The following is a 57,671-nucleotide window of genomic DNA, read 5'->3' on the forward strand; positions in this document are numbered from 1 at the left end:
CGAAATCTTTAGCAACACCGCCGTATACTTTTGCAAGAGTAGTACAGATAGCAGCAGTTAGAGTTGTTTTACCGTGGTCAACGTGGCCGATAGTACCAACGTTTACGTGCGGTTTCGTACGTTCAAATTTTTCTTTAGACACAATCGTGTTCCTTCCTAGTTATGATTCGCCACGTTCATTATTGAGCGAGACGCGCCAGAAATTGCTATTTTATGCGCCAACTCTCGTTAGCGCAATATTTGGACGCATTGTTCTTTCAAAAAATGAAAAAAAATGCCTTCCTTTTGTTTAACCACGCTCTGCAATGATTGCTTTTGCAACATTGTTAGGCACTTCAGCGTACTCACTAAACTCCATAGAGTAAGAAGCACGACCTTGTGTCGCAGAACGTAAATCAGTTGCGTAACCGAACATGACAGACAACGGAACTTGTGCACGAATTATCTTCAGGCCAGCTGTCCCCTCGTCCATACCTTCGATGATGCCGCGACGACGGTTAATATCGCCAACAACGTCACCCATCCAGTCTTCTGGAGTAGTTACTTCAACTTTCATCATAGGCTCAAGCAGAACCGGTTGCGCTTCAAGTGCACCCGTTCTGAAAGCCATAGAGGCAGCGATTGTAAACGCCATCTCACTTGAATCTGTTTCATGGTAAGAACCATCATATAGTGTAGCTTTGATATCCAAAACTGGATAGCCAGCAAGCACACCATTGTTCATCTGCTCTTCAACGCCTTTAGCAACTGAAGCGATAAACTCTTTCGGTACGATACCATTGGCAATTTCATCCACAAAGACAAAGCCTTCGCCAGCTTCTGATGGTTCTAGTTTCAGCCATACGTGACCGTACTGACCTTTACCACCATGTTCACGGATAAATTTACCTTCCGCTTTCGCTGTACCACGAATAGTCTCACGGTAAGCCACTTGCGGGTTACCAACGTTGCAGTTCACGCTAAATTCGCGCTTCATACGGTCAACGATGATATCTAAGTGTAGTTCACCCATACCAGAAATCAGAGTCTGGCCAGTTTCCGCATCCATATCAACGCGGAACGATGGGTCTTCCGCTGCTAGTTTACCTAGAGCGATAGTCATTTTATCTTGATCAGCTTGAGAGCTTGGCTCTACAACGATCTGAATAACTGGGTCTGGGAACTCCATGCGCTCAAGAACAATCTTATGGTTCTGGTCACAAAGGGTTTCACCAGTAGTCACATCTTTCAGGCCAATGATGGCTGCGATGTCACCTGCTCGTACTTCTTTTACTTCTTCTCGCTTGTTTGAGTGCATTTGAACAATGCGACCTAAGCGTTCACGTTGTTTCTTCACAGAGTTATAAGCTGTTTTACCGCTTTCAACAACACCAGAGTAAACACGGATGAAAGTTAAAGTACCAACGAATGGGTCTGTTGCAATCTTAAATGCTAGCGCTGAGAACGGTTCTTTGTCGTCTGCGTGACGCTCTGCTTCGTTCTCATCTTCATCGATACCTTTAATTGCAGGTACATCGACTGGAGAAGGAAGGAAATCAACAACTGCATCTAGAACAGCTTGTACACCTTTGTTTTTGAATGCACTACCACAAGTAGCAAGTACGATTTCATTATTAAGGGTACGAGTACGAAGACCTTGTTTGATTTCAGCTTCTGTTAGTTCACCTTCTTCAAGGTACTTATCCATCAGCTCTTCATTTGCTTCTGCAGCAGCTTCAACAAGTTCTGTACGATATTCTTCAGCCATTTCTTGCATGTCTGCAGGAATATCTTCGTACGTGAAAGTCATGCCTTGGTCAGCTTCATTCCAGTTAATTGCCTTCATCTTGATAAGATCGACAACGCCTTGGAAGTTTTCTTCAGCACCAATGTTCAGTTGAATTGGAACAGGAGTTGCGCCTAAGCGGTCCTTGATCTGTTCAACTACGCGCAAGAAGTCAGCGCCGGTACGGTCCATTTTATTAACGAAAACCATACGTGGAACTTGGTACTTATCAGCTTGACGCCATACTGTCTCTGACTGAGGTTCAACACCAGATGAGCCACAGAACACAACAACTGCACCATCAAGCACACGCAGAGAACGTTCTACTTCGATTGTGAAGTCAACGTGCCCAGGAGTGTCGATGATGTTAATACGGTGGTCCGAGAACTGAGCTTCCATACCACGCCAAAACGTAGTGGTTGCTGCTGAAGTGATCGTAATACCGCGCTCTTGCTCTTGCTCCATCCAGTCCATGGTTGCTGCACCATCGTGAACTTCGCCGATTTTGTGAGAAAGACCGGTATAGAACAGAATACGTTCACTTGTGGTTGTTTTACCTGCATCTACGTGAGCAACGATACCGATATTACGGTATTGCTCTATAGGAGTTTTACGAGCCACGGTTGAATCCTCTTATTAGAGACTTAGGGACTATTGCTATGTCTAGATTAGGCGTTAAAAGCGATGCTTCGCTAAAAATTGCTTGCCCTAGAAATAGCAATAGTTCCTAGCATAAGCATAGGAACTAAAGAAGTGCTGCAAGGAACCTTGCAGCACTAAAAAGGTATTACCAACGGTAATGTGCGAACGCTTTGTTTGCGTCAGCCATGCGGTGAACGTCTTCACGTTTCTTAACCGCAGTACCTTTGTTCTCAGACGCGTCTAGCATTTCAGCAGCTAGGCGTTGAGCCATAGATTTTTCACCACGCTTACGCGCAGCTTCAACTACCCAACGCATAGCAAGAGCGTTACGGCGAACCGGACGAACTTCTACAGGTACTTGGTAAGTTGAACCACCTACACGGCGAGATTTAACTTCTACCGCTGGGCGAACATTTTCAAGAGCTTCTTCAAATACAGCTAAGTGGTCTTTACCAGACTTCTCAGCCATTGAATCTAGTGCAGTGTAAACGATTTTTTCTGCAGTAGATTTCTTTCCGTCAACCATAAGGATGTTAACGAATTTTGCCAGCAATTCAGATTTGAACTTAGGATCTGGAAGGATCTTACGCTGACCTATTACGCGACGACGTGGCATGGATATTCTCCGTTGTCTTCTTCAGGTTTTTTCCAAAACTTTTCAGAATAATAAATAAAATAGTGTTTGGCCTTACTTAACGATTTCTTTTTAAAAAAGAGAATCAATTAAGACTTAGGACGTTTCACACCGTACTTAGAACGACCTTGTTTACGGTCGTTAACGCCAGCACAGTCAAGTGCGCCGCGAACAGTGTGGTAACGAACACCCGGAAGGTCTTTTACACGACCGCCACGGATTAGTACAACACTGTGCTCTTGTAGGTTGTGGCCTTCACCGCCGATGTACGAAGTTACTTCGAAACCGTTAGTTAGACGTACACGACATACTTTACGTAGTGCCGAGTTAGGTTTTTTAGGTGTAGTAGTGTAAACACGAGTACATACACCACGTTTTTGTGGGCACGCTTCTAGTGCAGGCACGTTGCTTTTAACAACTTGCTTTACACGAGGTTTGCGAACCAACTGGTTAATAGTTGCCATTAACTAGCTCCTGAAATTTACTTGAAAGTAAGCTTTGTGAAAAATCTATCCCTAATCACAAGTCGTAATTAGGGACGCAAAATTCTATTCAGCAGTGGGAGGTGTGTCAAGAAATATACAGATCTTTTTTAGCCGTCTAGAGCTCAGGATGGTCTACTTTTAACCAAACTGATAAAACACAGCTACCAAGTGACTGATTTGTCGTTCAAAACCGTCAGTTTAACGAAGCCATCGAAGTCAACTTGATCAATGGTACTTGAGACAAGTAGTTGTAAACCTCGGCTATCGAGATCTGGTTTTAACACCGACACCTGCTCTACTGCGCAGATTTGAGTGAATAACTCATGATTGGGAAGGCAAACATACACCGCATCTTCCACCAAAAGATACTGATCTTGTGGCTGAGAATAGGTCAATGCGAGTTTAAGTTTGTCGACTGATTTTACGATATGAAGCATAGCGTCCCCTAGAAAGTCAGTATCTGTTGGCACTGAGCTAACTTCTGCGTTAACTCGTCGGCTTCAACGGTGGTCACATCGATCAGCAGGTTGTCTGCTGAAAGACCAAACTGACTCAGACTACGCTGACACACATACACCCGTTCGATGTCGTACAGGTCCATAAGTTTGAATGCAGGGATGTAGTCACGCGATAGTGTTTCGTCGGGCTGCTGCGCTTTGAGAAGCTGTGTCACGCCATCGCCAACAAAGAACACGGCAATGTCTTCACTATATGCGGACGCAGCAAGCAGGGCGTCTAACCCTTCTCTACCCGCAGCGGTCGTATGAGGGAAACTGTTAAATATAAAGGCTAACTTTCTCAAAACTGCACAACCCTATCTTGCGTTAGTAGCGCTTCCGATAAGCTTCCTAATCCGGCTTGAGTAAATCCAGTGGCTAGGTTAGAGGCACTTAGTTGATGTTGCTCTGCTTCTTCAGAGCTAATCACTCCGCGTCTTAGCGCAGCTGCCACACAGGTTTCAAGGCTAACATCGTGTTCATCAGCCAGCTTTTGCCAAGCAGAAGCTAAATCAAATTCATCGTTAGCCGGTACGGTAAGGTCTGAGCCGTTACTGACGCCATCTTGATAGAAGAACACACTGTGAAGTTTGTGGCCCTGTTTAATCAGAGCCACGGCAAACTGGTAGGCACTTCTTGCTGACTGTGAGCCATAGACTGGCCCATTCACTAGGAGTGTATAGCTTAGCAACCCTCTTCATCCTCTGTTTTACGTTGGCGGATGTATAGGTACACGGTGTGCTTAGAGATGTTCAGTCGCTCAGCAACGCGGTTGATCGCGTCTTTAATATCGAAAATACCTTTGTCGTACAGCTCCATCACGATCTGACGGTTCTTAGTATTGTTCGATACCGATTTGTCAGCGTTAATTTCTTCAATGGTGCGTTCAACCGTTTGGTCGACAAGTTCTTCAACGTCACTAGCGAAGTTAACCGATGATGCGGCTTCGTCTGCGTCTTGTGTAGGCATGAACGATTGCAGCACTTGTGAGAATGGCGCGTCTAGATTCACGTTAATACACAGTAGGCCAATCACTCGGTCTTCACCGTTGCGGATAGCAACCGTGATCGACTTCATCAACACTCCGCCTTTAGCGCGAGTGAAGTATGAACGTGAGAAGTTACGCTTAGAACCTTCAATATCTTTTAGCATCTTCAATGCAAGATCGGTAATCGGCGAGCCAACCTGACGACCTGTATTTTCGCCGTTGGCAATTTTAATCGCAGAAGTATTGAGGTCTTCTAAAGAGTGCAAAACGATTTCACAAAACGGACCAATAAGGCTCGCAATACCGTCAACAACGGCCTCATAAGATCTTAGAATGATTTTATCGTGTTCACTGAATGGCATAACGTGGACTGATTCCATTTCAAGTAACACATCTGCATTGACTGTTTCTGTAGTAGTCACTTATTCCTTACCTTCGTGTGAAAAATCAACAAATTTATGTAAGTTTATCAGAAAATTTTAATTGCACACCTAGCTAACATTGCAACTAGTGATTTAGAACAAGTTTAAAAATCAAATACTCATCTTCAAATCATAAAAAAAGCCTAACTCAAAGTTAGGCTTTTTATTCAATCAACGTATTTTAGTACGAGGCTTTTAACCGATATTACTGTGCAGGAGCTGCTTCAGCGTTATCGATGTTTAGTAGTTCTACTTCGAATACTAGCGTTGAGTTAGCAGGGATAGTCGGTGTGTCTTGCTCACCGTATGCTAGCTCTGGCGGGATAACGAACTTGTACTTAGAACCAACTTGCATCAGTTGTACGCCTTCAGTCCAGCCTGGGATTACGCGGTTAAGTGGGAATGTTGCTGGTTCACCACGGTCGTAAGAGCTGTCGAACTGAGTACCGTCTGTTAGCGTACCTTTGTAGTGAACTTGAACAGTATCAGTGTCTTTTGGAGAAGCGCCTTCGCCAGCTGTCATTACTTGGTAAAGTAGGCCAGATTCAGTTTGCTCTACGCCTTCAGTCTTTGCGAACTCAGCGCGGAAGTCATCACCTGCTTTCTTAGTTTCAGCTGATTTCTCTGCCGCTTGTGCTTGCATAGTTTCAGCAACACGCTTGTCTAGAGCTTCAAGAGCTGCGCGAGTTTCTTCTTCGTTAAGTGCTGTTTTCTCTGCGAATACGTCTTCGATACCTTGAAGAACCATATCTTTGTCTAGGTTGATACCTAGCTCGCTTGGCTTATCAATGCTTGTGCTTAGGTAGTTAGCGAAAGATACACCGATTGCGTAAGCCGCTTTGTCATCTTCTGTTTTAAAGTTTACTGCTTCAACTTTAACTTCTTCTACCTGTGGAGCTTCTGCCTTTGGTTCTTCTTTCTGACAACCAACTGCTAGCATAACCGTTGCGGCAAGCAGTGATACTTTTAAAACTGATTTCATTGAATTCTCCAATTAATGGCCAAGCCATTGGTTATTGTGCACAAATCTAATGATTAGATTGGTGTGAATACGTTAGTTATAACAATATACTAGTCATATGTCTTTCGACACAAACCGGATTATTAGATGTGATGCGAATATTTTTCCACTCATTGCTATGTACAATTGTCATCACCTTGTTAAATGGTTGCTTTTTCTTCCAAGATGATGAGCAGCGTTGGGAAATTGAGCCCAATGGTGCCACCAGCTTTGCACTCAGCAGAGATGGACGCTTCGCCCTGCTCTACTCTCAGCAAAAGCAACTGCTCCTTTGGGACCTCGCCGAAGACCAAGAGTTGGCTCAGCTTGGTCCACAAGACCAGTTAGAAAACCAAGTATCGCGTATCCGTATCTCGGACAATGGCCGTTTTGCCATTACCGCTAGCCAGATGAACTTCGCCGTTTGGGACTTATCTTGGACTCAAGCACAAGGGCTCTGGTCTATCTCCGACGGCTTGATTCGCGATGTCGATATCTCTAGCAATGGTGAAAAAGTATTGCTTGGCCTTTCTAATGGAAAAGCCATCTATGTGGACTTAGTCACCGGACGCCGTCTTGAGTTCCTTGCTCACCGAGAAAAAGTTAATTCTGTTTCCCTTTCTTCCAATGGTCGCTACGCATTATCAGGTGGCAACGACTATAAAGCCTACCTGTGGGATACCGAGTCAGGCTTGGTATTACGCACCTTTGAGCATGAACAAAGAGTAGTACGAGTCACGCTACAACGCGATGGCGAGCTGGCTTTTACCTCTGATGGCGGCAATCAAGCGATGATTTGGGATCTTGAAACGGGCGAACCTCAAGCGCAATTGCAAAGCTGGTCTCGACAGTTGATTTTTTCGAGTGCTCGTTTTTCTGATGACGGCAGCATGTTGGTGACGGGCACGCCATCCAGCCAAGTGAGTGTGTGGAATACTCAGGATGGCAAACGAATTTCTCGCCACGATGCTGAGCCACTAAAAGATGCTCGCCCTCCTCGTGCGGTAGTGTATGATGCAGCCTTTGATGATAAGAACCGTGTGATATCGGGCACCTCTGCGGGCATTGCCCAAGCTTGGAATGTGGATTAAGAACGATGACAGAAAAGCGAGTTGAACAACTAGAAAGCCGCGTAAATGACCTAGAGTGTCAGCTAGCTTTCCAAGAACAGACCATTGAAGAACTCAATGAAGCGCTTAGCCAACAACAAATGTTAATCACGAGAATGCAAGATCAGATGAAGTTCGTGGTTGGCAAAGTAAAAAATATGGATGGCTCTAATCTAGCTGACGCATCAGAAGAGACGCCACCTCCACACTATTAAGTGCGGTTCAAAATAACCAATTAAATCTAACGACGCATATCGTTAGTTTCTCGTCCTCAATGTGTAAACACATTTCAGGACGGGACATAGAAAACTAAAAGGACGACAGATACTTATCTGTCGCCCTTTTGTTTATTTCATCTCAGTGAATAAGCTAAAGCCAATTAAGCCGATACCAACTTAGTCGTCGGCATAAATCTTCACTTCAACACGACCTTGAGTATCAACGCTTGCACGATACATTCCTGAGCTGTTCATACCAAAATGTATATCGCCTTGGCCATCGATAGCGATCAAGCCACCTTCTCCACCCATGGTTTTCAATTCACCTTGAATGATCGTTTCACAAGCGGTGTGCACATCTTCTTTCAGATAACGCATTCGTGCTGCGACATCACTGGCGACCATTTTACGTAGGAAGAACTCACCCATCCCGGTTGTTGAGACGGCAACATTGCCATTTTCAGCGATGGTTCCTGCACCAATGATCGGAGAGTCACCCACACGACCGTATTTCTTATTGGTCACGCCACCGGTACTGGTTGCTGCCGCTAAGTTACCCGCTTGGTCTAATGCGACCGCACCAACCGTGCCGTACTTTTTATCGTCAGGGGATTTCTCAGCTTGCTGTTCATCATATTTCGCTTCAGACAGAGCAAAGATGCCTTTCTCTTTCATCGACTGAAGTTGGTCATAGCGGCGCTCAGTAAAGAAGTAGTCTTGCTCGGTAAAGGTGTAGTCATGCTCAAACGCAAACTTCTCGGCACCTTCACCAATCAGCAACACATGGTCGCTTTTCCGCATCACATCACGTGCAAGCTCAATTGGGTTTTTGATATGGCGAACGCCTGCAATAGCACCTGCATCCATTTCGCGGCCATGCATCACAGAAGCGTCCATCTCAACAAATTCATCATGCGTTAAAACAGAGCCCCTACCGGCATTAAAGTGCGGGCTGTCTTCCATCACCTTAACCGATGCCACTACCGCATCCAGAGCATCACCACCCGATTGCAATATTTGATAACCAGCCAAAACCGATTTTTCCAAAGCCTCGGTAATACCCGCTTTTAATTCATCGCTCATTTGCTCGCGCAAGATGGTTCCTGCACCACCATGAATGGCAATTGAAAAAGGCTGTGACATACAAACTCTCCACTGACGTCGTCTTATAATGTTGTGCTATCAATACCACATCCATGGTTCGATGTCTGATAACGAAAACCAAACTTTTACGAATGCTTAGATTTGCGGACACTTAGTTTGGTAGAGAAAAGCGAGACTCCTAAACGCAAAAAGCCTCCACAAGGGAGGCTTTCAAGATTCTTAAACTAAACCGTTAATTCGGTATTAGTGAGAACCACAGCTACCGCCGCCGCAGCAGCCGTCTTTTTTCTCTTCACCGTGGTCATGGCCTTCGCCACCACAGCAACCGCCTTCGTGGTCATGATCGTGGTCGTGACCGCCACAGCCGCCTTCTTGGTGTACGTGACCGTGTTGAACTTCTTCTTCAGTCGCTTCACGAACCGCTACAACTTCAACGTCAAACGTTAGAGTTTGGCCAGCTAGCATGTGGTTACCATCAACAACAACTTCGTCGCCATCTACTTCAGTAACTTCAACTGGGATTGGACCTTGGTCAGTATCCGCTAGGAAACGCATGCCAACTTCGATTTGCTCAACACCTTGGAATACGTCAGCAGGAACACGTTGAACTAGTGCGTCGTTGTGTTCGCCGTATGCGTCTTCTGGAGTAACAGTTGCAGAGAACTTGTCGCCAGCTACTTTGCCTTCAAGCTCTTTTTCAAGACCTGTAATTAGGTTGTTGTGACCGTGAAGGTAATCTAGTGGAGCTTCTGCAGTTGATTGGTCAACTACTACGCCATCTTCAAGTTTCACTTGATATGCAACACTAACTACTACGTTCTTTTCAATTTTCATGAGAGCTCCAAGGAGGTTTGGACTAAGCTCGAACAGTTGAGCTTAGGAAAAATTCTGTACCGAGATATTATGGGGATCAATTAACGAAACTCAATCATTCTGGCTTAAAAATACCGATCATTTCTTGATTCGCGTGTTCAGATTTCTCTACAGTTTTCGGTTTACGCTGTTCTGTGAAGTCACAATCGACACATTCCACCAGCTCGATATTATTTTCAATCCACCAACGGAGTGTGTCTTGAGTATTGCAACTTGGGCAGCTTGCCCCTGCGATAAAGCGTTTTTTCTGTTTCACGTTCATATCCTTTACTGCTCTGGATTCGCGGTTCTTCCCACTCACTTTATTGATAAGTTAAGCAGAGACCGCGTTTATTATTAGGTTAGTTCTATAGTCTGTTATTTCTATGCCCAAGCTCTATTTCTAAGCTCAAGCATAAGTTATCACTTCAAGCTACTGCCAATAGTTTCGAGATTGGTGATCGTTTTCCATCTCGTGTCCAAAGATCTCTTCAAGTTCTTTACGAGCCTCTTTCGCTCTTTGGGCTAACTCGGCATCTTCGTTATGCTGAGGCAGCAACTCTTTCAGCATACCATTATCCAACTTTCTAAAGTGTGCTTCTGCTCGCTTCGCTTTATATGGATGCATGCCAAGTTCAGTCAATGTTTGACGACCTAAATCCAATGCTCCAAGGAAGGTTTCACGCGAATAGTTACTCACACCGTGGTTAAGTAGTTGATACGCTTCAACACGGCTTCGTGCACGCGCCAAGATCTTTAAGCGTGGGAAGTGCTGCTTACATAAATCGACGGTTTTCATGATTTCATCTGGGGAGTCAGTACACAACACAATCGCCTCTGCTTTATCAGCACCGGCTGCGCGTAATAGCTCTAGGTGAGTCGAGTCTCCGTAAAACACCTTGTAGCCGAACTTTCTAAGGATGTGTATTTGGCTGGCATCACTTTCAAGGACAGTGATACGAATCTTGTTGGCATACATCAGACGACCAATGATCTGACCAAAACGACCAAAGCCCGCAATAATCACTCGAGGGCTGCGATCAACCACATCCGAAGACATCGCACTTTCACTGATTTGATTAAGCTGACGTGCAAAGAATCGGTCTTGCAGTTTAAGCATCAATGGCGTGGTCACCATAGAAAGGCTCACAACCACCAGTAAGAACGACACTTGTTCGCCACTTAAGATGCCTTGAGCACTCGCCGCAGTAAAAATAACGAAAGCGAACTCACCACCTTGGCTAAGGATCATCGCCATTCGGCTGCGTGCTTTAGCTTGAGTGCCGAAGATACGAGCCAGCGCATACAGCACCAAACCTTTCAATACGACTAGCGACGACACTGCAATAAGTATTGCGAATGGGCTTTCTGCCAGTAGACCTAGGTTTACCGCCATACCCACAGAGATAAAGAACAGACCAAGCAGTAAACCTTTGAATGGATCAATCGCGATCTCAAGCTCGTGTCGATATTCACTTTCAGCCAGAAGTACGCCCGCTAGGAAGGTACCTAATGCCATCGACAAGCCAATCCGTTGCATGATCACAGCAATACCAATCACAAGTAACAGCGCCGCGACGGTGAATAACTCACGCACACCACTCATCACTACGTATCGGAAAAGTGGTCTCAACAAGAAGTGGCCACCGACCAGTAGGCCAATCACGCCACCCAGCATCCACAGCATGTCAGCCCAGCTACCGCCGGTATTACCCGCAAGTAGAGGCAACATTGCTAGCATTGGAATAACAGCGATATCTTGGAAAAGCAGTACTGCAAAGCCCGACTGCCCGGCTTCTTTGCCGCCGAGCTCTCGCTCTTCAATAACACGCAAGGCAATCGCAGTCGAAGACAGCGCCAAACCCATACCTATCACGAGACTGGTTTGCCAGGTTAATCCAAATAGACAGGCGATGGCGGTAATAATCAAGGTGGTGATCAACACTTGCGCCCCCCCTAAGCCGAGAATAGGCGCCCGCATCTGCCACAGTTTTTTGGGGTTAAGTTCGAGACCAATCAAGAAGAGCAGCAGTACCACCCCGAATTCGGAGAAGTGTAGAATCGCTTCGACATCACTGATTAAGCCAAGCCCCCATGGGCCAATTGCCACGCCCGCTAATAAGTAACCAAGTACTGAACCCAAACCGGCGCGCTGTGCGATAGGAACCGCAACCACAGCAGCCGCTAAAAATATAACGCTACTTTGTAGAAAATCATTAGTCAGAGCCATCATCTGCTCCTATATCTTGTAGCGGGTCTCGCAACCAATTTCGATACGCTTCGGCGTGTTGGTAACGCGTCATATCGGAGACATTTCGTGCCCAGTGTAAAACCAAAGGGGATATCCAATTCATCTGACACAAAGCAGCGGTAAGCTCGAATGGTTGCAAGATCTCTTGTAATGGATATTTATTATAGCCTGCGGCACCAAACGCCTCTTCTTTACCACCGGTAGTAATCACACTGCGCCAGTGTTTGCCTTTAAGTGCGCTCTGCTCACCAAACGCAAAACCCTTGCCTAACACGCGATCAAACCACTCTTTTAACAATGAAGGGCAGGAATACATAAACAGAGGATGCTGAAACACGATCACATCGTATTGAAGGAGCAATTCATGCTCATAAGGCACATCGATAAAGAAGTCTGGGTAGATGGCGTAGAGATCATGAACTTTGACATGACCGAGCGACTCTACCTTCTTAACCATCATCTGATTAGCAATAGAGGTTTGCGGCTCTGGGTGCGCGTAGATGATCAACACCTTTGGCACGACTTTGTCTGTCGAGGGAGTATTACTCATTCCTTTGAAACATTCCTTTGAGGGCTAAACGGTGGCAAGGCCACAAGAATTTAAGCAAAAGTTATTAATATGTTATTGGCATCATAACGCAAATTGCATTGTGATCGACTTTTATCTGGTTTCAGCCTACTATGCAGGCGTCTGTTCACCTCTAATTTCTATGCTATTTCAATTATGATTACTTTCTCTGATATTCAATTGCTACGCGGCGGTAAGCCACTCCTCGACCAAGCATCTGCGACTTTTCACCCTGGCGACAAGATCGGTTTGGTTGGTAAAAACGGCTGTGGTAAATCTACGCTATTCGCCTTAATTAAGGACGAACTGTCTATTGATGCGGGCTCATTCAGCAAACCTGCCCATTGGGAAATGGCTTGGGTTGCTCAAGAAACCCCTGCATTAGAAAGAACAGCAATTGAATACGTGATTGATGGTGACCGTGAATACCGCGGCCTTGAAGATCAACTAGAGAAAGCTGAACAAGCCGACAATGGCACATTGGTAGCAGAGATCCACGGCAAGATTGAAACCATTGGTGGTTACAGCATAAAGGCACGTGCTGCCGAGTTACTGGATGGCCTAGGCTTTAGCCAAGAACAAATGACATGGAACCTGACTCAATTCTCAGGTGGTTGGCGTATGCGTTTGAACCTAGCGCAAGCCCTACTGTGTCGCAGTGACCTACTGCTACTCGATGAGCCTACCAACCACTTGGATTTAGACGCAGTAATGTGGCTAGAGCGTTGGTTACAAAGCTACCCTGGCACGCTAGTGCTTATCTCGCACGATAGAGACTTCTTAGACCCTATCGTCAACCGCATCGTGCACGTTGAAAACCAACAGCTCAATGAGTACACGGGTAACTACTCATCGTTCGAAACCCAACGAGCGCAAAAACTGATTCTGCAACAAGCGATGTACCAAAAGCAGCAGAAACAGATGTCTCACATGCAGAGCTACATTGACCGTTTCCGTTACAAAGCTTCAAAGGCTCGCCAAGCGCAAAGCCGTATTAAAGCGCTAGAGAAAATGGAACAAGTGCTGCCTGCTCAGTTTGATAATCCATTCAGCTTTGAGTTTAGAGAACCAGACGCGCTACCAAATCCAATCATGATGATGGATGAAGTATCAGCGGGCTATGATGACAATCTGATTCTAGAGAAAATTCGCCTGAACCTAGTACCGGGTAGCCGTATTGGTCTACTTGGTCGAAATGGTGCTGGTAAATCAACACTGATTAAACTGCTTTCTGGCGAACTTAAACAGCAAGGCGGTGAACTGAGTTATTCGCAAGGCGTTAAGATTGGTTACTTTGCACAGCACCAGTTAGAAACGTTGCACCCAGAAGAAACACCGCTGCAGCACATGATGCAGATTGCCCCTAAACACACCGAGCAACAATTGCGTGATTACCTAGGTAGCTTCGGTTTCCAAGGTGAAAAAGCGCTCGATAAAGTGGCACCCTTCTCTGGTGGTGAAAAAGCGCGTTTAGTTCTGGCGCTACTGGTATGGCAAAAACCGAACCTGTTGCTACTCGATGAACCAACCAACCACTTGGATCTCGACATGCGTCAAGCGCTGACTTTTGCCCTGCAGACGTTTGAAGGCGCAATGGTTATCGTATCGCACGACCGTTACCTACTGCGTGCAACTACCGATGATTTATACCTTGTACACGACCGCCAAGTCGCACCGTTTGATGGTGACTTAAGCGATTACTACAAGTGGCTAACCGAGCAACAGAAAGTTGAGCGCAAAGAAGCACAAGCATTGGCACCAGCCAAAGACGGCGCCAACAGTGCAGCAGCGAAAAAAGAGCAGAAACGTAAAGAAGCCGAGTTCCGTAAACTGACGGCACCACTTCGTAAAAAGCTCACTCAATTTGAAAAGCAGATGGATAAATTAACGCAGGCTCTTGAAGAAGCTGAGCAAGAATTATCCGACACATCACTGTATGAAGCTGAAAATAAGGCTAAACTGAATAAAGTACTCGCTCTCCAAGCGAGCAGTAAGTCACAGCTAGAAGAAGTTGAAATGGATTGGATGTCCACTCAAGAAGAGCTTGAGCAGATGGAACAGGATATGGATAGCTTATGAGCCCAGAGCACGCCCCAATATCACTAACACTGGAACGACTATGGCAATTTAGCCTTCAGTATTACAGTGTGCGCGGTGTAAAGGATGCGTGCTTAGCTTTGCAAAACCAGTTCCACGGCAACGTCAATCTACTGCTGCTTCTCAAATGGCTTGATGAGCAGCAATTGTCTTTTGCTGAAGAAGAGTGGCATAAAGTTCAACAGTGTTTAAGCCGCTCTGAAACCCTGCTTCATAGCTATCGAGAGCTACGTAAACATCTCAAAGCACACGTTGTCGACTCTCTATACCGTGAAGCGCTAAAGTTTGAGTTACAGCTTGAAAAGCAACAACAGTCCGATCTGGTCGACTGTATAAACTCCCTACAACTGTACGCTAACCAGCAATCACCGCTCACTTTTCAGTACTGTCGTTTATTAGGGGCTGAAAACCTCTGCGACGCTTTTTCTGAACCAGCACCACAGCCCTAGCTCGTTCTCTTTCCCTTTTATTCAATCAAGATCCAAGCTTAACCTTGATATTATTCAAACGGTTACCCATAGTCTGTTTTTGTATCTCGTATAAGTGAAGCCTTGCGCTTATGCCGAGAATCAACCAAGCTCAAATAAAAACGTGGGCGTTTCGTTACAAACTCAACACGTTATCAAAACCCGTATAAAGAAGCATGGATCGTTTTTATGACAATATTTACCGCAGCTGCTGGTCTCTCTAATCCGCACTTACAAACCTTAGTGCCACGGTTTATTAGGAAGCAGGCGCTGTTTCATCCTCACTGGCAAACCTTAGAAACACCCGATGGTGACTTTCTTGATCTTGCTTGGAGCGAATCACCAGACGGTGACACCTCAAATAAAAATGATCGCAGTAGCAAGCCGATATTCGTTCTATTCCACGGTTTAGAAGGTAGCTTTGAGAGCCCTTATGCCAATGGATTAATGAATGCGTTTGCTAAAGATGGTTGGTTGTCCGTGATGATGCACTTCAGAGGCTGCAGCGGAAAACCCAATCGCCTGGCTCGCGCTTACCATTCAGGTGAAGTCGAAGATGCGCGCTTTTTTCTAAGACACCTGCACGCCCAGTTTCCGAATAACCCTAAGGTTGCGGTTGGCATATCTTTAGGTGGAAACATGCTGGCGAACTATTTGGCTGAGTACGCAGACTACCCATTGCTGTCGGCGGCGACCATCGTATCTGCTCCATTTGACTTAGCGTGTTGCTCGAGTCGTATTGAGCGCGGTTTCTCCAAGCTTTATAAGAAGTACCTGCTCAACTCTCTAAAATCGAATGCGTTAAAAAAAGTTAACCTGCTACAGGAAAAACTTGGCATCACAGCTGAAGCCATCAAGAACATCACCAAACTGTATGAGTTTGATGAACGAATCACTGCGCCTCTGCACGGCTTCAAAAATGCCCAAGATTATTATGCGCAATGTTCTGCTCTGCCTAAGCTCAATAAGATCAAACTACCGACTCAGATCATTCATGCCAAAGACGACCCTTTCATGACCGATGATGTGATCCCAAAATTTGTTCTGCCCGATAACATCGATTATCGACTGTTTCAAAAAGGCGGCCATGTTGGGTTTATTACTGGCAGTACACTCAAGCCAAGGTTTTGGTTAGAAGAAGCCTTGCCTGCCTACTATGAAAGTATCCAAGATTCGGCATAATGACCGAGCCTTAGTAAATAGAAGTAAAACAATACTAAGCACACGCATTTCTACATCAATAAACCTATTTATGAACATAAAAGAGAGAAGTATTTATGATCATCCCATGGCAAGACATTGCGCCAGAGACACTGGAAAACCTCATCAAAGAGTTCGTGCTGCGTGAAGGCACAGACTACGGCGACGTAGAGGTTTCGCTGCAAAACAAGATTGATCAAGTGAAACATCAATTAGCTTCAGGAGAAGTCAACATCGTGTTTTCTGAGCTCCATGAAACCGTTGATATTCAAGTCACAAAACGCTTCTAAGCTGCGCTCATAAAGGAGCCGTGTTATAGTGGTAAACGATTGCTAACAAGTAAGTTACTCAAAAGACAAGGGTTGTCATGTCCGCTAAACATCCAATTATTGCGGTGACGGGTTCATCTGGAGCCGGCACCACCACCACCTCAGAAGCCTTCCGTAAAATGTTCAATATGATGGACGTGAAGGCCGCTTGGGTTGAAGGGGATAGTTTCCATCGCTTCACTCGCCCAGAGATGGATGTCGAGATCCGTAAAGCGCGCGAGCAAGGTAAGCACATCAGCTACTTTGGTCCACAAGCCAACGACTTTGGTGCGCTAGAAGAGTTCTTCCGTAAATACGGTAACGAAGGTACAGGCAAGGTACGTAGCTACCTGCACACGTTCGATGAAGCCGTTCCTTACAATCAAATGCCAGGCACCTTTACGCCATGGCAAGAGATCCCAGAAAATTCAGATGTGATGTTTTACGAAGGCCTGCACGGCGGTGTGGTTGATGGCGATATCAATGTTTCTCAACACGTCGACTTGCTGATCGGCATGGTACCTATCGTCAACTTAGAATGGATCCAGAAATTCGTTCGCGACACACGCGATCGTGGTCATTCTCGTGAAGCAGTAATGGACTCGATTGTTCGCTCGATGGATGATTACCTTAACTACATTACTCCTCAGTTTTCGCGTACTCACATCAACTTTCAGCGTGTTCCAACGGTAGACACATCAAACCCTCTCAACGCTAAAGGGATCCCAAGTTTAGACGAAAGCTTCGTTGTTATACGTTTGCGCGGCATCAAAAACGTCGATTTCCCTTACCTTTTAGCTATGATTGATGGCTCATTTATGTCTCGCCACAACACGCTTGTGGTACCAGGAGGGAAGATGAGTTTTGCTATGGAGCTCATTGTAAGGCCGATCCTACAACAACTCATCGAAACCGGAAAAATTGGTTAACAGAGCACCATTCTGGTTGATTACTTTTCATACCGTGATCATGTGCACAATTTTGCGTAAAAAATCGTAGCTTGGTCACGATTAAAATCAAGAAATAGTACCTGAAAAAGGATACTATTCTTAAACGAAACACAAGATAGCTTGCAGCGCTCAACGAGTGCTCTTATCCTACAAGTCAATCCAGGCTTAGCTAAAATACGGAAAGCGGCAAGCATACCCTGCAGAGGAAGTGAGATATTATGGTTCTAGGTAAACCTCAAACCGATCCAACATTAGAGTGGTTCCTTTCACACTGTCATATTCATAAGTACCCATCAAAAAGTACTTTGATTCATGCTGGTGAAAAGGCAGAAACCTTGTACTACATTGTTAAAGGTTCTGTGGCAGTTCTTATCAAAGACGAAGAAGGTAAGGAAATGATTCTTTCTTACCTAAACCAAGGCGACTTCATCGGTGAGCTAGGCTTATTCGAAGAAGACCAAGAGCGTACAGCTTGGGTTCGTGCAAAATCTCCTTGTGAAGTAGCTGAAATTTCTTTCAAGAAATTCCGTCAACTTATCCAAGTGAACCCAGACATCCTAATGCGTCTATCAGCGCAAATGGCAAACCGTCTACAAGTAACTAGCCAAAAAGTTGGTGACTTAGCGTTCCTTGACGTAACTGGTCGTATCGCACAAACGCTACTAAACCTAGCAAAACAACCAGATGCAATGACTCACCCTGACGGCATGCAAATCAAGATCACTCGCCAAGAGATTGGCCAGATCGTTGGTTGTTCTCGTGAGACAGTTGGTCGTATCTTGAAGATGCTAGAAGAGCAGAACCTAATTTCTGCACACGGTAAAACTATCGTGGTATATGGCACTCGTTAATCTCGATTAACTGAGCCTAAAATTTGAAAGCCACCAAATGCAAATTTGGTGGCTTTTTTGTTTTCTAAAGATCTACAAAGAAAATACGAATGAAACACCTACAGCTTCGAAGCGCAAACACTCTCGAAGCGAAGCCTATCTGCATCTTTAGGGTAAAGTCCGTACTCGTATCTTTCTTTAACCGTTAGTGCTTTCGAAGATCTTGTCAGCCGATGCTGCCACAAAACCGGTATAAAGCTCACCATTAGCCATCGCATAACGCTTAGCGAACTCATAGAAGCCTCCAGGAATCATCTCATTGCCCTCAACAAATGAAACTGGGACTTTATCTGCCATTGTTGATGATTGCTCTAATAAGACCTCTGGAGAGCCTTTAACCTGGCCACCAGATGCATTGATCGTGAAGCCTGATTCGCTCAAATAATCATTCACTGCCTGCACTTCATCAAAAGCATCGAGTTGATTAACGCTCACTGTAAAGTGGTTGGCACCGTAACCATGAGCTGCGAGCCAAGACGCGTATTCACTCTCTTTTGCAAGCACTTGGAAATCAGCGAAGCTCAAATCCCATTGGCGACCACCAAACAAGAATTCATGGCCTTGAAGCTTGCTTACGTCGACTTGCTCAACCAATTTAGCAACGATCTGTTGTAAGTCACTTGAACACTCTTCGACCTTCAACTCACTAATGAACACTTTAGGTTGATTTGGATCTGGGTGCTCGTAATGCTTCGCGACTAGCTTCTTACTCTCAAACAAGTAATCGCCACACGCTTTATAACCTAGCTCAAGGAAAGGCTTAGCCAATGTTTCAATACCTAGCGGAGCAACATTGAAAGTACGCAGTGCAATGTGATCATTAATCAGAGCTTCGTCTTCTTTCAGCAAGTGATGTACTTTCTCAGCCGATGGACAAAGCCTGTGAATGTAATCGTCCCAAAGTGATTTAAAGAGTAGATCGGGCGTCATGGTGACTCCTTGTCAGAGGTTCTAGCAAGCTAGTAATTTGGATTAGAAAGGGAGAGGCTGAGACACAGAGTCAGCAGCCATCAGCCTGTGACATACTTGTTCTATTATTATCTACCGCCCAATCTAGGTGTCGGACGTGATGGAAAAGGGAAGCGATAACACCACTTCCCTATTTCAAGCTTAACCAATGAGCCTAAGACTCATTAGCCTAAATTAAAGCTCAATACCCGGGCTAAACGTTGCTGGAAGTTGAGTTTCACCGCCTTCCATTGAAGCCATAGGATAAGCACAGTAGTCCGCCGCATAGTAAGCACTTGGGCGTAGGTTGCCTGAAGCACCCGGACCACCAAATGGTGCATCACCACTTGCGCCTGTTAGCTGACGGTTACGGTTAACAATACCCGCACGGATATGGTCAACGAAGTATTCCCATTCAGAATCATCTGTTGATACAAGACCCGCAGACAAACCAAAACGAGTGTCGTTAGCTAGCTCAACCGCTTGCTTTAGCGATTGGTAACGAACCACTTGTAGCAGTGGACCGAAGTACTCTTCATCCGGCAGCTCAGCAATGTTGGTTGCGTCGATAATACCCGGAGAAACAAACGCCGCTTGACCCGCTTTTGCTTCTACTAGGCTGACGCCGCCTAACGATTGTAGATTCGCTTGCGCGTCCAGAATGAACTTAGCCGCAGCTTCAGAGATCTGAGGACCCATGAAGGGTGCTGGTTCAGCGAATGGCTGATCAACACGAATCTTTTGCGTCGCTGCGACCAGCTTATCGAGTAGCAGATCCCCCTTCTCGCCAACAGGCACGTACAAACGACGAGCACATGTACAACGTTGACCCGCACTGATGAACGCCGATTGGATAATGGTGTATACCGTTGCGTCTGCGTCACCATATTGGTCACTGATCACCATAGGGTTATTGCCACCCATCTCTAGTGCCAGCATCTTGCCCGGTTGGCCCGCGAATTGACGGTGAAGGATATGCCCCGTATTAGCACTACCTGTGAACAGCACGCCATCAAGACCTTTAGCATCGGCCAGTGCGATACCTGTCTCTTTAGCGCCTTGTACTAGGTTGATTACGCCAGCAGGAAGACCCGCTTCTTGCCATAGCTTCATTGCGAATTCACCCGTCCAAGGTGTCTGCTCTGAAGGCTTGAATACTACGGTGTTGCCCGATAGCAGAGCTGGAACAATATGACCGTTAGGTAAGTGACCAGGGAAGTTGTAAGGCCCAAATACCGCCATCACGCCCAATGGACGGTGACGAAGTACAATTTGGTTGCCAGCCGCTCCACGTGAAGCTTCACCTGTACGCTCGTGGTAAGCACGGATAGAGATAGCAATTTTGCCTGCCATCGCGCCCGCTTCAGTGCGAGTTTCCCAAATCGGTTTACCCGTCTCTTTCGCGATGATTTGCGCGATTTCTTCGCTGTTCTCTTTAACTTTCTCAGCAAAGTTCAACACGATCGCTTCACGCTCTGCAAAGCTCAGTTTTTTCCAAACCAAGAAGGCTTCACGAGCTGCTGCTACTGCAGATTCAACCTGTGCTGGTGTCGCGCTATCACCCTGCCACACTACTTCATTGTTGTATGGGCTTACTGATGTCATGGCGTCACCTTGACCTGCCACCCACTGTCCTGCTATCCACTGAGTCATACTTCTATCCTTAAAATCTTCGACAGATAATCGCCGCTCTTATTGAGCCAACATGCGAACGAATTCGCCTTCTTTTACTTCAAGAGCGCTTGCTACTTCAGATGATAAAATCACTGTGTCGCTTGCTTGGTCATACGCACCTTTCGCGGCTACTGCGCGGAAGTTCTCAAACGAGGTATTACCAATTAGGAAGTCTTTAGAGCTAGAGTGCTCTGCAATTTGAACCTGTGCTCGAATTGAGTGACGCACAGATTCGATGTTTCTTAGATCACACTCAACCGTTGGGCCTGCATCAAAGATGTCGACATAACCACGGTTGGTGAAACCTTCACGTTCCAGCAACTTAAGTGCAGGGCGCGTATTGTCATGTACCTCTCCGATCACCGCTTGAGCTTCTTTGCTCAGTAGGTTCACGTAGATAGGTAGCTTAGGCATTAGGTCAGCAATGAAGCCTTTCTTACCAATACCGGTTAGGTAATCGGCAAGCGTGAAGTCAATCGAGAAGAAATGTTCTTGCAGCCATTGCCAGAAAGGAGAATTGCCTTCCGCATCTGATACACCACGCATCTCAGCAAAGATCGTTTTTGAGAAACGCTCTGGGTGCTCAGCCATCAGTAGGAAACGACACTTAGACATCAGTCGACCGTTTAAGCCTTTGCGGTAATCAGGACGTAAGAACAGCGTACAAATTTCGCTGCAGCCTGTGTAGTTATTACCAAACGTCAACAGCTTAACCACGTTATTCACTTTAAGGCGCTGTGAAGAGTGAACCACTTTACTGATGTGGTACGAGTAAAAAGGCACATCCCAGCCAATGGAAGCTTCGATACCCGTTGTACCAGCAACTTCGCCAGTTTCAGCGTCGAAACCCACCATTAGATAGCCTTCATCACCGGGTTCGGTCACGTCTGCTTTCGCAAAGCTGTATTCAGAATGGGTAATACGATTGGTTAACAGTTCTTCGTTAACCGGAAGAGATGTGAATCCATGACCTGATTCAACTGCACAGGTGTGCAGCGCATCGTAATCAGACAGTTTTATTGGGCGAACAACTAGCATCAATATTCCCTCCAGATGCAAAATAGGCCCAAAACCAGAAGCTTGGGCCTTTAGCAGAACGTCATGGGATCGCTCTATTGGCGATCATTCCTATGACGCCGCTCAGGCTAAACTAGCGTAGCGATTGCTTTGTCTAGTTTTGATAAACCTTCTTCAATTTCTTGTTTAGTGATAACCAGTGATGGAGTAAAACGAACCACGTTTGCACCCGCAACCAGTACCATTAGGCCTTGCTCGCCTGCTGCTACTAATACGTCACGCGCACGCCCTTGCCATTCGTCATTCAGTGCAGCACCTAACAATAGGCCTTTACCACGAATCTCACTGAAAATTTGGTATTTGTCGTTAATCTTAGTTAGACCATCACGGAATAGCGCTTCACGCTCTTTTACGCCTTCTAGAGTCTCAGGTTGGCTAACTACGTCAACCACTGCTTCAGCTACCGCACACGCCAGTGGGTTACCACCGTATGTAGAACCGTGCGTACCAACCTTAAGGTGTGTAGCCAGTTCAGACGTCGTCAGCATTGCGCCGATAGGGAAACCGCCACCTAGAGACTTCGCTGTGCTTAGAATGTCTGGCGTCACGCCCAGACCTTGGTAAGCATAGAAGTTACCAGTACGACCATTACCTGTTTGTACTTCATCAAAAATCAACAATGCATTGTGCTTGTCACACAGTTCACGAACCGTATTCACGAACTCAGCCGTTGGAGAGATGATACCGCCCTCGCCTTGCAGAGGTTCCATCATGATGGCACAAGTGCGATCAGAGATATGCGCTTCTAGAGCGGCAATATCGTTGTAAGGTAGGTGAGTTACATCGCCAGGTTTTGGACCGAAGCCATCTGAGTAAGCTTCTTGACCACCAACGGTTACAGTAAAGAAAGTACGACCGTGGAAACCTTGTTTGAATGCAATGATTTCAGATTTCTCAGGACCGTGAACATCCGCAGCCCAACGACGAGCTAGCTTAAGTGCTGCTTCGTTCGCTTCTGCACCAGAGTTCGCAAAGAATACTTTTTCTGCAAAACATACGTCAGTTAGCTTCTTCGCTAGACGCAGTGCAGGTTCGTTAGTCATTACATTACTTAGGTGCCAAATCTTGTTTGCTTGCTCGGTAACAGCATTAACCATTGCTGGGTGACAGTGACCCAAACAGCTCACAGCGATACCACCAGCAAAGTCGATATACTCTCGGCCTTGTTGGTCCCAAACGCGTGCGCCTTCCCCTTTTACTGGGATCATTTCCATTGGGTTATAACAAGGCACCATCACCTCATTAAACAGACTACGTTCTACTTTATTTTCCACTGTCATCGTACATTCCTTCTCGATACCGCAAGCTTCGCAAATAAGCGTAATGGTTCATAAGTGAGACAAAGATATTTTGTCTCGCCATAATCCCGCTGCAGCATTATATTTACATTTAATTAACCTTTTCAATAGTAGATTATTCTTTAGCCATCCCTTACAACCAGCTAAACGTCACTACCTATGACTATTTATGCATCAATTAATCTGTTTTATGAAGCTTTTTTTACCTAAACGTATAACCAGCAACAGCAAAGCCTTACTGGCATTGCGGTATATTGGGTTCGAGACGAAATAACGCGAATAATTTTGCATAGGCTAAAAACTTAGCCTGACGAGGGAGAAATGTTATAAAAAGTGATCGGCGTCAGAGGGATGAAGACGCGTAGCGCCCGAATTTAAACGCTTAACGGGTAATGGAATACGTTAAACTGGCTTATTTAGACGGAGAAAGAGTCAAATTTAAACACTCAGCGTGCTAGGAAGTTAGCGAGAAGCTGGTGTCCTTGCTCTGTTTTAATCGATTCAGGGTGAAATTGGACGGCATCAATCGGCAAGGTTTTGTGTTGATAACCCATGATCTCATCCATGCTACCATCTTCAAATTCCGTCCAAGACGTCAGCTCAAAACAGTCTGGTAATGTGCCGTTTTTCACCACTAAAGAGTGGTAACGAGTCACAGTCAGAGGGTTATTGAGACCTTGAAAAACACTCTTCCCGTTATGACGAATAGGCGAGGTTTTACCGTGCATCACTTGTCTGGCTCTCACCACTTCACCACCAAAGACTTGAGCAATGGCTTGATGACCAAGACACACACCTAAGATCGGCAGCTTACCAACGAAGTGTTCAATCACCTGCAGCGAAATTCCCGCATCATCGGGCGTACATGGGCCCGGCGAGATAACAAGATGGCTAGGATTTAACGCTTCGATGCCCGCAATATCAATCTCATCGTTGCGAACAACTTTTACAGTTACCCCTAACTCACAGAAATACTGATACAAGTTATAGGTAAAAGAGTCGTAGTTATCGATGATAAGTAACATGGGTCGAAATCGTTTGCTAAATACTAAAGGATTGGGAGATATAGGGGCGGTATTGTGCAATACCCATAGCGAAAGGCAAGTGGAAACTGCATTTCGCCAATAATTAAGGCCAACCTAAGTTGACCTTAATTGTTTACAGATAGCGTTAAGTTATCTGAATTGGCTTACTTGTATGGCAAGCCAATCTATTTGTGATTGAGCTACTTACGACGACGCCACATTGCTAAGCCAAATAGTGACATAAGAGCACCGAAGCCAAATGAACCGCCTACTCTTAGCTCAAGAACGGCAGGATCATGATCCGATGAACGGAAGTGATCTTGGTACTTAGGTAGGTCACCTTTGTACTCTTCGTTGTAGTCAAACAACGTCGACTCACCACCATTGATGTGCCAATCGGTAGCATCGACAACCCTATCTTTCAGGCTTTCGCTGATCAGCAGGTGGTCTAGAGCGCCAACTTCATCATTGTATGAGTAGCTCCAGCTGTCTGGGTGCTTTTGAGCCACAGCATTGATATAACCGTAGTTCTTCGTAATCACCGCACCGCTATCACCAAACTGCTCAACACCATCAATGTAAGTGTTACGCGCCGCTTTAATTTGCTTTCCGTATTTCTCTTCAGAGTAATCCGTTAGCACCAACATTGGATCTTCCATGCCATACGAATTCATATCACCCAGAATCACTTTATGACCTTCAATGCCATCGAGTGCTTCGCCCAGTGCCACCGCCGCAGCTACGCGGAAGTTCTCACATGAGCCTTGCTTGTCGGCATCAACACCACCTTGACCGCCCTGTTCAACCGGTGCTGCATCTTCCCAACACTTAGAGCCTTTCGATTTAAAGTGGTTAATCGCTACGGTGAGTTTCTCTTTGGTACCTTTAACCTTGAAGGTTGGCGCTAATGAGTCACGTTGGTAGTTCTTACCGTCTTCAATCACCTTGCCTGAATCGTCTAACACCTCTGGTGCTTGTTGGCTTGGCATCGCGATAACACGGCTGTCTTTAAGCTTAACCACCTTCTTACGGTAGATAACACCCGTTGTGATAACGTCAGTACCAATAGAGTCCATCTCGTCGGTTACGCCGTCTTCGTTCGAGTCGACAGCCACAAAGGTATAACGGTCTTTCTTACGCTCAATGCGATCATTCAGTTGGTTTACAAGTTGCTGAATGGCAGAGCCTTCACCAAAGCCATTGTTCTCAATTTCCATCAAGCCAATGATGTCTGCATCTAAGCGAAGAATCGCGTTCACAATCTTCTCTTGCTGCATCTCAAACTCAGTGATGGTGTTCGCGCCACGGTTATTGCCGTGCTGATTCGCGTCGCCACCAAATGGAGAGTTGAAGTAGTTCAATACGTTGAAGGTCGCAATACGTAGGTCGCCTTCATCCATGTCTGGTTTGTCGGTACGCGGATCGTTACGCACATAGTTTTCAGCCGAGATCTGGTTAGTCGCAATTAAACGGTACTCACCGTAGCTGTAAGTCAGCACGCCTTCTAGGCCAACAATGGTGTCATCAATGCGGATGTAATCTTCTGTTGAACCATCTTGGTCGATATCAGTGCGGCCAAAATCTGGGTAGAAAGGGACTTGTCCATCAGCCGCTTTTTGATCGGTTTCAACGAAAAGACGGCGGTCTGCGTTGTCTTCAGTTTGCTGCTTCGCTTCGTCAGATCCCGCGGCGAAAAGCTGGTTCGGCTGCATGTTAATACGCTCATGCGCCAGTACCATGTTGTTACGACGACCTGCGTAGTCATAACCAAAGGTACGCGTCACACGCATATCAAGCGCTTCGGTTGTTTTCACCAACATGCCTTCGTAGCGTTCAAGCGTTGCAGCGAAGTTCTCGTCACTGTCTAGCACTTCAATCGCCGTAGCTTCAGGTGCCTGCTGCTCGCCCTGTTTTAGCCATTGGTTGTTTTCTACTTTCAGCTGAGTGTGGCTGTAGTATTCTTGAACCTTGCCTTTCACACACACTACATCACCGGCTACTAGCTCTGAGCTCGACTGGTTGGTATGAATAAATAGACCCTCAGAAGTGCTTGAGTTGAAATCATCCTCAAGTGCTTGCAGGTAGAAGCCTTTAGTTAGGCCTGTTGTTACCGCACTTACCACACCTTTTACGAAATATTCATCGTCGGTGATGTATGGGTAGCCATCGATGAATGGCGATGTAGCGCCCTCACCTTGGATTTCTTGAATGGTGGTGAATACTGGGTCAGAGCCATCTTGTGTACAAGTGAACGCTTCTGGCAGTTCAACGCTGTCTAGTGAACCTAGGCCTTCAATGCTGTCTTTTGGTAGCGATACCCATTGTGAAGCATCAAACGTCGCAGAAGGTGTTTGTGTCGCACGAACCAAAGTAACATCTTTGCCCCAGTCCACATCGCCCATCAAACCAACAACATCATGTACCGAGCCGTCTGAATTCAAGATAGCCAGCGGGTCGTCACCATTATGATTGGCGATAGAGGCATTAATGATGTCAGCTTGAGCTTTAATCTCATCACTCGCACTAGAATGTGCGACCACGAGTACTTCACCGGGTGCTAAAACGTGTCCATCTAAAGGTAAAGTGGCACCCCATGATCCGTTGCCATTGGCAGATTTCGCCAATGAGTAACCATCTAAACTAATGCTGCTATCGCCACTATTGGCAATCTCAACCGCTTTGTTATAGCTGCCGCCTTCCACATATTGTGAAATAAACAAATCAGCGTGTGCGCTTGTAGTTAACAAGCTACCAATTGCCACTGCTAGCAATGAAGGTTTGTGTAAAAGAGCCATCCGTTTCACCTGAGTTCATCGAGTTATAGTCACTGCCATCTATGGGCAGTCATGTATTTTGTGGTAACTATCAGGTTTATTTATGAAAGGAATAAGTCAGTTGGCAAGAAAATGAGGAACTTATCACTTTGGAATCATCAATTGTTTGGCACGTTATATATTTCCAACATATATAGAAACGAGTGTGATTTTATAAAGCTTGAGGGTACCAAATAAGATCATCTGCACAGCATTACAGCGATGGATATGCTAGCTAAATACTGGGTAAATTATCAATTCAAACAAGGGGGTTTCGAGGAAGGCAAATGGAATGGGCATGAAAAAGCCCAAAGTAAACAACAGCTACTTTGGGCTCAAATTCTCAAGCGAGTTGTGTTAGTTCACCCTATGGGCGAGTAACAAAACCTACTGCTTCGTATGCTTTTTTCAGTGTCACTGCAGCACGTTCAGAGGCTTTTTCAGCACCGGCTTTCATTACTGCGTCCATGTAGGCACGGTCAGCACGGATACGGTGATATTCAGCTTGAATCGGCTCAAGCATCTCAACCAATGCTGCGCCTACGTCTTTCTTGAACGGACCGTACATTTCAACGCCTTGGTACTGCGCTTCGATCTCTTCGAACGTTTTACCCGTCGCTGCAGAGTACAGACCCATTAGGTTAGAGATACCCGCTTTGTTTTCCCAATCGTGAGCAATGCGTGGTGGTGTTTCTGCATCGGTTTGCGCTTTGTTGATCTTCTTGATGATCGACTTAGGCTCTTCTAGCAGAGTAATCACGTTCTTACGGTTGTCGTCTGACTTAGACATCTTCTTCGTCGCGTCTTGCAGGCTCATTACACGTGCATTCACTGTTGGAATGTAAGGTTCTGGTACTTGGAAGATTGGCGTTTCAGGACCGTAGATGTTATTGAAGCGAGTTGCGATATCACGCGCTAGCTCTAGGTGTTGTTTCTGGTCGCTACCTACAGGTACTTGGTGAGCACCGTAAAGCAGGATGTCTGCAGCCATCAACACTGGGTAGTCGTATAGGCCTACGTTTACGTCGTTTGAGTGACGTGCAGACTTATCTTTAAACTGAGTCATACGGCTCAGTTCACCCATTTGTGTGTAACAGTTAAGAAGCCAACCAAGTTGAGCATGCTCTGGTACGTGTGACTGAACAAATAGCGTGCTCTTCTTTGGATCAACACCGACAGCAAGACAGGTTGCTAGTGCGTCTAGAGTCGCTTCATGCAGTGCTTTCGGATCTTGGCGAACCGTAATTGCGTGAAGGTCTACAACACAGTATTGGCAATCGTAATCATCTTGCATCTGTTGCCATTGACGTAGAGCACCCAAGTAGTTACCGATACTTAGTTCACCAGATGGTTGAACACCACTCAATACGATGGGCTTGCTCATGGTTTTAATTCCTTTGCTTATTCGCTAAGTTTATTGAACGCTTAGCTTCTTAACTTAAATATAGAAAAGCCGCACAGCTCTTCTGTACGGCTCATCCAGTGTACTCATTGATAAGTATTTTGCTAGTAGGTTAGCTAACTTTTGTCCGTTTTATGCTGAAACTAGAACGACATCTAGTAATTGCGCGACGTTATCCGCGACATAGTCAGGGTTTGATGCTGAAATCGGCTCGCCGTGGTTATAACCGTAAGTCAGACCAAACGAGTGACAACCTGCATTCTTAGCCGCTTTAATGTCGTTGCTTGAATCGCCAACCATCAACATCTCTTCCGCTTTTACATTGTGCTTTTCTAGCAACCAGTTCAGAGCGACTGGGTTCGGTTTTTTCTCTGGGAAAGAGTCGCCACCCAACACATCAACAAAGTACTTATCAATACCGTGTTGCGCCAGTACGTCTGGTACAAACTTCGATGGCTTGTTGGTAACCAGCGCCATAGTGAAGCCGGCTTTATCCAGCTCAGCCAGCGTCTCTTTAACCGATGGGTAAAGGTGACTTAGCTTGTGACCGCCCTGCTCATAGAAATCATCAAACAGGATGCGTGCTTTTTTCAGTAGCTCTGGCTCTAGGCTTGGGTCAACCGTCAAGTTACGGCTGAGTGAACGTCCGATAAGAACATCAGCACCATTACCTACGTAGTCGCGAACTTGTTCTTCGCTCACTGAAGGGAAGCCCAACTCCTGACAAGCTTGGTCAGCAGCAACGGCCAAATCAGGCACGCTGTCTAACAAGGTTCCATCCAAATCAAAGGCGATCAGTTTTATTGAGCTTAATGACATCTTACTTTCCTATTTATTATGTTCGTCTTATGAGTTGAGCTATAAGACGTAAAAAAGGGGCAAATTAGCCCCTTAATATTCAATCTATCTGTAGTTTTACGATTATGCGTTTACTTTTGCAAGCTCTGCACGCATCTCATCAATCACTTCTTTGTAATCTGGTTGATTGAAGATAGCTGAACCCGCAACGAACATATCTGCGCCCGCTTCTGCGATTTCACGGATGTTATCAACCTTCACGCCGCCATCAATCTCAAGGCGAATGTCACGGCCTGACTCATCAATCAGCTTACGAACAGCACGTAGTTTATCTAGCGTGTGCGGAATGAAAGATTGACCGCCGAAGCCTGGGTTCACAGACATCAGTAGAATCATGTCTACTTTGTCTAGGATGTAATCTAAGCAAGAAAGCGGCGTTGCAGGGTTAAGAACCACACCCGCTTTACAGCCGTGCTCTTTGATTAGCTGTAGAGTGCGATCGATGTGCTCTGAAGCTTCAACGTGGAAGGTAATCATTGATGCGCCGGCTTTAGCAAACTCAGGCACGATGCTGTCTACTGGCTTAACCATAAGGTGAACATCGATAGGAGCCGTAATACCGTAGTCGCGCAGCGCTTTACAGATAGGCGCGCCAAAAGTCAGGTTAGGTACGTAGTGGTTGTCCATCACATCGAAGTGCACAACATCAGCACCAGCTGCGAGTACTTTTTCTACGTCTTCACCAAGACGAGCAAAATCTGCAGACAAAATCGATGGAGCGATTAGAAAATCTTTCATACCAAACCTCTTAAGAGTGAGTAAATTGCGAATATCACCGCCTTGTGACATCTCATATACAAATACAAGACTCAATTCCAAGACTATTTGGTGTGCAATTCTACCTAAGCAACTAAGCAGATCCTAGCAGTTCGAAAGATTAGTTTATGAAAGTACCCGTTGGTCACTCAATTTAATGAGTTCGAGGGTTATGTTGGCCGCTACAATTCTTCTGAAGCGTGTTGCTGGTTTTTCTCTTTATGAAAAAGTGCCAGTAACTCATCGACTTTATTGCGCCCTGCGCCATTACGGCTAATGGTGCGCTTAACCTTGACCACGTTCAGTTCTGCACCATGGTATAAACGGCGCGTTAAGGTGGTGTCATGGTTTGAGATCAAGACAGGGATGCCTCGTTCCATCGCTGCTTTTTCAGCAACATCCGCCAGTGCAGCTTGGTCATCTAAGCTAAAGCCATTACCTGCGTAAGAGGTAAAGTTTGCCGTGTTCGACAGTGGTGCGTATGGAGGATCGCAGTAAACCACACAGCCTTTGCGCGCGCGGCTAAAGGTTTCATGGTATCCCTCACAGACGAAGGTGGCTTTTTTCGCTTTCTCGGCAAAAAATTCCAGCTCAGCTTCTGGGAAGTAAGGTTTTTTATAAGAACCAAATGGAACGTTAAAACCGCCCTTCTTGTTGTAACGACATAGGCCATTGAAGCCAAATCGGTTCATATACAAGAAAGCCAATGAACGATACATGACGTTATCTGTACCATTGAACTCAGCGCGAATATCTAAGAAGGCTTCTTTACGGTTGTTCTCAGGACAGAACCAGCGCTTCGCTTCCGTGATATAAGTTTCAGGATCGGTTTTAAGCAGGTTGTACAGGTTGATAAGATCGGGATTGATATCTGCAAGCAGGTACTGTTCAAAGTCAGTATTCAGAAATACTGAGCCGGCACCGACAAACGGTTCTACCAATTTACGAGCAGGTGGCAGGTGACGTTGGATGTCTTCAACTAGGCCATATTTACCACCAGCCCATTTTAGAAAGGCACGCTGCTTTTTCATTTACTGCTCTATCTATCAACTCAAAAATAAGGCTGCGGAATGTAACATATTTTGAGGCTAAGCTCAGGGTTATTTCGCACGTTCTATCTCTCGATGCACTTGATTCATCGATTTTGCCCAAGGTTCCAACTGTTGAAGGGGTTTTGATAACGCACTTACCGCGTCTCTCGCCACTTGAATCGTTGGGTAATCTTGATAAGTGATAATAAACCACTTGGTGTCGTTGCGAAGTGTTGGGTAAATACGAACCTTGTTCTCAAGGTCATACTCTTCAATGAAAGACTGTACGTCGTCCAATGAGGTCATCGCACTCAACTGCAAAGTATAAGCTCGCGGAGAGATAGCTTGTAACTCTTCGCGAGAAAATGAGAATGTAATTTTCTTAGTCGGTGGCGTGGACTGGGTTAGGTCTGTTGCTTCATCGGCTGAAGGCTGTGACTCCACTTTGTCTGCATCTGATTGCGAACTCACCGCGGCACCTGTGTTTTCTTCAACAGCAGCATCAATCGCACTGGTATCGGCACTTTCAGGTTTATCATCAAGCAAGGCATCAACCACATCAGAGGTGATTACGACACGCTGCTGATCTTGTTCGACTTCTCCAACACTCGCGGTATCTTCAACGACAGTCGGTGGCAAAGATGAGCTGTCGTCATCAGCACCTTGATAACTCATGTCAGCTTCGGCTTCAGAATCGTCCATTCCGTCGATTCCAGCTTGCTCGGTACCACTTTCCACTTCAAAAGTTGGGATAGCTGTCTGTTCAATCGGAGCGATAAGAGATTGCGCTTTATCGTCAGGGGTTGGTTGACTGAACATCCACCAATAACCACCACCAATTAAAATCAACAGCAAGGCCACCACAATCGCGATATTGATGGGTGAGCCAATAATTGAGCGAATAATAATCCTTTTTTCCACTTTCAATTCTCCTAAAGCCATTAACTCACCGGGCAGAGGTTGCGCTTTATTAAACGCACGTCGCACGCAAGTTTCAGACTCATCATCAACATATCGAATCACCAGTGATTCAAAGAAATGTTCAGCTTCTGGTTGCGAAAGGTCATCGATCTCAAGATCGATAGGTTTGTGTTGTTGACCGTAGCTCAAACGCGTTAATAACGTATCTAAGTGGCCAGGTTCCGAGAAGAGAACGATATTGATCGTCCATTGAGGGTTTGATTGAGCTTCCAGTACCAACATCCATAATTCGGATACCAATAGCTCAGAAAGTCGTTGGGCATCATCAACGACGATAACCACATTACACGGTTCTCCATCCAGTAACCTTGTTAGGCTATCCGATAAAGAATCATGTTGATTAAACAGGGGATCAGAAACAATTTGGCTAAGAATGAGCGCACGGCGTTGTTGATCGTCTTGGCTTGGATGACAAAGCAGTAAACACTGATTTTTTTCTGTCGACCATGCTTCAAGATAACGCTGAGCCAACCAAGATCGGCCAGAGCCAGCTTTGCCCGCCACCGTCACAAGGTTTGAACCAAAGTTAGTCAAAAGCTGTAAGCGCTCTAGCAGCTCAACTTGAGATTCTAACTCTAATACTCTTAATTCATGAGCCAAACTCATTGGGGATCCCTACTGATAAGATCGATCAGTAAAACGCTTCAGTTGCCTAGAGTTTAGCTAGGCAACCTCACAACCAAATTTAAAGAGTACGGCAGAAATCGATCGCTTGTTTAATGATGTCTTGAGGCACATCAGCAACCACTTCAGCAGTACCAATACTTGTTGGTAATACCAAACGCAACTGACCAGACAGCACTTTTTTATCGCGCATCATGTGCTTCATAAAGTCTTCAAAAGACATGCTTTCTGGCGTATGGATTGGTAGTTTCGCATTCTTGAGTATAGAAATAATTCGCTCAAGTTGCTGCTGAGAGATCAGTCCCTGTAATTGAGCTGTTTTAGCTGCCATTACAGTGCCTGACGACACAGCTTCACCATGTAGCCAATTACCATAGCCTAGTTCTGCTTCAATCGCATGACCAAATGTATGACCTAGGTTCAATAACGCTCTGATTCCTGACTCTTTTTCATCTAGAGCCACCACTTCAGCCTTAATTGCACAACAACGAGCAATCGCGGTAATCAGTGCTTCTTCATCAAGTTGATAAAGTTTCTCTAGATTCTGCTCCAACCAATCAAAGAAGGCTTCATCGTAAATGATGCCGTATTTGATCACCTCAGCAATGCCCGCTGCAAACTCACGCTCTGGAAGCGTTGATAAACAGTTGGTATCGATGATCACAGATTTCGGTTGGTAAAAAGCGCCGATCATATTCTTACCAAGAGGATGGTTTACTGCGGTTTTACCACCAACAGAAGAGTCCACTTGAGAAAGAAGGGTCGTCGGGATTTGAATGAAATCAATACCGCGCTGGTAACAAGAGGCAGCAAAACCGACCAAGTCACCGATAACACCACCTCCTAAAGCAATCACCACCACATCGCGGCTGTAATTTCCTTCAAGCATGTAGCTCATCACTGAATTGAACGTTTCAAGGGTTTTGTACTGTTCACCGTCTGGCAGCTCGAGAAGAGATGTCTGACAGCCGACTTGATCCAATAGCGATAAAATTTTATCAGCATAAAGAGGCGCTACTGTCACATTACTGATAACAACAACTTTCTGCTTACCTGATAAAAAAGAAAGGTACGCCGGGTCTTCAAATAACCCGGCGCCAATAGAGATAGGGTAGCTACGCTCAGCTAGATTGACCGTAATCCGTTCCATGGGTTTGCTCTCCGAAAAAATGAACTTAACGTTCTTCTAGCATTTTTACGATCTGGTTGGCTACCACTTTTGCACTTTGGTCGTCAGTACGAACTGTGTAGTCCGCCACTTCTTCGTATAGTGCGTTGCGAGATACAGCTAGATCTTCTAGCACATCACGCGGGTTGTCTGTTTGAAGTAGAGGGCGTTTCTTGTCGCGGTTAGTGCGAGCAAGTTGCTTTTCAATTGTTGTCTCTAGGTATACAACAATGCCTCGTGCAGATAGACGGTTACGGTTTTCTTTGCTCAACACTGAACCACCACCTGTCGCAAGAACAATACCTTGTTCTTCTGTCAGATCATTGATTACAGATTCTTCGCGCTTACGGAAACCTTCTTCGCCCTCAACATCAAAAACCCATGCGATGTCTGCGCCAGTGCGCTCTTCGATCACAGTGTCAGAGTCTAGAAACTCCATATGAAGTTGGGAAGCTAGGTGTCTACCAATTGTACTTTTGCCGGCGCCCATTGGGCCAACAAGAAAAATATTGCGTTTCTCAGCCATGTTTTTAGCAGTAATTTACAACGTTAATTCAATGACATCGCCACAAGGTAGGTCAGTACAAGTACTGAAATTAAAAGGCCCGTGGCACCGATTCCTCACAGATAATTCGTGATAAGACCCGAAATTATCAAGGTTAGGTGCCACTAATGCAACTTTATTTTTAATCTAATTGTTCATTACTGAATCACAACTTTGGGTGTGACAAAAATAAGTAGTTCACTTTTACCCACATTTTCATAGCTGCGACGGAACAATGCGCCCAAAACTGGCAGGTCCCCCAACAGAGGAACTTTATCCACTGTACTGCTCACGCTGTGCTGAAATATCCCGCCAAGCACGACAGTTTCACCATTATTAACAAGCACTTGCGTACCTATTCTTTGCGTATCAATGGCGACCGCTTCACCGGTTCCAGTTTTTACCACTTGCCCTGGCCTATCTTGAGTCACGCTCAAATCCAATACCAAACGATTATCGGGCGTGATCTGCGGTGTCACCTTAAGACTCAACACGGCTTTCTTAAATGCAACCGACGTAGCGCCACTTGAAGATGACTCTAAGTAAGGAATTTCAGTACCTTGCTCAATATAAGCCGGCTTTTTATTGGTGGTGATTAAGCGTGGACTAGAAATGATTTCAGCTTTTGACTCTTGTTGCAGTGCCGACAGTTCAAGATCGAGTAAGGTATCTGAACCCAGTTTGGCCACCTGAAACGCAATACTCGAGGCGTTCGGCGATGTTGCCCCTAAATTGACGTTGAGATAGTCATCAATCACGCTGCTGCCGCTATCGTCGTCATACGGCGTAATCGCTGATGGGTGGTTACCTTCGATTGAGCCACCAACGGTGAAGCTTCCGTTGGTTGAGGAAACGCCCCAGCGCACGCCAAGCTCATCAAGATTACCCTCAGTAACCGTGACAATACGTGCCTCTATCTGTACCTGCTTCACGGGAATGTCTAACGATTCAATGATGCCTCGGATCACGGCAATGTTTTCTTCCAATTCACGAATGAGCAGTGAGTTGGTGCGCTCATCAATGGTAATCGAACCACGATCGGACAACATGCTGACCGCACCTTCACCTCCAATCATGTCAGCGATGTCGGTGGCTTTAGCAAAGTTAATCTTGATGATTTCCGATTTAAGCTCCCCTAACTCCTCTTCTAAGCGCGATTTCTCTAACGCTTGTTGCTCTCGAAGGTCGAGCTCCGCTTTCGGCGCGACCAAGATAACATTGCCATCAACACGCTTATCCAAGCCTTTAACTTGCAAGATAATGTCGAGAACTTGCTGCCAAGGTACGCCATCTAAGCGTAACGTCAGGTTTCCGGCTACCGAATCAGACACCACGAGATTGAAGTCGTTGTAATCGGCAATCAGTTGCAGGACATTTCGTACCGGGATATCCTGGAAGTTAATCGATATCAGCTTGCCCTCTTTCTCTAGAACGCTTTTTTCTTTGGTCGCTTCATCGAGCACCGGTTTGCTGATCACCACCTCAATAAAGCGCCCCTTTAGGTTGTATTCATACTGATAGTCATTGCTAATCGTCGCTAGAAGCCGAGTGCTTGGTGTCTCTTTATAGACTTCAATGCCTTCAACCAAGGTAGCGAAATCCTTCACATCCAGCAGGTAGAGCTTGTCATCATCAACTTGAATATTGATTAGCTCGATACTTAACCCTTCCTGAGCTCGTTGAACATCCACCACTGCTGTGCTGGTCGCCAGCTCAATAATGATGACGGCGTCTTTATCCTTATTGACCCTAAAATCAATATTCTCCAATTTGTTCGGTAAGCTCTCGGCATGGCTGAGCACGCTAACAACCAACATCACAGACACAGCAAAACCTTGTAGAGCCTTGCTCACTAATCCACTTATTCCTTTAATCATATTTACATCTCATATCCACATCATGTGACATTGGTTTACTTCAGAGCCAGCCTAACGTTGCGCTTATGCCAACAACCTAAGCCATCTGGAAGAGTTTCATTAATCTGAACGTATTGGCTCGTCACCTTAGTAACTCGGCCATTGTTTAAGCCGATAAACTGGCCTTTCTTGACGTTTACCACGTTGCCTTTGGGTGTTTGCACTAAGCCAAACACGCTTGAGCCACTGCCCATCACGCCTCTTAAACGAAGCTTACTCAGCGGGTACTTCTCTAACTTGCCATTACGAGAACGGGCGCTGGGTTGCCAACAGTCTTTCTTAACCAAGGGTTGGTTTTGCACAATGGCTTCTTTAGGCAGTTCAAAGGGAGGACGCAAAGATCGGCGCTGATAAGTCGCCGCCGTGAATTCAGTTGCTGGGACAAGTTGCTCGACATCTTTTCTCGCCTTGGCTTCAACCTGCACCACAAAGTCTTCGAGTGAGTCCTGATTGGCTTTGCAGCCTGACAGTGCAAGCAGCAACACGATTGAGTAAAGCGCGCTATTGGGTTTCATCATTGACCTCCGATTTAAACTGGTAGGTATAAGCTCGAACCCTAAAGTGCAACGTGCTGCTTTCTTGGCTGACTCGTTGCCAATTCACATCATCAAAGCTAATGATGCGCGGTAGCTTAGCGATGGCCGCAGAGAAGTCGCCAATCTCATGGTAGTCACCCGTCAGTTCGATATTGAGCGGTAAACGATAGAGGAACTCCTTGTTCTGCTTTTGTCCCCAATCGATTCGAGTGAAGGTCAGCGAGTTATCCAAGCCGAGTTCATTCACAGACGCCAACATACTGGCCAGCTCTTTTTGAACCGGCAGCTGCTCCAACAGATAATCGTAGCGACTAGTTAGCTCATCCAACTGGCTCTGCAACTTAGGTAAGGCTGCAACCTTGTTGGCCTTTATTCGCAAGGTCGCCTTTAAGGTTTGTTCTTGTTGCTTCATCTGTTGCAGTTCATCGTCGAGTGGCAACACATAAAGCCAAGTGCCGACACCTTGAATTAACACCATCAATACCAGAATGACTAAGAGCTGGGGCAGCAACGGCCACTCGGTGATCTCATCTATATCAAGCTCTTGCAGACTCATCATGCTTTGAAAGCTAGCCATGGTTAGCCCCCTTGCCTTTTCTATGTGCGGTCGTGCCCTCTAATGACACTGGACTGAACACAAAAGAGACCTTGAAGGTCTGAAACTCTTTATTGAAGCGCTTGCGGTTATGAACGATAGAGTGCATCTCGACCCCTTTCAAAGAATCTGAACGTTCGAGGTTGTCCAACATGGTGGCGAGACGAGCAGTGCTGTCGCTGATGCCCGACATTTCAATCTCCTGACCATTCATCTTTATCTTGTCGACATAGACACCCTCTGGAATCAGCTCCGGCATCAAGTTCATGAAGTCGGTGGTCTTATTACGGCCAAGCTGCAGCGACTCAACCACATCAAGTCGAGTCAGAATGGCTTTGTGTTCTTGCTCTGCGACTTTTAACGACTGAATTTGTCGGTCGAGCTCAGCAATGTACTGATTGAGGTAATTGAGGCGAGCTTGCTGCTTGGCTTGTTGATCGTGAAAATAGTGACCAACCGCCCATTGCCCTATAAGCGCAATGATGACGCCAAGAATGACCAGATGGATAAAACGCTTCTTGTGCTGAGCACGAATCTCATCACGCCACGGCAGCAGGTTAATTTGATGCAACATGCTTCTCTCCCTGCCACTTGAGCCCACTCATCGCCATACCCGCCGCGATACCAAAGTGTTGCCAGTCAATCGGCAGTCGGCGTCTCTTGGCGACCTTATTCTCAAATAAAGACAAAGGATTCAATGACTCGCAGCTCAACTGAAAATGGCGTTCTAGCTCTTCGGTTACCATAGGGATGCTGGCGCCCTCGCCCATCAACCAAATCCCTGAGATAGGTTGCTGCGCATTTCCCGATGAATAGAGCTGCAATTGACGCTTGAGCTTCTCAATCAGGTTAACAATGAATTGATGTGTCTCTTCCATAGTACCGAACACGCTCTCGATATCACTCGGGTCATCTGAGCTGCGAAGATCTTGAGTGCCAAAGGCGATGTCTTTATAGAAAGGCGCCGAATTCTGCGGGATAACCCCTAGCGAGGTTTGGTCGATTCCAACATCCACTAGCAACCAGTTTTTCTTATCGGGATACAGGCGCGAGGCCAATTGCCAGATATTAAGTAGCCCATGCGCCTGTGTATCCACCACCACAGGTTTGAAGCCAGCCTTGGTTAATGCATCCGCTCGGCTATCCACAACTTCTTTACGAGTGGCGTATACCTGATAACTGCTTGTCGAACCTTTACCAAATCGTTTGTCTTCCAGCTTTACAAAATCTAAACTCAGCTCCTCGATAGGAAAGGGAGATTGATGGGCGAAGGTTTGATAGATAGAAAACTCTTTTTCTCTGTCTTCTAACTCACTCTCTATTTGCAGTACTTTGCTGATCACCGTGTTATCAGGTACCGAAATGGCGACGTTGCGACAGCCAAAAGGCAGTCCTTTCCTAAGTTCTTTAAGTTTCTTAACAGTTTTCTGATACTCCAAAGTATGGTTAGCTGTAAAAATGTCGTCCGAAATCGGCAGCTCTTTGTATCCCACTAGGGCATACAACTCCCCCACGGGTTTTAGTACCACGGCTTTGATGCTGTGATGATTTATATCTATACCTGTAATTAATGATGAACCCATGTGACCTAGCTCCTGAAGTGCCAAGCATTTCGTTGATTATCTAGGGGTTGTGATTATTAGTTAAATAAGCGTTAATAAACGAAAGCTAAGTTTTTAGCCTAGAGTACAAGGGTTTGCTGCTTATCAGCCTTAACTAATCAGGGATTATCCGGTGAAGTTCATAAAGCGATTATTCATATTTACATTGATTTGCATGATTCTTGGAGTCAGTACAATTTTCGGGTTTTATTTTTACGTAAAACCAGAGTTGCCTGATGTTGCCACTTTGCGCGACGTAGAACTCCAAACGCCGATGCAAGTCTTCAGTCAAGACGGTAAGCTGATCTCTCAATTTGGTGAAAAGCGTCGTAATCCAGTCACTTATGACGAGATTCCTCGCCACTTAGTTGAGGCTCTGATTGCCACCGAAGATAGCCGTTTCTATGAACACCCAGGTATTGACCCAATCGGTATCACACGTGCAGCACTCGTGGTTGCAATGTCGGGTTCAGCCAAACAAGGTGCTAGTACCATTACTCAGCAGCTTGCGCGTAACTTCTTCTTATCTAATGAGAAAAAGATTATGCGTAAGATCAAAGAGATCTTCATTGCGATCCACATTGAGCAACTTCTTAGTAAAGAAGAGATCATGGAGCTTTACGTCAACAAGATCTTCCTTGGTCACCGTTCGTATGGTTTTGGCGCGGCAGCACGTGTTTACTTCGGTAAAGATCTTCCTGATCTCACGCTGAGTGAAATTGCGACCCTTGCGGGTATGCCAAAAGCACCTTCGACAATGAACCCTATTTACTCTGTTGAGCGCGCGACTAACCGTCGTAACGTTGTATTGCGTCGTATGTTAGACGAGAAATACATCACTCAAGCAGAGTTCGATGACGCTCGTAGCGAAGAGCTTATCTCGAAATACCACGGTGCAGAGATCGAACTGAGCGCGCCATATGTTGCTGAAGTTGCACGTGCTTGGATGGTGGAACGCTATGGTGAAGAAGCTTATACATCAGGCATGAAGGTCTACACGACCGTTGATTCGAAACTGCAAAAAGCAGCGAACCAAGCCGCAATTAAGAACCTACTTGGCTACGATGAGCGTCACGGCTACCGTGGTGCTGAAAAAGTATTGTGGCAGACTGCGCAATCAGCGTGGGATCAAGAACAAATCGTTAAACACCTTAAGTCTCAACCAACCTATGGTGACCTAGTCCCTGCTGTTGTTACCGCGGTTGATTCGAAAAGTGCTCAAATTTGGGTTAAGAACCAAGGTGAAGGCACTATCGAATGGCAAGGCATGAACTGGGCGCGTAAATTCCTAACGGATAACCGCCAAGGACCAGCGCCTTCTCAAGCGAAAGAAATTCTGGCGGTTGGTGAACAAATCTGGGTTCGCCATGAAGCCGTTACCGGCGATGAAGTCTCTGAAGAGCCGACAGAAGAGTCAGCGACTGCAGAATCAGAAACACCGATTGTATGGCGACTAAGCCAAGTACCGAATGCGAACACAGCATTTGTTGCAATGAACCCGAACAACGGCGCGGTATTGTCGATGGTCGGTGGCTTTAACTTTGTCCACAACAAGTTCAACCGTGCAACGCAATCTATTCGTCAGGTGGGTTCTGGTATCAAACCCTTTATCTACTCAGCAGCGATTGAGAAAGGCTTAACGCTAGCCTCACTGATCAACGATGCACCGATTAACCAATGGGATAAGAGCCAAGGTACCGCATGGCGACCAAAGAACTCGCCACCGACTTACGTGGGTCCAACTCGTTTACGTATTGGCTTAGCTCAGTCTAAAAACGTAATGGCGGTACGTGTACTGCGCGAAGTAGGTCTAGATGATACTCGTAACTACCTAACTCGATTTGGCTTTGATATTGATGAAGTTCCGCGCTCTGAAACCATTGCTCTGGGTGCGGGTAGCTTAACGCCAATGAAAGTAGCTCAAGGTTACTCAGTATTCGCTAATGGCGGCTACTACGTTGAACCTTTCTACATCAGCCGCATTGAGACACCATTTGGTGAGACTGAATTTGAAGCGACACCAAAAGTGGTTTGTAAAGACGATTGCCAACAGCAAATGACCTCAGACCCAATGGCTGATGAGTTTGCAGAGCAAGATGTGGATGCCAAAGTACAATACGCACCTCAAGTTATCTCTGAACAGAACGCATTCCTTGTTCGTGAAATGATGTACAGCAACATCTGGGGTGGCGGTGATTGGAGCGCAGGTACGGGTTGGAACGGTACAGGTTGGCGTGCACAGCCGTTGAAGCGTCGTGACATTGGCGGAAAAACGGGTACCACCAACGATTCGAAAGATACTTGGTACAGCGGTTACGGCCCTGGCATGGTTGCAACGGTATGGGTTGGTTTTGATAACCACAACCGCAACCTAGGCAGAACCAAAGCGAACTCAAATCTTGGTAAGAACCAAATTACGGGTGCAGAAGCTGGCGCGAAAACAGCAGAACCTGCATGGGTTGATTTCATGGGTACGGCGTTAGCGGGTGTTCCTGCTGAGCGTAAAGAGATTCCTGAGAACGTCGTCCGTGTTCGTATCGACCGTGAAACTGGCTTACTGACCAACAAGTTCGATAGCTCATCAATGTTCGAGTACTTCGAGAAAGGCACAGAGCCAACCGAGTACATCACTGAACGTTTCAATGATGACATCTACTCAACCTCATCAGGTGAAGCAGTAGAAGAACTGTTCTAACTAAGGTTTGTAGAACCTAGTAACATGAACCAACAAAAAGGGTTGATATGAATTCATATCAACCCTTTTTATATATCTATATCTGACCAGACTAGGCTCTAAATTCAAGCGCTAAGCCGTCTTCTCCAGTTGAGTTCGAATCGTCTCAGCCAGTTGCTCGAAACGTCCCTTCAATGGAGAGCCCGGACGATAAGCCACGACAATTCGACGTGAAGGTGTTGGATTCACCGCAGGTACGTAACACACACCATCTTTCTGCTTTTCCTTTGGCACCGATAACTGAGGTAGCAAGGTAATGCCCGCCCCCGCCGCGACCATGTTACGCAGCGTTTCTAAGCTGGTTGCCTTAAAGCGCTCGTCATCTTTGGCACCCGCAGCAAAACAGAAACCCAAGGCTTGGTCTCTTAAACAGTGACCGTCACCTAGCGCCAGTACGGTTTGTCCATTTAGCTGCAGCATATCGACAGTGTCTTGTTGAGCCCACTCGTGGTCACATGGAACGGCAACACTTAACGGCTCGTCATACACATCAATCTCTTTAAACACCGCCGTTTCATCAACCGCAGCCAGTACCAAGCAATCAAGCTTGCCGTCTTCCAGTTGACTCACTAACTGATGGGTCTGAGCTTCATGCAGGTAAAGCTCAAGATCTGGGAAGCTCTCTTTAAGATGAGGAACAATCTTAGGCAAGATGTAAGGACCCACGGTTGGAATAAAACCAATGTGCATTGGCCCCGTCATCGCTTCACCGTGTCCACTCGCCATATCTTTAAAAGTTTTCACTTCATTGAGAATACGCTTGGCTTGTTCAACAAGTTGTAACCCTGATTCTGTAAATATCACCTTCCTTGGACTACGCTCGGTTAACTGAAGTCCAATTTCATCTTCGAGTTTGCGTATTTGACCGCTTAGTGTCGGCTGACTGACAAAGCACGCTTCTGCCGCTTTTCGGAAGTGTTTATGCTCTGCGAGCGCCACCAAGTATTCAAAGTCACGAATGTTCATGATCAGTCTCTTACCTCAGGTTTTAATAAGAACAAGGGTTCTAATAGAAACATTTAAAAGAAAAATGCTCTTGATAGAATTTACCTATCAAAACCATAACATCAAACGATTAGAGCTATCAAAGGATTTATCTAATAATGGGCTCAACGAAACGAAACAGAGCGAAGAAAAACGTTAAGCTCTGATAGAACAAAATTAAAAATACTATTTAAGGAAATCAATATGTTTGCATCTAAAGAAGGTCAATCAATCCCTCAAGTAACATTCCCAACTCGCCAAGGTGATGCATGGGTTAACGTAACTACTGAAGAGCTATTCAAAGACAAGACAGTTATCGTATTCAGCCTACCAGGTGCGTTTACGCCAACATGTTCGTCAAGCCACCTACCTCGTTACAACGAGCTACACTCTGTATTCAAAGAAAACGGTGTTGATGACATTCTGTGTGTTTCAGTAAACGACACATTCGTAATGAACGCTTGGAAAGCAGACCAAGAAGCGGAAAACATCACATTCATCCCAGATGGTAACGGTGATTTCACAGACGGCATGGGTATGCTAGTTGAGAAAAACGACATCGGCTTCGGCAAACGTTCATGGCGTTACAGCATGCTGGTTAAAAACGGCGTGGTAGAAAAAATGTTCATCGAAGAAGACGTACCAGGCGACCCGTTCAAGGTTTCTGATGCAGATACTATGCTTAACTACCTTGCTCCTGAGCACAAAGAGCAAGAGTCAATCACAGTATTCACTAAGCCAGGCTGTCCTTTCTGTATGAAAGCAAAACAGAACCTAATCGACAAAGGTCTGAACTACGAAGAAGTGGTTCTAGGTAAAGATGCAACAACAGTAAGCCTACGTGCAATCTCTGGTCGCACTACCGTTCCTCAAGTATTCATCGGTGGCAAACACATCGGTGGTAGTGAAGAACTAGAAACTTTCCTAGGCTAATCGCTTCATCGCCGATATAGGCTTAGAAGTATCAGCTAACCCACCCTCTTGTGGGTTAGCTATTCCAAACACTCTTATCTGAGTTTTGGGAAAAAGAATATAGCTGGTGACTCGCCTGTCTTTTACTAACCTATAGTTAGCAATAAAAGCAGAGTCACAAGCTAAACCTAATAAAACAGAATCACAAAACTGACCCGCAATCCTGACTCTCAAAAAATCATCAGAGTTGGAGGGGTTCGTTCAAACCAAATTTAGCCATTGCGAGAAAATTATTATGAAACAAGTCAATGTAGATGTAGCAGTTATCGGGGGCGGTACGGCAGGTTTAGGTTCTTACCGCGCTGCAAAAGCACACACTGACAGTGTCGTGATGATTGAAGGTGGCCCTTACGGTACAACCTGTGCTCGTGTTGGTTGTATGCCATCTAAACTGCTTATTGCAGCTGCGGAAAGCGTACACCAAATCGAGAAAGCTCCGGCTTTTGGCGTTCACCCACAAGGTGATATCGTGATTAACGGCCGTGAAGTGATGGACCGAGTGAAGTTTGAGCGTGACCGTTTTGTTGGTTTTGTTTTAGAAGGCGTTGATGAAATCCCAGAGCAAGACAAGATCTCTGGCTACGCAAAGTTCTTAGATGACAACACACTACAAATTGATGACCACACGGTTGTCACCGCTAAGCGTATTGTTATCGCGACCGGTTCTCGCCCTGCATACCCTGCCGTTTGGAATGAGCTTGGCGATCGCCTGATCATTAACGACGACGTGTTCAGCTGGGATGATTTACCAGAATCGGTTGCGGTATTTGGCCCTGGTGTTATTGGTCTTGAGCTTGGTCAGTCACTGCACCGCTTAGGTGTGAAGACCAAACTGTTCGGTTTGGGTGGTCAAGTTGGCCCAGTAACTGATCCAGAGATCATGGCTTATGCAGATAAAGCTTTCAATGAAGAGTTCTATCTCGATGCCGACGTGAAAATCGAAAGCATGAAGCGCATTACCACTGAATCGGGTGAGCCACGTGTCGAAATCCAGTTCATCAATAAACAAGGTGAATTAGAAACTAACGTCGTTGAATACGTACTAGCAGCAACAGGTCGTCGCCCTAACACTGACAAGCTTGGCTTAGAGAATACCTCTCTAGAGCTTGATGAACGTGGTGTGCCAATCGCAGACCACTACACGCTACAAACATCACTACCATCAATATTTATCGCTGGTGATGCGAGTAACCAACTGCCTCTACTGCATGAAGCAGCAGACCAAGCTCGTATTGCGGGTGACAATGCAGGTCGCTTCCCAGAGATTCGTGCAGGCCTACGCCGCTCTAAAATCTCGGCAGTATTCTCTGACCCGCAAATCGCGATGGTTGGTGAAACCTACAAAGAGATCACCACACGCTTAGGCACATGTGGCTGTTTCGCAACGGGTGAAGTGTCTTTCGAAAACCAAGGTCGTTCACGAGTGATGCTTCGCAACAAAGGTATTCTGCACGTATACGGCGAGCAAGGCACAGGCCGCTTCCTTGGTGCTGAGATGATGGGACCAAACGCAGAACACTTGGCTCACTTATTAGCATGGGCACACCAGAACAAGATGACGGTTTCTGAGATGCTAGACATGCCGTTCTACCACCCAGTAATCGAAGAGGGTGTACGAACTGCCCTACGTGACCTGAATGCGAAACTGCACCTAGGCCCAGAGATGGTGAAACACTGCCTAGATTGTGGCCCTGGTTGTTAATCTCAGACTAGCGCCAGTCAATTAGCAGTTAACAAACGTTAGATACTAAAAAGGAAAGCCATTGGCTTTCCTTTTTGTTTTTGGCAACGAGTAAACTATAGATTCCCGATTACGCTCCTTCGTCGCTCTCGGGAATGACAGCAATTTTCATACACGTCTAGGCGAAGCTAACCAGAATAACGGTGCTTTTCAAAACGCGTCTAAACTGAAGCAAATCAAAGTGACGCATCAGCTAAACCAAAACTAAACTCGTCATTCCAGAACCGAGGGACGAGGTATCTGGAATCCCTTGAAGCCATTGCGTCACTAAAAGCTTTAAGCAATTACTTCTCAGCAGCAATCACAGAGATCTCAACAAGTAGCGCTTCGCGAGCCATGTCGCCAGTCACACATGCGCGAGCTGGAGCGTGACCTTCTGGTACCCATGCATCCCACACTGCATTCATTTCTTGGAAGTCTTTCATGTCTTTCAAGTAAATCGTTGCTGACAGCATGTGCTCTTTGTCGCTGCCTGCTTGCTCAAGTAGCGCTTCTACTTTATCTAACATGGTTTGAGTTTGTTCAGTGATGTCTTTAGTTGCATCAGCACAAACTTGGCCACATAGGTAGATAGTACCGTTGTGTTTAACAATACGGCTCATACGTTGCTTGGTTTCTTGGCGCTCAATCATCGACTTTCTCTCTCTGTGTCACCGTGATCCAATATCTTGTGACGTGTTATTATCAGGGCAACAAGCATAACGCGAATCAAACCCAAGATGACATGCATTCATTGCAATAAAAGTGAAAAAATCCGTAACAAACTCGGTCGCTGCCAGCGTTGCATGAATCAGCTGATGGTGTTGTCGATTTTGAGTTGGGGAGTATGGTGGCTGTTTTTCAGAGAAGACCCAAAAACCATCAATGCCATCGCGTTGATGATGGCCGCTTTCGCGTTCAGTGGCTTGCTGTCGTTGCATTGGGTCATGAAGTTTGTGGTGCTACCGTTAAAGGGCAAAAAACGTTAGCTGGAAGTCTTTATTGGATAAAGAGTAGTGATTAGAGACAGGGCTAAACAATCCGATAATTCATCATAATTTTCGAGCTATTGTCATCTCCCGAACAGCAGATAGAAAAAAGCCCCAGAACCAATCGATTCTAGGGCTTTCTTAGAAAATTCTAAGAAAAAGCAGTGGTACTTTAATAGACCGGGCTTTTCTTAGTTTGTTCCCAAAAAAGATCAGATTTTTGATCTTTTTTTTAGGAGCTATAAAATCAATGCCTTATGCAACATTAACCTTAGCAATTATCTGCTCTACCAAGTTCACTTCCAATGCCACTTCATCACACGCATGTTGACGAGGACACTGGTCACAATCTTTCAGTACCTTCTCAGGCAGCAGAGATTTCGATGTTGGTAAGAAATCATGCTTCATAAAGAACTCTGGAGTACGAGTCAGCACAAACACCTTCTTGATGGCCATTTGTCGCGCTTTCTCAACCAAGTGTTGCACAATCGCTGTACCCTGCCCTTGACCTTGCCACCCCGCCTCAACACCGAGCGAGCGAATTTCCGCTAAACCAGAATCATACACATAGAGTGATGCACAACCTGTCACCTCACCATGATGCTCTGCGACCGCAAACGAGCCAATATCACGCACCAGTTCATTACGAGAACGAGGTAGGTTTTCACCCATGTTCGCCCAGTAAGCGACCATACCTTCCAACGCTTCAATATCGGTCAGACGAGCAGGACGAACCTTGACGATGGACGTATCACGCTGTGATAAACGTTTCTCAGCTTGGTCAACCGCGTAAGCCACTTGCTGTGGAGATACACCGCCTAGCGCGCTACGTTTTTCAAGACACGATTCAATGGTCAGGATGTCATACACATCTTCCTCAATCACCTCAGAGAACTCTTTCATCTCTGCGATGGTTAATTCTTCTAATGCACAGCCTTTAGCAATCGCCGCCACTACCGTCACACCAACAATATGGTGAGCTTCACGGAAAGGAATCCCTTTCGCTACTAGGTAATCAGCCAATTCAGTTGAGTTCGCGTAGCCTTGTTTCGCGGCTTCAAGTGTACGTTCGCCGTTCACTTTAATGCCGTCAAAACAGAGTGCTGCCATTTCCATACAATCATTCCAAGTATCTAAAGCGTCGAACAGACCTTCTTTATCTTCTTGCATGTCTTTGTTGTACGCCAAAGGCAGAGCTTTTACTGTCATCATCATTGCCGCTAATGAACCGTAAACACGGCCAGTTTTGCCACGGATAAGCTCTAGCGCATCTGGGTTTTTCTTTTGTGGCATCAGAGATGAACCTGACGTCACGGTATCCGCTAACTCGATGAAGTTTGATTCACCTGAGTTGTAGAAAATCATATCTTCTGCAAGACGCGAAAGGTGAAGCATAGAGATAGAAGCAATCGACATTAGCTCCATCACATGGTCGCGGTCAGAAACTGAATCTAGAGAGTTGCGCGTTGCACGACGGAAACCTAAGTTGTGAGCTAACTCTTCACGGTCCATCGGGTAAGCTGTTCCAGCAAGGGCACCAGAACCCAGCGGACATGTGTCTAGACGCTTAATCGCATCATTCAAACGTGAATAATCACGCTCAAGCATTTCAACGTAAGCCAAGCACCAGTGAGCAAAAGTTACCGGCTGAGCACGTTGTAAGTGAGTGTAGCCAGGAAGCACGGTTTCTTGATGCTGAGAAGCAACGTTCACCATTTGGCTTTGTAGGCGATCCAATGCCAGTAGCAGTTGGTTACCTTGCTGACGACACCATAGTTTCAGGTCTGTCGCCACTTGGTCGTTACGAGAACGGCCAGTGTGAAGTTTTTTGCCCAAGTCACCGACTTTGCCGATAAGTTGCTGCTCAACCCAGCTGTGAATATCTTCTGCATCAGAACGTAGAATCTGTTCAGGATCTTCCATCACCTCAAGTTTTAGCTCATTCAGCGCTAACTCAAGCTTCTGTTGCTCTTCTTCTGTTAATACGTTGACCGACAGTAGAGCTTTAGACCAGGCAATTGAGCCCACAATGTCTTGCTCAGCCAATCGGTAATCAAAACGAAGAGAATCGTTAAAATCTTTGAACCGGGTGTCTGCTGCTTGGGTAAATCTACCGCCCCATAATGCCATTGTGTATCTCCTAATTGCACAGTGCTCACTGTTTTTGCAAATGATAATTCTGATTAAGATTCAGTATTTTTCTGATGGTTTAAACTTACGGCAATTCAAAATGAAAATAAAGTATTAATTCATTATTTTCACATATTTATTCACCAACAGTTCAATCCATTGATTATTTTTAGCGTGGAGCGCGAATTATATGCCATCCGATAGGAAAAACCGAAGCTGATTTATTAGGCAAATAGAAAGTAAAAAGCCCACTCACTAATCAATAGTGAATGGGCTTTGCATAATAATGTCTGTTTACTAACCTTCAATCTTTCATCAAAGGCTAGCTCACTAACTCATTGTTAAGATTACTTTTGGCTATTCAAAGCACGGATACGGCTTGATAGCGAGTAAAGGCGGATGAAGCCTTCAGCATGGCTTTGGTCGTAAACTTCATCTTCACCAAAGGTTGCAAACTCTTCTGAGTACAGGCTGTTGTCAGAACGCTTCTGAGTCACCGTTGCATGGCCTTTGTAAAGCTTGATAACCACTTCACCATTCACGTCTTGTGCTAGCTCTTCTGTCGCGGCAAGGATTGACTTACATAGTGGAGTGAACCAACGACCATCGTATACAAGGTGAGAAGCCTTAACACCGAGCTCTTCACGGAATTCGAATGCCGCTTTATCAAGAACCAGTTGCTCTACTGCACGCAGTGCTTCCATCATGATTGTGCCACCCGGAGTTTCGTAACAACCACGAGACTTCATGCCAACAAGACGGTTCTCTACGATATCGATACGACCAACACCGTGCTTAGCACCTTTCTCGTTTAGGTAAACCAGTGCGTTGTATGGCGTCATTGCTTCGCCATCAACCGCAACCACTTCGCCTTTTTCAACTTTAAGCGTCACTGTTTCAGATTCGTTTGGCGCTTGCTCAGGGTCTACAGTCCAAGCCCAGCAATCTTCGTTAGGTGCATTCCATGTGTTTTCTAGAACGCCGCCTTCTGTTGAGATGTGCCATGCGTTTGCATCACGCGAGTAAATCTTAGTAAGAGAAGCCGTACAAGGGATGTTACGCTCAGCCAGGTAATCTAGACACTCTTCACGACTCACTAGATCCCATTCACGCCATGGTGCAATTACGTGTAGATCAGGTGCTAGTGCAGCAAATGCGCCTTCAAAACGAACTTGGTCATTACCTTTACCAGTACAGCCGTGACACAGTGCGTCTGCACCTACTTTACGTGCGACTTCAACCTGTGCTTTCGCGATGATTGGACGCGCCATCGACGTACCTAGTAGGTATTTACCTTCGTAGTAAGCGCCCGTTTTCAGCGTTGGGTAGATGTAGTCAGCAACCATCTCTTCTTTAAGGTCTGCGATGTAACACTCAGATGCACCAGAAGCTTTTGCTTTCTCTTCGATACCAATCAACTCTTCGTCGCCTTGACCAACATCCGCAACAAACGCAACCACTTCACAGTCATAGTTCTCTTTCAACCATGGAATGATTACTGATGTGTCTAGACCGCCAGAGTAGGCTACTACAACTTTCTTTACGTTAACTTTGCTCATTTTCTTTCTCCTAGTTTCCATACTGCACATGGCGGTCAGCGTTGGAAATGACTTCATAATTATATGTTTATTTAATTTGTCTAAATTCTTTAAGTAGTGACTCGTTGTGAGACCTACTGAGGTAAAAACTGTGTTCCTATGCTTTTACCTGAAAACAGTTGTGTTAGCTTTTCTGGGTATCGCCAAGTGGCAACTTCGATTGGTCGTCCAAGGTCGTTAGCGGCTTCTAGTGCGGCTTGAACCTTAACGATCATGCCGTCGGTAATCACTTTGCCTGTAATAAGGTCATCAGCTTGTTGTTGATTAAGGCTTGGAATGAGGTGACCTTTGCCATCCAACACACCACTTACATCAGAAAGCAGTACCAGTTCAGCATCAAGCGCGCCTGCAACGGCAACCGCAGCTTGGTCGGCATTGACGTTCATCAGTTGGCCTTGCTCAGTCAGACCAATCGAGCTAATGATAGGCAGTGCGCCCGCATTAAGAATCGCTTGCAGAACGGTTGAGTCGCCCGGCTCCGCTTTTCCTACCGCCCCCAGTTCAGGGTTCAGTTCGCTCACTTTGCATAAACCACCGTCTGCTAGGCTTAAACCAACGGCATTGATACCGTCTTTAATCGCCTGACCTTGAAGTAATTTATTCGCCGTGCCCGCTAATGCACCAGCGATCACTGGGATCTGATCATAAGGAGTAACACGTAGCCCTTCTTTCTTAACGGTTTCGAGGTTCAACTTATTCATCAAATCATCAACAAGGTAACCGCCGCCGTGAACAATCACGATTGGTCGTTGTGCCTGTTGTTGGTAAGCAGAGATAGCACCAAATAACTTGCTAAGTGTTTCACCACAAGATAGCGCAGCGCCACCTAACTTTATGATTAATGGTTGATTATTAAGGCTCATATCTAGATTTCCTTACACTAACGCAGTTAATGGCGCAAAACCATAACGTAAATTCAAACACTGCATCGCTTGGCTAGATGCACCCTTTAATAAGTTATCAATCGCTGAAACAACGATGATGTGATGACCTTGAACCTTCCAACCTAAGTCGCAGAAAGGCGTCTGCTCTACATCTTGAATTCTTGGCAATGTCTCTTCGAGTAATCTCACCGCAGGTTTACCTTGGTAAGCTTGCTCGAAGGCATCTTGTATCTGTTGTTCTGTCACGCCTTCAGCCAATTTCATGGTAATGGTTGCCAAAATGCCACGCTTAAAGTTGCCGAGGTGCGGGGTAAAAATCACATCACATCCTAAATGTGCAGCCATTTCAGGTTGATGACGGTGATTGAATACACCATAAGCTTGCAAGCTCACTTCGCAGAAGCTGTTGACCATCGTCGCCTTGCGGCCTGCACCAGTCACACCGCTGGTTGCGTTAATCACTGGCCATTGGTTTTCATCCAGTAACTTGGCTTCAACCAAAGGCTTAATCGCCAGTTGTGATGCGGTTGGGTAACAACCCGCGACAGCGACAAGCTGAGCTTCTTTAATTTCTTGTTCGTTCCACTCAGCTAAACCGTAAGCCGCTTTGTCTAGCCATTGTTCGTGTTGATGTTCAAAACCGTAAAACTCTTGATAGAAGTTTTCGCCTTTAACTCTGAATGCACCCGATAGGTCGAAGACTTGGCAATCGTTCTCTAGAAAAATTGGCGCTAGGTCGTGACTAACCTCGTGTGCCGTTGCTAAGAAAATCACATCAGATTGTTTAGCTACTTCTTCCGGATTTGTTAAAGGTTGTACTGGCATATCAATCAAGCCAGCTAACTTACCGTGCAGTGCCGCAATAGGTTTACCTGCGTCTACACTATTGGCTGAGACATATAAACCTGATAGCGTGAGCTCAGGGTGTCTGTTTATCATTAGAGCCAGTTCTGCTCCTGTGTAGCCGCTTGCGCCAATGATCGTGGTTTTCAACATCTCAACACATCCATTTTTGAGGTAAGTTACATTTCAAATTTGACTATTCATACTTAATTTTTAGCTTTATTTGATTTCTTATGCATTAAATATGATTTAATATGTGTTTTACCGACTTATGGTTTTCCTGTCAATAGTAGAAGTGAAGTTATTATGCAATTACCGAGTTTTCTTGAGGTCTACAAAGGCCTAATTTCCACAGACTCTATTAGCTCGACCGATCCAAGCTGGGATCATGGCAACGAGAAAGTGATCGAAAAAATGGCTCAATGGTTTAAAGACGTAGGCTTTAGCGTTGAAGTCGTGGAAGTCGAACCCGGCAAGCATAATATGGTCGCTAAGATGGGATCGGGCGAAGGTGGCTTGCTACTCGCAGGACACAGCGACACAGTGCCATTTGATGAAGGACGTTGGAACTTCGACCCTCACGCACTAACAGAACACAACAATCGCTTCTATGGATTAGGCACAGCCGATATGAAAGGCTTTTTCGCTTTCGTTTATGAAGCGGCAAAGAAGATGGATTGGAGCAAACAGACCAAGCCGCTATATGTATTGGCAACCTGTGACGAAGAGACCACCATGCTGGGTGCGCGTCATTTCACTGAAAATGCACCGTTTAAACCGGATTACTGCATTATTGGTGAGCCAACCAGCCTTGTGCCGATTCGTGGCCATAAAGGCCATGTTGCTAACGCTGTGCGAGTAACGGGTAAATCAGGTCACTCTTCTGATCCTGCATTAGGTGTCAACGCCATCGAGATCATGCATGAAGTGTTGTTCGCTTTAATGCAACTGCGTGACAAGCTAGTCAAAGAGTATCACCACCCGGGTTTCGCAATTCCAAGCCCCACTCTAAACCTTGGCCATATTCACGGTGGCGACAGCGCGAACCGTATCTGTGGTTGCTGTGAGCTGCACTACGATGTACGTCCTTTACCGGGTATCAGCTTAGATGGTTTGGATAACATGCTGCGCAGCGCACTCAAAGAAGTAGAAGCAAAATGGCCGGGCAGAATTGAGATTACGCCACTGCACGAACCTATCCCGGGTTACGAGTGCCAACATGACCATCCATTTATTGGTGGCATGGAATCCGTTTGTGAGATTGAATCGCAAACCGTCAACTACTGCACTGAGGCACCTTTCCTTCAAGAACTTTGCCCAACCTTAGTGCTGGGTCCAGGCTCTATCGACCAAGCTCACCAACCAGATGAGTTCCTAAGCTTCGATTTTATCGATCCAACGATTGATGTTCTGAGTAAATCTATTCGTAAATATTGTTTCTAGTTATTGCTACCCTTGCGATACTTTTTTATAAAAGCTGCCCTAAAAGGTGGCTTTTATTCTGTTATCCCAGCCAAAGCCTGATCTTGTAATTAAATTTCACTTTATTCCGAAGTCTTGGAAAATTTACTTCTCCCGCATTTCGAAAACTAATAATTGCAAACTTAGAATGCTTTATTTGACTAGATACAGCACTTTTCGCTAGATTGTGTACTTAACAAGGAACAATGGATGTAATTTTTTTACGAGGCAGGATGACAATGAACGAGAAATACGCCGCTCTCAAGAGTAACGTAAGCATGCTGGGACGCTTGCTAGGTAACACAATCCAAGATGCACATGGTGACGTTATCTTAGAGAAAGTGGAGACTATCCGTAAACTTTCCAAATCCGCCCGCGCAGGCAACAAAGCTGACCGTGACAGCCTAGTTGAAGAAATCAAAAACCTGCCGAACGAACAACTCACTCCTGTTGCTCGTGCATTTAACCAATTTCTCAACCTCACCAACATGGCAGAGCAGTACCACACCATCTCTCGCCACTGTGAGGAGCATGTTTGTGAACCAGACGTGCTGCAATCTCTATTTTCCAAATTAAACCAGAATGACATCAGCAAGCTAGACGCGGCTCAAGCCGTTCGCGACCTGAACATTGAACTCGTTCTGACTGCACACCCAACAGAAATCACTCGTCGCACCATGATCAACAAGCTAGTTAAGATCAACGAGTGTCTGTCTAAATTAGAATTAAGCGACCTATCACACAAAGAGCGCGTGAAAACCGAACGCCGCCTAGAGCAACTGATCGCTCAAGGTTGGCACTCAGATGTGATTCGTCAACAACGCCCAACGCCACTTGATGAAGCTAAGTGGGGCTTTGCGGTTGTAGAAAACTCTCTATGGGAAGCCGTTCCTGACTTCCTACGTGAAATGGATGGCCGACTAAAAGGTTATCTTGGTGAAGGCCTGCCGATCGATGCACGCCCAGTACACTTCTCATCTTGGATGGGCGGTGACCGCGATGGCAACCCATTCGTAACGCACACCATCACTAAGGAAGTTCTGCGCCTATCTCGTTGGAAAGCTGCCGATCTTTACTTAGGCGACGTAAACGAGCTGATTACCGAACTGTCGATGACTAAGTGTAATGATGCCGTTCGTGAGCTAGCAGGTGATGAACACGAAGCTTACCGTGCAATCCTGAAGAACCTACGCACTCTACTGAACAACACGCTAGAAGTGCTGGATGCAAAATTGCATGACACAGAGGTTCCGAAGAAAGAAACACTACAGAACATCGAGCAACTTTGGACACCGCTTTACGCATGTTACCAATCGCTGCACGAATGTGGCATGGGCGTAATCGCAGACGGTTCTCTGCTTGATACTCTGCGCCGCCTAAAAGCGTTCGGTGTACACCTAGTTCGTCTCGATGTTCGTCAAGAAAGTACTCGTCACTCAGATGTACTGTCTGAACTGACTCGCTACCTAGGCATTGGCGACTACGACCAATGGAACGAGCAAGACAAGATTGCTTTCTTAACCAATGAATTAAGCTCTAAGCGTCCGCTTCTTCCTCGCGATTGGGAGCCATCTGAACAGGTTAAAGAGGTTTTAGACACCTGCAAGGTTATTGCTGCTCAACCTCGTGAAGCCTTCGGTGCTTACGTAATTTCTATGGCTCGTACTGCATCAGATGTACTGGCTGTTCACTTACTACTGCAAGAATGTGGCTGCCCATACCGCATGGACGTATGTCCGCTGTTCGAAACGCTAGACGACTTGAACAACTCAGAAGCAGTAATGAAACAGCTAATGAGCATCGACTTGTACCGTGGCTTTATCCAGAACCACCAAATGGTGATGATCGGATACTCTGACTCAGCGAAAGATGCGGGCGTAATGTCTGCAGGTTGGGCTCAATATGATGCAATGGACAAACTGGTTAAGGTTTGTGATGAAGAAGGCATTGAACTGACTCTATTCCACGGTCGTGGCGGTACGGTTGGTCGTGGTGGTGCTCCGGCGCACGCTGCTCTTCTTTCTCAGCCACCTAAGAGCTTGAAAGGCGGTTTACGTGTAACAGAGCAAGGCGAAATGATCCGCTTTAAACTTGGCTTACCAGACGTTGCTGTAAACAGCTTCAACCTTTACGCAAGCGCGATTCTAGAGGCGAACCTTCTGCCGCCACCTGAGCCAAAACAAGAGTGGCGCGACCTAATGGAAGTGCTATCTCAAGTATCTTGTGAGGCTTACCGCAACGTGGTTCGTGGCGAAGAGAAATTCGTACCTTACTTCCGTCAAGCGACACCTGAACTGGAGCTAGGTAAACTGCCTCTTGGCTCTCGCCCTGCGAAACGTAACCCGAACGGCGGCGTAGAAAGCCTACGTGCGATTCCATGGATCTTCTCTTGGAGCCAAAACCGTTTGGTACTGCCTGCATGGTTAGGCGCTGGTGAAGCGATTCAGTACTCTGTAGATCAAGGCCATCAAGCCCTGCTCGAAGAGATGTGTCGCGAGTGGCCGTTCTTCTCTACCCGTCTCGGTATGTTGGAAATGGTGTACTCGAAGTGCAACATGGAAATCGCTAAGTACTACGACCAACGCCTTGTTGACGAAGAGCTATTACCATTAGGTGAGTTACTGCGTGAACAGCTGCAAAAAGACATCAAAGCCGTGCTAAATGTTGAGAACAACGAGAACCTAATGCAGAGCGACCCTTGGGGACTTGAGTCAATCCGCCTACGTAACATCTACGTTGAGCCACTAAACATGCTTCAAGCTGAACTGCTTTACCGTACTCGTAAGTGTGAAACACCACCAGCAGAGCTTGAAGAAGCGCTAATGGTGACGATTGCAGGCATTGCAGCAGGCATGCGAAACACTGGTTAATTAGTGATTCCTACCACTCAACAGACAAAAGGTCGCCTAGTGCGACCTTTTTATTTCACAAAATAAGCAATACTGAGTTTTTTGTCAGTTTTTTGGGTTATTTTGTCCATGTATTCTACTTTATGCTTATTATTTAGATATACTACTGCTCCGCTGCGGAAACACTCCAAAAAATAATCTGCAGCATCTTGACCAATAAACTGGTCAACCTAGGTGATAAACGGCTTTGTAAGGTGACATAACCAACCTATGAGTTGGTGCTACTTAGACATAACCAATATAACGTGCCATTAGAAGCACACTTGTTGTTTAAGTATTTGTTTACTGTTTACCATTTGGATTTCAGACATGTCATTACCACACGTAATTCTAACCGTTTTAAGTACACGCGATGCTACTGGTTACGATATCACAAAAGAATTCTCCGCAAGCATTGGTTACTTCTGGAAAGCTAGCCATCAACAAGTTTACCGCGAGCTAAATAAAATGGCTCAGAACGACCAGGTAACTTGCGTGCTTGAGCCTCAAGAAGGCAAACCTGATCGTAAAGTTTACTCTATCACTGATGCTGGCCGTGGCGCGCTAGGTGAATGGTTTGAACAACCAACTGCACACCCAACCGTTCGTGACGAGTTCTCAGCTAAGCTAATGGCTTGTGCTGTACAACCTTCTGACGCTTACCGTGTACAACTTGCTGAGCTAGTAGAAGAGTCTCGCAAACTGGTTTCTCACTACCGTGAAATCGAAGCAGCTTACTACGCAACGCCATCGACACTAGACAAGCAAGCACGCCTTGAGCGTCTAACACTTCGTCGTAACCTACTTATCCGTGAAGCATGGATTGTATGGGCTGAAGAAGTACTGCTTGAACTTGGCGCTCTAGCTTAAGTTAAGCTAGAAAAGCAAAAGGCTTGAACTCTATGAGTCCAAGCCTTTTTTGTATCTATAGGATTTGAAATGTTACTGCCAGAGGCTTTTTACAAGTGCTTAGGCTTTACTTCTTAGACTTTTCTTACAGCGCAGCGACTTGCGGACGAACACCTAGCGTATGGCAAAGTGCATAAGTCATTTCTGCACGGTTTAGCGTGTAGAAGTGGAAATCTTTCACACCTTCACGGCTCAGTGTACGAACCATATCAATTGCTTGGCTAGCACCAACAAGCTGACGAGTCGTTGGATCATCATCCAAACC

The 57,671-nt window shown here is 45.8% G+C and carries 55 protein-coding genes (1 of these 55 running past the window's edge); 16 read left to right on the forward strand and 39 right to left on the reverse strand.

All coding sequences use genetic code 11. The annotated features are described in order from the left end of the window. From AB4329_RS03600 to fkpA, 9 genes are all read right to left on the reverse strand, one after another. Positions 1–142: GTP-binding protein (locus tag AB4329_RS03600; RefSeq protein ID WP_242456805.1), on the reverse strand; the 142-nt coding region annotated here is incomplete at its 3' end. 147 nt (positions 143–289) lie between these two features. Beyond that, complete coding sequence (fusA, locus tag AB4329_RS03605) at positions 290–2,386, reverse strand: elongation factor G (RefSeq protein ID WP_017061101.1); 2,097 nt, start codon at positions 2,384–2,386, stop codon at positions 290–292. 166 nt (positions 2,387–2,552) lie between these two features. Beyond that, positions 2,553–3,023, reverse strand: a complete 471-nt coding sequence (gene rpsG, locus AB4329_RS03610) for a 30S ribosomal protein S7 (protein ID WP_010435163.1) — start codon at positions 3,021–3,023, stop codon at positions 2,553–2,555. A gap of 107 nt (positions 3,024–3,130) precedes the next feature. Next, on the reverse strand, positions 3,131–3,505 hold the full coding sequence (gene rpsL / locus AB4329_RS03615; RefSeq protein ID WP_004737194.1) for a 30S ribosomal protein S12: 375 nt from the start codon (positions 3,503–3,505) through the stop codon (positions 3,131–3,133). Positions 3,506–3,687: 182 nt separating this feature from the next. Then, positions 3,688–3,963, reverse strand: coding sequence for a sulfurtransferase complex subunit TusB (gene tusB / locus AB4329_RS03620; protein ID WP_017063711.1), 276 nt, complete (start codon positions 3,961–3,963; stop codon positions 3,688–3,690). An 8-nt stretch (positions 3,964–3,971) separates the two neighbouring features. Continuing rightward, entirely contained in the window at positions 3,972–4,328 is a 357-nt protein-coding gene (tusC, locus tag AB4329_RS03625; protein ID WP_372137666.1) for a sulfurtransferase complex subunit TusC, read from the reverse strand. Further along, positions 4,325–4,714, reverse strand: coding sequence for a sulfurtransferase complex subunit TusD (tusD, locus tag AB4329_RS03630; protein ID WP_017063709.1), 390 nt, complete (start codon positions 4,712–4,714; stop codon positions 4,325–4,327). The genes tusC and tusD overlap by 4 nt, the downstream gene beginning before the upstream one ends. Then, a complete protein-coding gene (locus AB4329_RS03635) occupies positions 4,708–5,433 on the reverse strand; it encodes a transcriptional regulator (protein WP_004729851.1) in 726 nt (241 codons plus the stop codon). Before AB4329_RS03635 ends, tusD begins: the two co-directional genes overlap by 7 nt. 205 nt (positions 5,434–5,638) lie before the next feature. Then, positions 5,639–6,415, reverse strand: coding sequence for an FKBP-type peptidyl-prolyl cis-trans isomerase (gene fkpA / locus AB4329_RS03640; RefSeq protein WP_017068826.1), 777 nt, complete (start codon positions 6,413–6,415; stop codon positions 5,639–5,641). Positions 6,416–6,546: 131 nt separating this feature from the next. Between fkpA and AB4329_RS03645 the strand changes: the two genes are divergently transcribed. Then, positions 6,547–7,524, forward strand: coding sequence for a WD40 repeat domain-containing protein (locus AB4329_RS03645; protein WP_372137678.1), 978 nt, complete (start codon positions 6,547–6,549; stop codon positions 7,522–7,524). Positions 7,525–7,529: 5 nt separating this feature from the next. Further along, entirely contained in the window at positions 7,530–7,757 is a 228-nt protein-coding gene (locus tag AB4329_RS03650; RefSeq protein ID WP_009848930.1) for a SlyX family protein, read from the forward strand. A 180-nt stretch (positions 7,758–7,937) separates the two neighbouring features. On the opposite strand, the gene AB4329_RS03655 is transcribed toward AB4329_RS03650, so the two are convergent. The 5 genes from AB4329_RS03655 to kefG all read right to left on the reverse strand — a co-directional run bounded on the left by AB4329_RS03655 (position 7,938) and on the right by kefG (position 12,517). Then, positions 7,938–8,903 carry an isoaspartyl peptidase/L-asparaginase family protein gene (locus tag AB4329_RS03655; RefSeq protein WP_372137667.1) on the reverse strand — a complete coding sequence of 322 codons (966 nt, stop codon included), beginning with the start codon at positions 8,901–8,903 and terminating at the stop codon, positions 7,938–7,940. A 204-nt stretch (positions 8,904–9,107) separates the two neighbouring features. Next, the gene (gene slyD, locus AB4329_RS03660; RefSeq protein WP_017061108.1) at positions 9,108–9,698 is read right to left on the reverse strand and encodes a peptidylprolyl isomerase; all 591 of its coding nucleotides are present in this window, start codon (positions 9,696–9,698) and stop codon (positions 9,108–9,110) included. Positions 9,699–9,792: 94 nt separating this feature from the next. Continuing rightward, positions 9,793–9,993, reverse strand: a complete 201-nt coding sequence (locus AB4329_RS03665) for a YheV family putative zinc ribbon protein (RefSeq protein ID WP_029235422.1) — start codon at positions 9,991–9,993, stop codon at positions 9,793–9,795. A gap of 156 nt (positions 9,994–10,149) precedes the next feature. After that, complete coding sequence (gene kefB / locus AB4329_RS03670; protein ID WP_017063703.1) at positions 10,150–11,946, reverse strand: glutathione-regulated potassium-efflux system protein KefB; 1,797 nt, start codon at positions 11,944–11,946, stop codon at positions 10,150–10,152. Beyond that, positions 11,933–12,517, reverse strand: coding sequence for a glutathione-regulated potassium-efflux system ancillary protein KefG (gene kefG, locus AB4329_RS03675; protein WP_050711690.1), 585 nt, complete (start codon positions 12,515–12,517; stop codon positions 11,933–11,935). Before kefG ends, kefB begins: the two co-directional genes overlap by 14 nt. A gap of 174 nt (positions 12,518–12,691) precedes the next feature. Between kefG and AB4329_RS03680 the strand changes: the two genes are divergently transcribed. The 6 genes from AB4329_RS03680 to crp all read left to right on the forward strand — a co-directional run bounded on the left by AB4329_RS03680 (position 12,692) and on the right by crp (position 18,408). Beyond that, a complete protein-coding gene (locus AB4329_RS03680) occupies positions 12,692–14,614 on the forward strand; it encodes an ABC transporter ATP-binding protein (RefSeq protein WP_017061112.1) in 1,923 nt (640 codons plus the stop codon). Continuing rightward, positions 14,611–15,081 carry a TIGR02444 family protein gene (locus AB4329_RS03685; protein WP_017066206.1) on the forward strand — a complete coding sequence of 157 codons (471 nt, stop codon included), beginning with the start codon at positions 14,611–14,613 and terminating at the stop codon, positions 15,079–15,081. The genes AB4329_RS03680 and AB4329_RS03685 overlap by 4 nt, the downstream gene beginning before the upstream one ends. 207 nt (positions 15,082–15,288) lie before the next feature. After that, positions 15,289–16,281 carry a hydrolase gene (locus AB4329_RS03690; RefSeq protein WP_102393048.1) on the forward strand — a complete coding sequence of 331 codons (993 nt, stop codon included), beginning with the start codon at positions 15,289–15,291 and terminating at the stop codon, positions 16,279–16,281. Between the two features lie 95 nt (positions 16,282–16,376). Then, positions 16,377–16,589: a YheU family protein gene (locus AB4329_RS03695; RefSeq protein ID WP_215406500.1), complete on the forward strand. Its 213-nt coding sequence runs from the start codon at positions 16,377–16,379 to the stop codon at positions 16,587–16,589. A 77-nt stretch (positions 16,590–16,666) separates the two neighbouring features. Then, complete coding sequence (locus tag AB4329_RS03700; RefSeq protein WP_010435210.1) at positions 16,667–17,536, forward strand: phosphoribulokinase; 870 nt, start codon at positions 16,667–16,669, stop codon at positions 17,534–17,536. Between the two features lie 239 nt (positions 17,537–17,775). Further along, positions 17,776–18,408 carry a cAMP-activated global transcriptional regulator CRP gene (crp, locus tag AB4329_RS03705; RefSeq protein ID WP_004729651.1) on the forward strand — a complete coding sequence of 211 codons (633 nt, stop codon included), beginning with the start codon at positions 17,776–17,778 and terminating at the stop codon, positions 18,406–18,408. Positions 18,409–18,585: 177 nt separating this feature from the next. Here crp and AB4329_RS03710 read toward each other — a convergent pair whose 3' ends face one another. The 18 genes from AB4329_RS03710 to pilM form a co-directional block, all read right to left on the reverse strand. Continuing rightward, complete coding sequence (locus AB4329_RS03710; protein WP_372137668.1) at positions 18,586–19,377, reverse strand: DUF1338 domain-containing protein; 792 nt, start codon at positions 19,375–19,377, stop codon at positions 18,586–18,588. Between the two features lie 213 nt (positions 19,378–19,590). Continuing rightward, positions 19,591–21,048 carry a succinylglutamate-semialdehyde dehydrogenase gene (gene astD, locus AB4329_RS03715; RefSeq protein ID WP_372137669.1) on the reverse strand — a complete coding sequence of 486 codons (1,458 nt, stop codon included), beginning with the start codon at positions 21,046–21,048 and terminating at the stop codon, positions 19,591–19,593. A 39-nt stretch (positions 21,049–21,087) separates the two neighbouring features. Then, complete coding sequence (gene astA, locus AB4329_RS03720; protein ID WP_017061116.1) at positions 21,088–22,107, reverse strand: arginine N-succinyltransferase; 1,020 nt, start codon at positions 22,105–22,107, stop codon at positions 21,088–21,090. Between the two features lie 107 nt (positions 22,108–22,214). Continuing rightward, positions 22,215–23,426 (reverse strand): aspartate aminotransferase family protein, encoded by a 1,212-nt coding sequence (locus AB4329_RS03725; protein WP_017066202.1) that lies wholly within the window; start codon positions 23,424–23,426, stop codon positions 22,215–22,217. A 464-nt stretch (positions 23,427–23,890) separates the two neighbouring features. Further along, positions 23,891–24,469: an aminodeoxychorismate/anthranilate synthase component II gene (locus AB4329_RS03730; protein ID WP_009848915.1), complete on the reverse strand. Its 579-nt coding sequence runs from the start codon at positions 24,467–24,469 to the stop codon at positions 23,891–23,893. Positions 24,470–24,669: 200 nt separating this feature from the next. Continuing rightward, positions 24,670–27,264, reverse strand: a complete 2,595-nt coding sequence (locus AB4329_RS03735; protein WP_372137670.1) for an ExeM/NucH family extracellular endonuclease — start codon at positions 27,262–27,264, stop codon at positions 24,670–24,672. Positions 27,265–27,649: 385 nt separating this feature from the next. Next, complete coding sequence (trpS, locus tag AB4329_RS03740) at positions 27,650–28,666, reverse strand: tryptophan--tRNA ligase (RefSeq protein ID WP_372137671.1); 1,017 nt, start codon at positions 28,664–28,666, stop codon at positions 27,650–27,652. Positions 28,667–28,816: 150 nt separating this feature from the next. Further along, positions 28,817–29,503 (reverse strand): phosphoglycolate phosphatase, encoded by a 687-nt coding sequence (locus AB4329_RS03745; protein WP_017061120.1) that lies wholly within the window; start codon positions 29,501–29,503, stop codon positions 28,817–28,819. 102 nt (positions 29,504–29,605) lie between these two features. Beyond that, positions 29,606–30,280: a ribulose-phosphate 3-epimerase gene (gene rpe / locus AB4329_RS03750; protein WP_010435263.1), complete on the reverse strand. Its 675-nt coding sequence runs from the start codon at positions 30,278–30,280 to the stop codon at positions 29,606–29,608. Between the two features lie 200 nt (positions 30,281–30,480). Continuing rightward, positions 30,481–31,329, reverse strand: coding sequence for a Dam family site-specific DNA-(adenine-N6)-methyltransferase (locus AB4329_RS03755; protein WP_017061122.1), 849 nt, complete (start codon positions 31,327–31,329; stop codon positions 30,481–30,483). A 69-nt stretch (positions 31,330–31,398) separates the two neighbouring features. After that, positions 31,399–32,916 (reverse strand): AAA family ATPase, encoded by a 1,518-nt coding sequence (locus AB4329_RS03760; protein WP_017068836.1) that lies wholly within the window; start codon positions 32,914–32,916, stop codon positions 31,399–31,401. A gap of 79 nt (positions 32,917–32,995) precedes the next feature. Next, positions 32,996–34,084 carry a 3-dehydroquinate synthase gene (aroB, locus tag AB4329_RS03765; RefSeq protein WP_017061124.1) on the reverse strand — a complete coding sequence of 363 codons (1,089 nt, stop codon included), beginning with the start codon at positions 34,082–34,084 and terminating at the stop codon, positions 32,996–32,998. 25 nt (positions 34,085–34,109) lie between these two features. Further along, positions 34,110–34,628 (reverse strand): shikimate kinase AroK, encoded by a 519-nt coding sequence (gene aroK, locus AB4329_RS03770; RefSeq protein WP_017061125.1) that lies wholly within the window; start codon positions 34,626–34,628, stop codon positions 34,110–34,112. A 176-nt stretch (positions 34,629–34,804) separates the two neighbouring features. Continuing rightward, a complete protein-coding gene (locus AB4329_RS03775) occupies positions 34,805–36,523 on the reverse strand; it encodes a type IV pilus secretin PilQ (protein ID WP_372054996.1) in 1,719 nt (572 codons plus the stop codon). A 35-nt stretch (positions 36,524–36,558) separates the two neighbouring features. Beyond that, positions 36,559–37,077: a pilus assembly protein PilP gene (locus AB4329_RS03780; protein ID WP_372137679.1), complete on the reverse strand. Its 519-nt coding sequence runs from the start codon at positions 37,075–37,077 to the stop codon at positions 36,559–36,561. Next, positions 37,064–37,675: a type 4a pilus biogenesis protein PilO gene (locus AB4329_RS03785; RefSeq protein ID WP_102319998.1), complete on the reverse strand. Its 612-nt coding sequence runs from the start codon at positions 37,673–37,675 to the stop codon at positions 37,064–37,066. The genes AB4329_RS03780 and AB4329_RS03785 overlap by 14 nt, the downstream gene beginning before the upstream one ends. Continuing rightward, positions 37,668–38,267, reverse strand: coding sequence for a PilN domain-containing protein (locus tag AB4329_RS03790; RefSeq protein WP_372137672.1), 600 nt, complete (start codon positions 38,265–38,267; stop codon positions 37,668–37,670). The genes AB4329_RS03785 and AB4329_RS03790 overlap by 8 nt, the downstream gene beginning before the upstream one ends. Further along, positions 38,251–39,276, reverse strand: coding sequence for a type IV pilus assembly protein PilM (gene pilM, locus AB4329_RS03795; RefSeq protein WP_017061130.1), 1,026 nt, complete (start codon positions 39,274–39,276; stop codon positions 38,251–38,253). The genes AB4329_RS03790 and pilM overlap by 17 nt, the downstream gene beginning before the upstream one ends. 151 nt (positions 39,277–39,427) lie before the next feature. Between pilM and AB4329_RS03800 the strand changes: the two genes are divergently transcribed. Beyond that, positions 39,428–41,989: a penicillin-binding protein 1A gene (locus AB4329_RS03800; RefSeq protein ID WP_372137674.1), complete on the forward strand. Its 2,562-nt coding sequence runs from the start codon at positions 39,428–39,430 to the stop codon at positions 41,987–41,989. A gap of 111 nt (positions 41,990–42,100) precedes the next feature. On the opposite strand, the gene oxyR is transcribed toward AB4329_RS03800, so the two are convergent. After that, positions 42,101–42,994, reverse strand: coding sequence for a DNA-binding transcriptional regulator OxyR (gene oxyR, locus AB4329_RS03805; protein WP_017061132.1), 894 nt, complete (start codon positions 42,992–42,994; stop codon positions 42,101–42,103). Here oxyR and AB4329_RS03810 point away from each other — a divergent pair. The 3 genes from AB4329_RS03810 to AB4329_RS03820 all read left to right on the forward strand — a co-directional run bounded on the left by AB4329_RS03810 (position 42,993) and on the right by AB4329_RS03820 (position 45,686). Further along, positions 42,993–43,172 (forward strand): hypothetical protein, encoded by a 180-nt coding sequence (locus AB4329_RS03810; protein ID WP_017096544.1) that lies wholly within the window; start codon positions 42,993–42,995, stop codon positions 43,170–43,172. The genes oxyR and AB4329_RS03810 overlap by 2 nt on opposite strands. Positions 43,173–43,216: 44 nt before the next feature. Further along, entirely contained in the window at positions 43,217–43,945 is a 729-nt protein-coding gene (locus AB4329_RS03815; protein ID WP_017061133.1) for a glutathione peroxidase, read from the forward strand. A gap of 274 nt (positions 43,946–44,219) precedes the next feature. Continuing rightward, positions 44,220–45,686 (forward strand): dihydrolipoyl dehydrogenase, encoded by a 1,467-nt coding sequence (locus tag AB4329_RS03820; RefSeq protein ID WP_017061134.1) that lies wholly within the window; start codon positions 44,220–44,222, stop codon positions 45,684–45,686. 323 nt (positions 45,687–46,009) lie between these two features. Here the strand turns inward: AB4329_RS03820 and AB4329_RS03825 are convergent, their stop codons facing one another. Next, a complete protein-coding gene (locus AB4329_RS03825) occupies positions 46,010–46,357 on the reverse strand; it encodes a RidA family protein (RefSeq protein ID WP_004729674.1) in 348 nt (115 codons plus the stop codon). Positions 46,358–46,444: 87 nt separating this feature from the next. On the opposite strand from AB4329_RS03825, the gene AB4329_RS03830 reads away from it, so the two are divergent. Further along, on the forward strand, positions 46,445–46,693 hold the full coding sequence (locus AB4329_RS03830; protein WP_029235423.1) for a DUF3624 domain-containing protein: 249 nt from the start codon (positions 46,445–46,447) through the stop codon (positions 46,691–46,693). Between the two features lie 255 nt (positions 46,694–46,948). On the opposite strand, the gene argH is transcribed toward AB4329_RS03830, so the two are convergent. The 4 genes from argH to argC form a co-directional block, all read right to left on the reverse strand. Then, positions 46,949–48,823, reverse strand: a complete 1,875-nt coding sequence (gene argH, locus AB4329_RS03835; RefSeq protein ID WP_017061136.1) for an argininosuccinate lyase — start codon at positions 48,821–48,823, stop codon at positions 46,949–46,951. Positions 48,824–49,170: 347 nt separating this feature from the next. After that, positions 49,171–50,382, reverse strand: a complete 1,212-nt coding sequence (locus tag AB4329_RS03840) for an argininosuccinate synthase (protein ID WP_102320003.1) — start codon at positions 50,380–50,382, stop codon at positions 49,171–49,173. Between the two features lie 113 nt (positions 50,383–50,495). After that, positions 50,496–51,284: an acetylglutamate kinase gene (gene argB, locus AB4329_RS03845; protein WP_017061138.1), complete on the reverse strand. Its 789-nt coding sequence runs from the start codon at positions 51,282–51,284 to the stop codon at positions 50,496–50,498. 12 nt (positions 51,285–51,296) lie between these two features. Continuing rightward, a complete protein-coding gene (gene argC, locus AB4329_RS03850) occupies positions 51,297–52,301 on the reverse strand; it encodes an N-acetyl-gamma-glutamyl-phosphate reductase (protein WP_017061139.1) in 1,005 nt (334 codons plus the stop codon). A 153-nt stretch (positions 52,302–52,454) separates the two neighbouring features. Between argC and argE the strand changes: the two genes are divergently transcribed. The 3 genes from argE to AB4329_RS03865 all read left to right on the forward strand — a co-directional run bounded on the left by argE (position 52,455) and on the right by AB4329_RS03865 (position 57,367). After that, entirely contained in the window at positions 52,455–53,591 is a 1,137-nt protein-coding gene (gene argE, locus AB4329_RS03855; RefSeq protein ID WP_004729680.1) for an acetylornithine deacetylase, read from the forward strand. A gap of 251 nt (positions 53,592–53,842) precedes the next feature. Next, positions 53,843–56,479 carry a phosphoenolpyruvate carboxylase gene (gene ppc, locus AB4329_RS03860; protein WP_170791819.1) on the forward strand — a complete coding sequence of 879 codons (2,637 nt, stop codon included), beginning with the start codon at positions 53,843–53,845 and terminating at the stop codon, positions 56,477–56,479. A 348-nt stretch (positions 56,480–56,827) separates the two neighbouring features. Then, on the forward strand, positions 56,828–57,367 hold the full coding sequence (locus AB4329_RS03865) for a PadR family transcriptional regulator (RefSeq protein WP_017061141.1): 540 nt from the start codon (positions 56,828–56,830) through the stop codon (positions 57,365–57,367). A 124-nt stretch (positions 57,368–57,491) separates the two neighbouring features. Here the strand turns inward: AB4329_RS03865 and metF are convergent, their stop codons facing one another. After that, positions 57,492–57,671, reverse strand: partial view of a methylenetetrahydrofolate reductase gene (metF, locus tag AB4329_RS03870; protein ID WP_004729683.1) — the final stretch only. 720 nt of this gene lie beyond the right edge of the window; only the last 180 of its 900 coding nucleotides appear in the window; the start codon falls outside the window, past its right edge — the gene reads right to left on this strand; it ends in the stop codon at positions 57,492–57,494.

Source organism: Vibrio sp. 10N.261.54.A5 (genome assembly GCF_041471145.1).
In the GTDB taxonomy this organism is placed as follows: Bacteria; Pseudomonadota; Gammaproteobacteria; order Enterobacterales; family Vibrionaceae; genus Vibrio; species Vibrio crassostreae_C.

Bases quoted from the DNA above. Each gene is read 5' to 3' on its own strand.
- AB4329_RS03780 (WP_372137679.1), bottom strand. From the start codon at position 37,077: ATGAAACCCAATAGCGCGCTTTACTCAATCGTGTTGCTGCTTGCACTG.
- slyD (WP_017061108.1), bottom strand. From the start codon at position 9,698: ATGAAAATTGAAAAGAACGTAGTAGTTAGTGTTGCATATCAAGTGAAA.
- pilM (WP_017061130.1), bottom strand. From the start codon at position 39,276: ATGGGTTCATCATTAATTACAGGTATAGATATAAATCATCACAGCATC.
- AB4329_RS03755 (WP_017061122.1), bottom strand. From the start codon at position 31,329: ATGAAAAAGCAGCGTGCCTTTCTAAAATGGGCTGGTGGTAAATATGGC.
- argC (WP_017061139.1), bottom strand. From the start codon at position 52,301: ATGTTGAAAACCACGATCATTGGCGCAAGCGGCTACACAGGAGCAGAA.
- AB4329_RS03685 (WP_017066206.1), top strand. From the start codon at position 14,611: ATGAGCCCAGAGCACGCCCCAATATCACTAACACTGGAACGACTATGG.
- fkpA (WP_017068826.1), bottom strand. From the start codon at position 6,415: ATGAAATCAGTTTTAAAAGTATCACTGCTTGCCGCAACGGTTATGCTA.
- AB4329_RS03745 (WP_017061120.1), bottom strand. From the start codon at position 29,503: ATGTCATTAAGCTCAATAAAACTGATCGCCTTTGATTTGGATGGAACC.
- AB4329_RS03735 (WP_372137670.1), bottom strand. From the start codon at position 27,264: ATGGCTCTTTTACACAAACCTTCATTGCTAGCAGTGGCAATTGGTAGC.
- rpsL (WP_004737194.1), bottom strand. From the start codon at position 3,505: ATGGCAACTATTAACCAGTTGGTTCGCAAACCTCGTGTAAAGCAAGTT.
- AB4329_RS03730 (WP_009848915.1), bottom strand. From the start codon at position 24,469: ATGTTACTTATCATCGATAACTACGACTCTTTTACCTATAACTTGTAT.
- AB4329_RS03840 (WP_102320003.1), bottom strand. From the start codon at position 50,382: ATGAGCAAAGTTAACGTAAAGAAAGTTGTAGTAGCCTACTCTGGCGGT.
- aroB (WP_017061124.1), bottom strand. From the start codon at position 34,084: ATGGAACGGATTACGGTCAATCTAGCTGAGCGTAGCTACCCTATCTCT.
- argE (WP_004729680.1), top strand. From the start codon at position 52,455: ATGCAATTACCGAGTTTTCTTGAGGTCTACAAAGGCCTAATTTCCACA.
- oxyR (WP_017061132.1), bottom strand. From the start codon at position 42,994: ATGAACATTCGTGACTTTGAATACTTGGTGGCGCTCGCAGAGCATAAA.
- AB4329_RS03760 (WP_017068836.1), bottom strand. From the start codon at position 32,916: ATGAGTTTGGCTCATGAATTAAGAGTATTAGAGTTAGAATCTCAAGTT.
- AB4329_RS03810 (WP_017096544.1), top strand. From the start codon at position 42,993: ATGATCAGTCTCTTACCTCAGGTTTTAATAAGAACAAGGGTTCTAATA.
- AB4329_RS03830 (WP_029235423.1), top strand. From the start codon at position 46,445: ATGACATGCATTCATTGCAATAAAAGTGAAAAAATCCGTAACAAACTC.
- rpe (WP_010435263.1), bottom strand. From the start codon at position 30,280: ATGAAAGATTTTCTAATCGCTCCATCGATTTTGTCTGCAGATTTTGCT.
- ppc (WP_170791819.1), top strand. From the start codon at position 53,843: ATGACAATGAACGAGAAATACGCCGCTCTCAAGAGTAACGTAAGCATG.
- AB4329_RS03710 (WP_372137668.1), bottom strand. From the start codon at position 19,377: ATGACGCCCGATCTACTCTTTAAATCACTTTGGGACGATTACATTCAC.
- AB4329_RS03650 (WP_009848930.1), top strand. From the start codon at position 7,530: ATGACAGAAAAGCGAGTTGAACAACTAGAAAGCCGCGTAAATGACCTA.
- AB4329_RS03815 (WP_017061133.1), top strand. From the start codon at position 43,217: ATGTTTGCATCTAAAGAAGGTCAATCAATCCCTCAAGTAACATTCCCA.
- AB4329_RS03775 (WP_372054996.1), bottom strand. From the start codon at position 36,523: ATGATTAAAGGAATAAGTGGATTAGTGAGCAAGGCTCTACAAGGTTTT.
- AB4329_RS03820 (WP_017061134.1), top strand. From the start codon at position 44,220: ATGAAACAAGTCAATGTAGATGTAGCAGTTATCGGGGGCGGTACGGCA.
- crp (WP_004729651.1), top strand. From the start codon at position 17,776: ATGGTTCTAGGTAAACCTCAAACCGATCCAACATTAGAGTGGTTCCTT.
- kefG (WP_050711690.1), bottom strand. From the start codon at position 12,517: ATGAGTAATACTCCCTCGACAGACAAAGTCGTGCCAAAGGTGTTGATC.
- AB4329_RS03695 (WP_215406500.1), top strand. From the start codon at position 16,377: ATGATCATCCCATGGCAAGACATTGCGCCAGAGACACTGGAAAACCTC.
- argB (WP_017061138.1), bottom strand. From the start codon at position 51,284: ATGAGCCTTAATAATCAACCATTAATCATAAAGTTAGGTGGCGCTGCG.
- rpsG (WP_010435163.1), bottom strand. From the start codon at position 3,023: ATGCCACGTCGTCGCGTAATAGGTCAGCGTAAGATCCTTCCAGATCCT.
- AB4329_RS03700 (WP_010435210.1), top strand. From the start codon at position 16,667: ATGTCCGCTAAACATCCAATTATTGCGGTGACGGGTTCATCTGGAGCC.
- AB4329_RS03785 (WP_102319998.1), bottom strand. From the start codon at position 37,675: ATGGCTAGCTTTCAAAGCATGATGAGTCTGCAAGAGCTTGATATAGAT.
- AB4329_RS03865 (WP_017061141.1), top strand. From the start codon at position 56,828: ATGTCATTACCACACGTAATTCTAACCGTTTTAAGTACACGCGATGCT.
- AB4329_RS03680 (WP_017061112.1), top strand. From the start codon at position 12,692: ATGATTACTTTCTCTGATATTCAATTGCTACGCGGCGGTAAGCCACTC.
- AB4329_RS03725 (WP_017066202.1), bottom strand. From the start codon at position 23,426: ATGACAGTGGAAAATAAAGTAGAACGTAGTCTGTTTAATGAGGTGATG.
- AB4329_RS03825 (WP_004729674.1), bottom strand. From the start codon at position 46,357: ATGATTGAGCGCCAAGAAACCAAGCAACGTATGAGCCGTATTGTTAAA.
- astA (WP_017061116.1), bottom strand. From the start codon at position 22,107: ATGCTAGTTGTTCGCCCAATAAAACTGTCTGATTACGATGCGCTGCAC.
- astD (WP_372137669.1), bottom strand. From the start codon at position 21,048: ATGACTCAGTGGATAGCAGGACAGTGGGTGGCAGGTCAAGGTGACGCC.
- kefB (WP_017063703.1), bottom strand. From the start codon at position 11,946: ATGGCTCTGACTAATGATTTTCTACAAAGTAGCGTTATATTTTTAGCG.
- AB4329_RS03790 (WP_372137672.1), bottom strand. From the start codon at position 38,267: ATGTTGCATCAAATTAACCTGCTGCCGTGGCGTGATGAGATTCGTGCT.
- trpS (WP_372137671.1), bottom strand. From the start codon at position 28,666: ATGAGCAAGCCCATCGTATTGAGTGGTGTTCAACCATCTGGTGAACTA.
- argH (WP_017061136.1), bottom strand. From the start codon at position 48,823: ATGGCATTATGGGGCGGTAGATTTACCCAAGCAGCAGACACCCGGTTC.
- AB4329_RS03655 (WP_372137667.1), bottom strand. From the start codon at position 8,903: ATGTCACAGCCTTTTTCAATTGCCATTCATGGTGGTGCAGGAACCATC.
- aroK (WP_017061125.1), bottom strand. From the start codon at position 34,628: ATGGCTGAGAAACGCAATATTTTTCTTGTTGGCCCAATGGGCGCCGGC.
- AB4329_RS03645 (WP_372137678.1), top strand. From the start codon at position 6,547: ATGCGAATATTTTTCCACTCATTGCTATGTACAATTGTCATCACCTTG.
- AB4329_RS03690 (WP_102393048.1), top strand. From the start codon at position 15,289: ATGACAATATTTACCGCAGCTGCTGGTCTCTCTAATCCGCACTTACAA.
- tusB (WP_017063711.1), bottom strand. From the start codon at position 3,963: ATGCTTCATATCGTAAAATCAGTCGACAAACTTAAACTCGCATTGACC.